Below are 57,671 nucleotides of genomic sequence, written 5' to 3' on the forward strand. Positions count from 1 at the left end.
GCAATTCCGATTTGCGCAGCACCGGCAGGCTCGCCAGCGCCTCTCTAGACCGCACTGAGGCGGGGTCGAGGCCCCTCAGCCGCTCGGCATAGGCTGGAGCGGCCATCGCGCCGCGCAGGACCTCCGGCAGCCGGGAAAACAGCTCGGCCTCGCGCTCGCCCTGGTCGCGCGTCTCGAGGGCGTCGTAATGGGCGGTCATGGCTGATCTTTCCGGGTTGACATGGTCCGTTGCACGCCGCCGCTGGCATCGGTATCAGACGGCCATTGGCGAGGCTTGAAGAGGACCCGATGGCGGACGAAAGAATTATTGCGGCGAACGAGGCGACGGACGTCGTCGCGCGCCTGAAGCGCCGCATGATCGAGGAGGCGCTGCCGCTGTGGTCGACCGTCGGCTGGGATCACACCACGGGCGGTTTCATCGACCGGCTGCACCGCGACGGCACGGCGGACGCGGCGGCGCCGCGGCGCGTGTTCGTGCAGGCGCGCCAGATCTATTGCTACGCCAAGGCCGCGCAGATGGGCTGGTACCCCGAGGGGCGCGCCATCGCGCTGAAGGGGCTGGAGCATCTGCTGGCCAGAGCGAAGGCGCCGGACGGCCGGCCCGGCTATGTGCACCGGCTGACGCCGGAGGGGGCGGTGCTGGATGCCCGCCGCGATGCCTATGACCACGCCTTCATCCTGTTTGCGCTCGCGACGGTCTACGCGTTCGACCAGGATGCGCAGGTCCGCGCCGAGATCGACGCGCTGCTCGCCTTCCTCGACGGCCATCTGCGCTCGCCGCATGGTGGCGTCCACGAAGGCCTTCCGGTCTCGCTGCCGCGCCGGCAGAACCCGCACATGCATCTGTTCGAGGCGATGATCGCTTGCTTCGACGCCACCCACGATCTGTCGTTCCAGAATCGCGCCGGCGAGTTCTTTGCGCTGTTCCTCGCCAATCTCTATGACAAGCGGAAGTGCGTGCTCGGCGAGTATTTCGAGGAGGACTGGTCGAAGATCGAGCCGATCAGCGTCGAGCCGGGTCACCAGGCGGAATGGGTCTGGCTTCTGAAGGGTTTCGAACGCATCACGGGATGCCCGACCGGACAGCGGCGCGCCGAACTGCTGGCGACCTCGCTGCGCTACCGCGACGAGGCCACGGGCTGCCTGATCGACGTGGGCGATGACGCCGGCAACATCAGCCGCAGCACGCGTCGGCTGTGGCCGCAGACCGAGATCGCGAAGGCGTGGATCGCGCAAGCCGAGTCCGGCGAGGCGGGCGCGGCGGATGAGGCGCGCGCAGCGCTGGCGAGGCTCGAACGGCATTATCTCAGCCATCCCGTGAAGGGCGGCTGGTACGATCAGTTCGACCGCGACGGCAAATCGCTGATCGACACCATTCCTGCGTCGTCGTTCTATCATGTTCTCTGCGCAGTCACGGAAGCGGAACAGGTGCTGGGCTAGGCTCGTCGTGGATCACAGCCAGCGCTTGCGCCGCTTGAAGCTCTTCAGGTTCTTGAAGCTCTTGCGCTGGTCGCCGGCGCCGCCGAGGTAGAATTCCTTGACGTCCTCGTTGTCGCGCAATTCGTCCGCGGTGCCGTCGAGCACGACCTTGCCTTGCTCCATGATGTAGCCGTGGCTCGCCACCGAGAGTGCGGCGCGCGCGTTCTGCTCGACCAGCAGGATGGTGACGCCGAGGTCGCGGTTGATCTTCTGGATGATCGAGAACACCTCCTTCACCAGCAGCGGCGACAGCCCCATGGACGGCTCGTCCATCAAGATCATCTTCGGACGCGCCATCAGCGCGCGGCCGATCGCAAGCATCTGCTGCTCACCGCCCGAGAGATAACCGGCAAGGCCGGTGCGTTCCTTCAGGCGCGGGAAGTAGTTGAAGACCATGTCGAGGTCGGCATCGACCTCGCGATCCCTGCGCGTGAAGGCGCCGAGCCTGAGGTTCTCCAGCGAGGTCATGTCGGCGACGATGCGCCGGCCCTCCATCACCTGGAAGATGCCGCGGCGCACGATCTTGTCGGGATCGATGCCGTTGATGCGGTCGCCCTCGAACAGGATCTCGCCACGCGTCACCTCGCCGTCCTCGGTCTTGAGTAGGCCCGAGATCGCCTTCAGCGTCGTCGACTTCCCGGCGCCGTTGGCGCCTAACAGCGCCACGATCGCGCCATTGGGCACATCGAGGCTGAGCCCGCGCAGCACCAGGATAACGTCGTCATAGACGACCTCGATGTTGCGCACGCTGAGGAGGGGCGGGGCGGGCACGAGGCTGGGGTTGGGGCGCGTTGCTTCGGCGGTCTGGCTCATGCTTCATAACTCTCCACTGTCGTCGCCCGGCTTGACCGGGCGACCCAGTATTCCAGAGACGCCGAAGTTTCACGGATATGCCGCGGCGTACTGGATCCCCCGCCTTCGCGGGGGATGACGATGGTGCGTGAGGCGAGCCGCGGGCTCACCACCCCAGCAATTCCGGCTTGCGCGGCAGTTCGACGGTCTTGACCTTCTCGAGCTTGATCGTGCCCTTGGCCATGAGGTCGTTGAGGTCGCCGTCGGTCGCACCTGAGACCTTGGTGCGATAGAGGTCGACCTTCAGCGTGCCGCGGTGGTCCTTGTCGGTCCAGGTCGAGGGATTGCAGACGCCGTCCATCCCGGCCGGCACCCAGTTCTTCTTCTGGTAGAAACCCTTGGCGACGTTCTCCCCGGTGGCGCCGCCGTTCTTGGCGGCCCAATCGAGCGCTTCTTTCATGTACAGCGCCGAGCAGACGGCCGCGACGTAGTGCACGGGGCGATAGACCTTGCCGGTGGGATCGGACATCTTGGAGATCTCCATCAGGGTCTTCATGCCGGGCGCATCGCCGCCCCAGCTCACAGCGGTGCGCAGCGGGAAGATCACGCCGTTCGCAGCATCGCCCGCGGTCTTGGCGGCGTTCTCGTCCATGCCCCAAACATTGCCGAGGAACTGGACCTCGACGCCCGCGGTCTTGCAGGCCTTCATCACCGAGATGTTGGAGGCCGCGGTGTTGCCGAGATAGGCGTAGTTGGCGCCCGAAGATTTCAGGCTGAGGCACTGTGCGCTGTAGTCACCCGGCGCGAGCGCGAACACCAGCGGCGGCAGCACCTCGAAGCCGAGCTCCTGTGCCATGGCTTCGCCGGCGGCCTTCGGCGCGTTCGGATAGGGATGGTTGGCGCCCATGTGCACGAATTTCGGCTTGCCGGACTTGCCCTTGGCCTTCCAGTCCTCGGCCGCCCACATCAGCATCGCGCGCAGCGAATCCGAATAGCTCGGGCCATAGAAGAAATTGTAAGGAGCGGGCTTGGCCTTGCCGCTGACGCCTTCGGGATCGGTCAGCGCGGCGGCATAGGAGCCGGACATGTCGGGAATCTTGTCCTGCGCGAGGAAGCCGGTCAGTGCCTCGGTGTCCGCGGTGCCCCAGCCCATGATCGCAGCGACCTTCGAGTCCGGCGCCGACCACTTCTTGTAGAGCGCGATCGCCCGCGGCACCTGATAGCCATAGTCGTTGGTGTCGACGTTGAGCTGCTTGCCACCGACGCCGCCGTTCTTGTTGACCCAGGCGAAGGTATCGGCGACGGCCTGTCCATAGGGCGTGCCGACGTCGGAGGTGCCGCCGGAATAATCGGCAAGATGTCCGAGCGCGATCTGCGCCTGCGCGCTTGCCGAGAATACGGCGATCGCAAGCGCGAGTGATGCGGTGCTCAAAAGGGACTTCATCGTCATGGGGTCGGTTCCTCCTGTTATTGTTTAAGTGAAGTTTCCGCGCTCAATGCGAGAACGGGTAGAGTTTCCAATAAGCCTTGATCTGCCGCCAGCGATGCGCGAGCCCATCGGGCTCGAACATCAGGAACGCGATGATGATCACCCCGATCGCGATCTCGCGCAGGAAGGTGATGTTGGTGTTGAGCGAGAGCGCCTTGTCGATCGCGCCGCCCTTCAAATGTAGGCTGAGGAATTCCATCGATTCCGGCAACAGCACCACGAAGGCGGTTCCCATCAGCGTGCCCATGATCGAGCCGGTGCCGCCGATAATGATCATGGCCAGGAACAGGATCGAGCGCTCGATGCCGAAACCTTCCTGGGAGACCACGAGCTGGTAATGCGCATAGAGCGCACCGGCGATGCCGGCGAAGAACGCGGCGAGGCCGAACGATAGCGTGCGGTACTTGGTGAGGTTGATGCCCATGATCTCCGCGGAGAGATAATGGTCGCGGATCGCCACCAGCGCGCGGCCGTCCCGCGTGCGCATCAGATTGGTGACGAGGATGTAGCTCGCCAGCACATAGGCCAGCACGACGTAGAAATACTGCCTGTCGCCGCGTAGCGTGTAGCCCAGAATCGAGAACGGCTCGGCGCTCGCCGGCACCGATCCGCCCGAGAACCATTCGGCGCGCGAGAAGAAGTCGAGCAGGATGTATTGCGCGGCCAGCGTCGCGATGACGAGATAGAGCCCCTTCAGCCGCGCCGCCGGAATGCCGAAGATCAGCCCGACCAGCGCGGTGACGATGCCGGCGAGCGGGATTGCGAAGAACACCGGAATCGGCGCGTTGTTGGAGATATAGGCCGAGGTGAAGGCGCCGAGCAGGAAGAACGCGGCGTGGCCGATCGAGATCTGGCCGGTGAAGCCGACCAGGATATTGAGGCCCAACGCCGCGATCGAGAAGATGCCGATCTGGATCAAAATGCTGAGCCAGTAGCCGCTGAAGAATTGCGGTGCGAGGCACAGCAGCAGCACGCCGGCGATCGCAAAATTGCGGCTGGTCGTGGTCGGGAAGATCGTGGTGTCCGCGGCATAAGTGGTGCGGAAATCACCAGCAGGGATGAGGGCAGGGCCGGCCATGGGTTAGATCCGCTCGATGTCGTGGGTGCCGAACAGGCCGTAGGGCTTGATCATCAGCACGATGATGAGGACGTAGAACGGCGCGATCTCGTAGAGGTTGCCCCAGTGCAGGTACTCGCTGTCGACATATTGCGCGACGTTTTCGAGTAGCCCGATGATGATGCCGCCGAGCACGGCGCCGCCGACGGAATCGAGCCCGCCGAGGATCGCCGCCGGAAACACTTTTATGCCGTAGGCCGCAAGGCCCGAGGATACGCCGTTCACGACTGCAACGACGACGCCGGCGACGGCCGACACCGTCGCCGAGATTGCCCAGGCCATCGCGAACACGCTTTTCACAGAAATGCCGAGCGACTGCGCGACCTGCTGGTTGAATGCGGTGGCCCGCATCGCAAGGCCATATTTGGAGGCGCGGAAGAACCATGCCATGCCGATCATCATCGCGACCGACACCACGAGGCTCATGACGTAGACGGTCTGGATTTGGAGGCCGAACAGGCTGACCGATTGGCTCTCGAACACGCGCGGGAACGGCTGCGGATTGACGCCGAACATCCATTTCAGCGTCGCCTGGAGCACGGTGGAGAGGCCGATCGTCACCATGATGACCGAGATGATGGGCTCGCCGATCATCGGCCGCAGGATCAAGACCTGGACCGCGATACCGAACACGAACATGAACACCAGCGTGATCGGCATGCCGATCCAGAACGGCACCTGGTATTTTGCCAGCAGCGCCCAGCATACCCATGCGCCGACCAGCAGCAGCTCGCCTTGCGCAAAATTGACGACCTGCGTCGCCTTGTAGATCAGCACGAACGACATCGCGACCACACCGTAGAGCGTACCGACTACGAGGCCGTTGACGAGGAGCTGGAAGAGGAAGGCGGTGTTCATGCAGATATGCTCGCTGACAAATCCGGCGCGCTCTTCCCCTCTCCCCTTGTGGGAGAGGGTGGCTTCGCGAAGCGAAGACGGGTGAGGGGTTGTCTCGGCAGCAACCGTGTGGAGAGAGGACCCCTCACCCGAGTGAGGGTGTGGTTGGCTGCGGAGATGCCCTCTCCCACAAGGGGAGAGGGCGCATCGGTTGGCATCGCGCGCTGGGTCGGAAGCGAGCTCACTCCGCAGCCTCCGCCATGTGCCCATGCCCGCCCAAATCCACCACGCGTAGTGTCGTGCGGACGCGCTGCGTGGTGCCGTCCTGGAAGCGGATCACGGTGTCGACGGGGATGTCGGCATCGCCGCGGTAGATGGCGTCGATGATCCCTGCGTATTTCTCGTTGATGACCCCGCGGCGCACCTTGCGGGTGCGGGTGAGCTCGCCGTCATCGGCATCCAGCTCCTTGTAGAGCAGCAGGAAGCGTGAGATGCGCTGCGCCGGCGGCAGCGTGGCGTTGACGGTCTCGACCTCCTTCTGAAGCAGCGCGTAGACCTCAGGCCGCGAGGCGAGGTCGCTGTAGGTCGTGAACGAGAGTCGGTTCTTCTCCGCCCATTTCGAGATGATGGAGTAGCGGATGCAGATCATGGCGGCGAGCGCGTCGCGGCCGGCGCCCAGCACCACGGCCTCCGCGATATAGGGCGAGAACTTCAGCTTGTTCTCGATGAACTGCGGCGAGAAGCGCTCGCCGCGCGAGGTCTCGGCGAGATCCTTGATGCGGTCGATGACGACGAGCTGACCGTTGTCATTGAAATAGCCGGCATCGCCGGAACACATCCAGCCGTCCTTGATGTCGGCGACGCTGGCCTCGGGGTTCTTGTAATAGCCGAGGAACATGTTGGGGTGCCGCACCACGATCTCGCCGACGCCGTGCACGTCGGCATTGTCGATCCGGATCTCGACGCTGTCGGCCATCGGTACGCCTGTCGTGTCAGGATCGACCTTGCCCTCGGGATGCAGCGTATAGGCCCCTAGCAGCTCAGTCTGGCCGTAGAGCGTGCGCAGCGGCACGCCCATCGCCTGGAAGAACTTGAATGTATCAGGGCCGAGCGCCGCGCCGCCGGTCGCGGCTGAGCGCAGGCGGGTGAAACCGAGCCGGTCGCGCAGCGCGCGGAACAGGATCGCATCGGCAAAACCCGAGCGCTTACCCTGCGCGAGTGCGGCGAGACCCGATTTCATTCCGACGTCGAACAGACGCTGCTTCAACGGCGTTGCGTCCATCACTTTGGCGCGGACATCGGCGGCGATCGATTCCCAGACGCGCGGCGCGAACAGCACGAACGTCGGCGCGATCTCGCGCAGATCGTTCATCATGGTGTCGGGCTCTTCGACAAAGTTGATTTTCATCCGGCACAACAGGCCTTTGCCAAGCACGTAAACCTGTTCCATGATCCAGGGCAGCGGCAGCACCGAGACGTACTCGTCGTCAGGTCCCTTCGGATCGAAGGCGAGATAGGTCGCGCAATGGCCGAGCACGCGGCCGGCGGCGAGCATCGCGAGCTTCGGGTGCGAGGTGGTGCCCGACGTCGTGCAGAGGATCGCGACGTCCTCACCGTTGGTCGCATCCACGAGCCGGTCGTAAAGCTCTGGCTCCCGAGCGGCGCGCGTGCGGCCGAGCTCGGCGAATTTTTCCGCCGACATCAGCCGAGGATCGTCATATTTCCGCATGCCGCGCGGATCGGAATAGATGATGTGCTTCAGCTTCGGCACGCGCTCGGCAAGCGCGAGCAGCTTGTCGACCTGCTCCTCGTCCTCGGCGAAGACGAGCTGTGCCTCGCCATAGGTCAGGAGATAGGCGGCTTCCTCGTCCAGCACGTCGCGATAGAGCCCGAGGCTCAGCCCGCCAACGGCATGGGTCGCGATTTCAGCCGCGACCCAGTCCGGCCGGTTGTCGCCGATGATGCCGATGACGTCGCCGCGGCCGAGGCCGAGCTCGACGAGCCCGAGCGCGAAGTCGCGCACCCGCGTCTGGTAATCGTTCCAGGTGAACAGGCGCCAGAGCCCGAGATCCTTCTCGCGCAGCGCGATCTCGTTGCCATGCTCCTTCGCGTTGAGCCGGAGCATCTTGGGATAGGTGTCGGCCTGCGCGACGCGTCCTGCATAATCCATCATGCCGCGCTCTCCTGCGCCGGCGTGGCGTCGTCCGGATCGACCAGCACCTCGTCTTCTTCGCCAAGGTAGGCGCGCTTGACGTGGGGATCGGCGAGGACCGCCGCGGGATCGCCTTCGGCGATCTTCTTGCCGAAATCCAGCACCATGACGCGGTGGGAGATGTCCATCACCACGCCCATATCGTGCTCGATCATCACCACCGTCATCCCGAACTCCTCGTTGAGATCGACGATGTAGCGGGCCATGTCTTCCTTCTCCTCGAAGTTCATGCCGGCCATGGGCTCGTCGAGGAGGATGAGGCGCGGCTCCAGCGCCATGGCGCGGGCGAGCTCCACGCGCTTGCGCAGGCCGTAGGAGAGGGTGCCGGCGGTGGCTTTTCGCACCGATTGGAGATCGAGGAAGTCGATGATCTCCTCGACCTTGCGCCGGTGCTCGAGCTCCTCCTTGCGCGCGCCGGTGAGCCAGTACAGCGAACCCGTGAGGAAATTGTTCTTCAGCAGGTGATGGCGGCCGACCATGATGTTGTCGAGCACGCTCATATGGTGGAACAGCGCCAGATTCTGGAAGGTGCGGCCGATGCCGAGCGAGGCGCGGGCAGTCGGCGTCAAACCGGTAATGTCGCGGCCCTGGTAGAAGAGCTGGCCTTCAGTCGGCTTGTAGCGACCGGAAATACAATTCACGATCGAGGTCTTGCCGGCGCCGTTGGGGCCGATGATCGAGAACAGCTCGCCTTCCCTGATGGCGAAGCTGACATCGGTCAGCGCACGGACGCCACCGAATCGCAAGGACACGCCGCGCACTTCGAGACTAGCCACAAACAAATCCCTCCCGGTGATGGCGCATTCAGTGGCGCTCTTCATCCGTTGTTTTCGAACGATCCTAGTACGGTCGTCCCGGTGAGGCCATGCAGCCATTGGTCTCGACCGGACCCCGCGCCGCCTTCGTTCCCATCAGGGATCAAAAGCCGCATCGCCCAAGGTGGCTCTCAATACGGGAAAGCGCTATTTTGAAATGTCTTCGGCCTGACAATTCGGTGACAAAGTTTTTCGGGCGGGTGCGGCGTCCATCTTTCGTCGGATGGCCGCCGAGGTGATCATGTTGCAGTGCAACAGAAGCGCGGAGTGACGAAACGGTGCGGCTGGCCTCTCCATCATGATTTCAGAGGATCATCTGAAGCGCATCGCCGCCTGGTCGCGCGAACTCACGGAGGCCGAGATCGAGGTCGCACGCGCCGGAGTCAGTGAGCGGTCCTACGGCACCGGCGAGACCGTGTTCATGCGCGGCGATACCTTCGACTATTGGGCCGGCATGGTCTTTGGCCTCGCCCGGATGGGCGGCGTGTCGCGCGACGGCAAGGAGACCAGTCTTGCCGGGCTGACGGCAGGCGCCTGGTTCGGCGAAGGCAGCGTGCTCAAGAACGAGCCGCGACGCTATGACGTGGTCGCGCTGCGCGACAGCCGGGTCGCGCTGATGGAACGCAGCGCCTTCATGTGGCTGTTCGAGAACAGCGTCGGCTTCAACCGCTTCCTGGTCCGCCAGCTCAACGAGCGGCTTGGCCAGTTCATCGGCATGCTCGAGGTCAACCGCACGCTTGACGCCACCGCCCGCCTTGCCCGCAGCATTGCCTCGCTGTTCAACCCGATCCTCTATCCCGAATCGACCGCGCATCTGGAGATCACCCAGGAGGAGATCGGCGCGCTCTCCGGCATGTCCCGCCAAAACGCCAACCGCGCGCTGAACCGGCTGGAGAAAGAGGGGCTGCTGCGGCTGGAATATGGCGGCGTCACCATCCTCGCTATCGAGCGGCTGCGCAGCTACGGGGATTAGCGCGCGTTGGCGGGGGCGTGCACCGGCCAGAGGTCGGCGCGCCAGCGGATCGCGATCGCCAGCATCGCGATGATGCCTGCGGCGGCATAAAGCGATCCCGTCGCGGAGTAGCCGATGACATCGATCAGGCTGCCGGCCGCGAGCAGTCCGAGTGGCAGGCCGTAGATCACCATCATGCGGACGCCCATGACGCGACCGCGCAGATGTGCGCTGGCCGTCCGCATCAGGATCACGGCTGCCGAGATCATCGACATGCTCTGCGCAATACCGGCGAGGACGAGGCAGGCCATCGCCACCGGCATGGTCCTGATCTCGACGAACACCAGCAGCATGGCGTACCAGGCCAGCGTCGCGCCGATCAGGAGCCGGGCAATGCGCAATCCGCTGACGAGGCTCAGCGTGATGGAGCCGGTCAGCGAGCCGACGGCGAAGCTCGCCGAGAGATAGCCGAGGCCGGTCTGGTCGGTCTGAAATATCTCCCGCGCGATGTAGGGCAGCAATCCTCCGGTGAAAGGAAATGCGGTGAGATTGGCCAGGAAGGCGACGCACAGCGCCGCGCGCATTCCCGGGCCGTTCCAGGCGTAGACGATCCCCTCCTTGAGGTCGCCAAATAGTCGGGAAACGGCGTGACTGTTGGCCGGGAGATCGCTCGTGATGAGGGTCCTTTTCGGCCGGGTCAGGCAGAGCATGAGCAGCGCAGCCACGAGGTAGAGACAGGCGATCGCCACATATACGAGGCCAATGCCGAGGACGGCGAACAGTCCGGCGCCCGTCAATGCTCCGGCGATGCGGGCGCTGTCCTGGGTGGTGCGCGCAACGCTGATGGCGCCGACCAGTTGCTCCGCCGGCATGATCTCGGCAAGCAGCGCCCCCCGGACGCCGAGGTCGGAGGGGCGAATCAGGCCCATGATCGCGACGATGATCATGACGCTCAGCGGCGACAAATGACCGGTCAACGCCAGAACCATGATGGTCGACGATAGCGCCGTGTAGGCAAGACGCATCGCGACCAGCAGGTCGCGATGACCCATGCGGTCGCCGATCATACCGAATACCGGCGCGACCAGTGTCCCGACGAACTGGAGTGATGCAAGCACGGTGAGCAGCAGCACCGAGCCGGTCTCGACCAGGATGTACCAGCCGAGCACCAGCGTCTCGACCTCGAACGCCCAGGAGGTGAGCAGGTCGGACGGCCACTGGAAGCGATAGTTGCGGATGCGGAATGGCGCGAGCGCGGAAGGTCGTGCGGATGTGCTCAAGATGCGATGACGGGTTTCACGGCGATTCCCTGCCCTCTTTTATTTGTTCTTCTGTTTGGAAGGGTAGCCCCGGCGATGGCCCTGTCAATTGACGCTACCGCATGCCACCATGCTTTGCCGACGACGTGCGGTCCGCCAGTGCGCCCGCAGCATGCTTCGTCGCCCATACAGAGAGGTAGGCTACCGCCGCTTGCTCTTCCGGTGCGCAGAGCCCATTCTGGTCTGCATCCTGGGACCCATTCGGTAGGGGCCAGCAGATCGCGCCATCGCGGCTTCCGCGAGGTCTTGAGCCATGAACTGCTCGGGTTGTGGTTTCGAGGTTCAGAGCGGCTTTGCCTTCTGCCCGAAGTGCGGCACGAAGCAGCCGAACGCGTGCCCTGGCTGCGGCTTTCCATGTGCACCGGATTTTGTCTACTGCCCGAAATGCGGCTCCCTCATCAGCAGGACCACCAACGACGGCGGACAGGCATCGGCGCAGACGAGCCCGGCGACACTCCCAATCAGATCGTCTTCGCCACCGCTCCTGCAGACGGCTCAACACGCATTTCGACCGCAGTCGGACAACGTCGATAGCGAAGCAAACCGCCGCACCATAACCGTGCTGTTTGCCGACCTTAGCGGCTTCACCGCGATGAGCGAGCGGCTCGACCCAGAGGTCATGCAGACGCTTCAGAACCAGTTGTTCGAGGAGTTGACGGCCGCGGTGCAGAGCTTTGGCGGCTTCGTGGACAAGTTCATCGGCGACGCGCTGCTCGCGCTGTTTGGTGCGCCGACTGCGCACGAGGACGACCCCGAGCGGGCGGTCTGCGCCGCCCTCGACATGATCAGCCGGACGGCGCGCCTCAGCGAGCGCGCGAAGGCCTATGCCGGTTCACCTTTGCAGCTCCATGTCGGCATCAACACCGGCCATGTCGTCGCGGGTGGGTTAGGCGTGGGCGTTGCCAAATCCTATTCGGTGACCGGCGATACCGTGAATACGGCGCAACGATTGCAGTCGATGGCGTCTCCGGACGAGGTGCTGGTCGGGCCGTTGACCCACCGTCTGACGCGGCATGCGTTCTCCTATGACTCGCTCGGAGAGATCTCGCTCAAGGGCAAGATGGGCAGCGTTCTGGTCCATCGTCTAAAGGGACCGCTCGATACGCCCCGCGCGGCACGCGGCCTCGACACGTTGGGCCTCGATGCACCACTGATCGGGCGCGACGCCGAGCTTGCGCGCCTGATCGGCAGCCTTGATCGCGCGTGCGGCGGCGCGGCTCAACTGGTGCGGCTGGTTGGCGAAGCGGGCATTGGGAAAACGCGGCTGGTGAACGAATTCGTCGCCCGCATCCGCGATGAGGATCGTTTCGCAGGCGTGGCGATCCGACGGGCGGTCTGCTCGCCGCTCGGCGAACAGTCCTACGGAGCACTCGCCGCCGTGCTGCGTAGCGCCTATGGCATTGCACAGAAGGCGGGCGCCGCGGAGGCAGAGACGAAAGTTGCGGAAGCGCTCTCGGAGTTCGGCCTCGCGGCCGAGGAGGCCGACCGCCTGATGCCTCTCTACTTGCACGTTCTTGGCCTTGGCGATCCCAACGCCGTGCTGAGGCACGTCGAACCGGAACAGCTCCGGCGGCAGATCTTTTTCGCGATCCGTACCATCTTCGAACGGCGCCTCGCCTTGTCGCCGCTCCTGATCATCGTCGAGGATCTGCATTGGGCTGACGCGGTGTCGCTTGAAGCGTTGCGGTTCCTGATGGACCGGCTGGAGCGGACGCGGCTGATGCTGTTGTTTACACATCGGCCAGCGCTGGTGGATCAGTTCGGTTCGAGCAGGATCAGTCACACGACCATTCGGCTGCCTCCGCTTGGCGATGCTGACGGACGAAGGCTGCTCGCGGCGTATTTCAGTTACGGTTGGCGGGAACCGCCGGGACATTTGTTCACCCGAATCCTCGATCGCGCAGGCGGAAATCCGCTTTTCCTCGAGGAGATCATCCGCGGTCTCATCGAAGGCGGGGCCCTGGAGCGTGACGGCGCGCAGTGGCGGATGAAATCGGATGAAGCTGCAGCCGATATTCCAGCAAGCATTCAGGCGTTGTTGCTGGCGCGCCTCGACCGGTTGCCGCATCAGGTACGCCAGGTGGCCCAGGAGGCCGCGGTGATCGGTCCGCGCTTTGATACGGCTGTTCTCGGTGCGGCGGCAACCGAGCCGGCAAGGGTCGAAGCAGGGCTCGAACTTCTGTGCGACGCCGAGCTCATCGAGGAGGTCGCGGGCTCGAGCTCGATGTCGCTGCGGACCTATCGCTTCACGCAGACCATGCTTCAGGACGTGATCTATCAGAACCTGCTCTTGCAGCGTCGGGTCGAGCTCCATGGACGCATTGGTGCCGCTCTGGAGCGGCTCTATGGCAGCGAGCCGGAGCGGCTCGAAGACCTCATCCAGCTCGGACACCATTTCAGCCTGAGCGCAAGCAAGCCGAAGGGCGCGCGCTATCTGCGCGCGGCCGGCGATCGCGCACGCGCGAGCTATGCCAACGACGATGCCATCCGCTTCTACCAGCAATCCCTTGCCGTGCTCCTGAGCGGCGGCGAACGGTCGCCGGAGCGCCTCGTTCTGTACGAGCGCATCGCGGACCTCAGTCGCGCGGTTGGCCGGCGAAGCACGGCCGAGGAGCACTATCAGAGCGCGCTGGAAGGGCACCGCACGGCCGGGGACCGCATCGCAGAAGCGCGAATTCTTCGCAAGCTCGGCGGATTGCTATGGGACGCCGGCAAGCGCATCAGGGCAGAGGAGCGCTATGCCGAGGCGGCAGAACGGCTCGGCGGGACCGACGCGCCGATCGAGTGGGCGCACCTCCTCCAGGAGCGCGGCCGTCTCGCGTTTCGCGTGGGCGATCACGTCGCCGCCGCGCGGTGGGCCGACGAAGCGCTCGGCTACGCGCGGTCGGTGCCGGCGAACGCGGACGAGCAAGCGGGTCTCGAGGCGGCGCGCGCCATTGCGGAGGCGCTCAACACCAAGGCGGTCGCGCTGGCGCGGCTTGGGCGAAACCAGGAGGCGGTGAACGAGGTGGAGCAAAGTGTCGCGGCAGCCGAGACCGCCGGCCTCCTCAACGTGGCGTGCCGCGGCTACACCAACCTTGGCGTGCTCTACACGATCATCGACCCGGCGCAAGCCATGGCGGTTTGCCGGCGCGGCCTCGATGTCGCGAATCGTATCGGCGATCTCGGCTTCCAGGCGCGCCTTCTGGCCAACCTTGCCGTCGCCTGTTGCACCTTCACGGACAGATGTACCGAGGAGGGGGTGCCGGCTGCCGAAAAGGCGATCGAGATCGACCGCGCGCTCGATCAGCGCGAGCATCTCCCGGTACCTTTGATCGTGCTCGGGCAAATCCATCAATGCCACTTCCGCCCCGACATGGCCGCGCGCTGCTACAACGAGGCCATCGAGGTGGCGAGCGAGACCGGCGAGCCGCAGCAGCTGTTTCCATGCTATGATGGTCTTGCGACACTGAATCTTGATCGAGGCGACATGCCCGAGGCCGAGCGGTATTTCGCGCTGGCCCATGATGTCTGCGCCCGGCACGGGCTCGATCCCGCAGGGCTGATCGTACTGCCGTTCCTTGACTAGCCAGGGAGTTCAACCATGTCAGACCGTCATGTAGATGGAACACTTCAGCCGGGCGATCGCGCACCGAACATCGTGCTGGACGCCATCACACGCGAAGGAAAGATAGCGCTCGAGGATTATCGCGGGCATAGTCCAATACTGGTGGGCCTGTTTCGTGGTCTGCACTGCCCGTTCTGCCGGCGCCATATCGCGGCGCAGGCGCAGCTTGATGGCGCGCTGCGCGGGAAGGGGATCGAAAGTCTCACGGTCGTCAACACGCCGATCGACCGGGCGCGGCTCTATTTCCGCTATCATCCATTGCCCAATCTGCTCGCCGCGTCCGACCCCGATCGGGTCTCGCACCGCGCATTTGGCCTCCCTAACATCGAGTTCACGGAGAACGAAACGGAGTGGCCACGCAAGGTGGGCATGGACGCGGTCATGAGCATGCAAGTGGATATGCCCGGCGAGCTGCCCAGCCCGATGAACCGGCCGGCAGCCGCGGAGTACCTCAACAAGAAGGACGGTTACGAGATGACTGAAGCCGACCAGCGTATGGCGGCAACAGGCACGGGGCAGCTGTTTGGCCAGTTCCTGCTCGACCGGGAGGGGATCGTGCGCTGGACGTTCACCGAGGTTCCCGGTGGCGGCCAGCGCATGTTCGGAGCGCCGAGCCCACAGGAGCTGATGTCGGCCGCCTCGCAGGTGGCAGGCTAAAGCATGATCCGGAAAAGTGCGCAGCGGTTTTCCGAAAAGATCATGCTCAAACAATAACCTAAAGCGCGATGACGATTCATCCTAATCTCATCGCGCTTTAGGCATCTTGGCGATTAACCCGCCACCCTCGCTCGTTTCTCGGCGAGCGCCGCAGCCATCGCCGAGATCAGTGGGCGCATGAAATAATGATCTTCCACCGGCGAGACATCAGTGCGCAATCCGTGCGCGGCGAGCTCGCCCGAGACCGCCGGGCCGACTGAAGCAATCAGCGTCCGTTCGAGCCCAGCGCGAAGGCGCGCCTCGCTGCTGTGCGCCTTCGCGGCCTCGAACAGTCGGCGGACCTGGCCGAGATTGGTCAGCGCGATGGAATCGATCCGCCCCTCGGCCATTTCGTCGATCGCGGCGATGATATTGGCATCTGCCGCCTTGGAATCGTAGACATAGGGCAGCACGGTATCGACCTCGGCGCCTTGCGCGGCGAGCGCGCCGGTCAGCGCGCTGTGGTCCTTGTCCGGATAGAGCTGCAGACCGAGACGGTGGCCCTTCAGGTCGAGCCCGCCCAGCATCTCGATCACGCCATCGGTGGTCGGCTTCTCCGTGGTCTGCTGCGCATCGAGGCCAACCTCGCGCAGCGCCCGGCCGGGCTTCGGGCCGCGGGTGAATTTTCGTGATTTGGCAAGCGCTGCCACGAGAGCCTGATCGAGCCCACGAGCGACGGCGAGCTTCATGATCCGCCGCAGGCCTTCGCCGGTCATCAACACGAGGTCGTCGAACGGCTTGTCGATGGCGCGGCGGATCCAGGCCTCGACCGCCGCCGGGTCCGGCACGTCGCGGATGGTGAACATCGGGCACTGCACGACCTCGGCGCCTTGCTCGGCCAGAAGCTTCGCAAACTGCGCCTCCTCACGCGTTTCCAGGATCAGGATGCGGGTGCCGTTCAAGCGGTCGGCCATGGGCGTGCTCCGGTCAAAATCGCAATGGTACGTTCATCCTGACTCTGCGCCCGGGATTGGCGCAAGAGTGGGTCAGTGCTAGAGCGGGGCGCAAATCGCGGGTCGTTCCGCCTCGTTTGCCCAAAACCTTCATCAAGAGCCATGCCTTATCATCAATACGTCCTGACCCTGTCCTGTCCGGATCGCCCCGGCATCGTCTCGGCGGTGTCGACGTTCCTGGCCCACAACGGGCAGAACATTCTCGACGCCCAGCAGTTCGACGACGTCGAGACCAAGAAGTTCTTCATGCGCGTGGTGTTCACCGCGGCTGATCTCGCCGTGGAACTGTCGCCGCTCCAGACCGGCTTTGCCGCGATTGCCGAACGTTTCGGCATGGAATGGCAGATGCGCGACCGCGCCGCGCATCGCAAGGTGATGCTGCTGGTGTCGAAGTCCGACCACTGCCTGGTCGACATCCTCTATCGCTGGCGCACCGGCGAATTGCCGATGATCCCCACCGCGATCGTTTCCAACCATCCGCGCGAGGTTTATGCCGGGCTCGATTTCGGCGGCATTCCGTTCCACCACCTGCCTGTGACCAAGGAGACCAAGCGCGAGCAGGAGGCGCAGATCCTCGACCTCGTCGCCGGCACGGGCACCGATCTCGTCGTGCTCGCCCGCTACATGCAGATCCTGTCGGACGATCTGTCGGCGAAGCTTTCCGGCCGCTGCATCAACATCCACCATTCATTCCTGCCGGGCTTCAAGGGCGCAAAGCCGTATCACCAGGCCCATGAGCGCGGCGTCAAGCTGATCGGCGCCACCGCGCATTACGTCACGCGCGATCTCGACGAGGGCCCGATCATCGACCAGGACGTCGAGCGCATCAGCCATCGCGATACGCCGGAGGATCTGGTCCGCAAGGGCCGCGATATCGAGCGCCGCGTGCTCGCCCGCGCGATCCGCTACCATCTCAACGACCGCGTCATCCTCAACGGCCGCAAGACGGTGGTGTTCGTAGACTAGCGAATGGTGGGTGGCGAGTAGCGAACAGAAAAGAGCGGACTTATTCGCCACTCCTTATTCGCCATTCGCGCCTTCAGCGCACCGCGTTCCCGGACGTCGCGCCCATTGCGCCCTTCTGCGCCTGCTCTTCCTTCTCGCGATCTGCCGCGGGCATCAGCCACTTGCGTTCACGTTCCTTCATGTAGGCTTCGTATTGCGGCGTGCCGGGGCGCGGCGGGGCATTGGCCGGCAGGCCACCGGCCCATTGCGGGATGTAATCGCCTATGCTGGGGGAGAGCTTTTCGTTGACCGTGCCGCAGCCTGCAAGATTCGAAGCCAGCAGGGCGACGACGGCAGCGATCGAAAGCGAACGGAAACGCATATGCATCTTCTACGTCGTGCCCGATCGGGCACGTGTGATGGAACGCCGAACGGGCGCCAGCGGCGGACTGTAATCCTCAATAAGCAAAATTAGCCTATTCGGGGATAGATTCCTTTGTATACACGAAGGTAATTAAGTAGTGATATTTCGTGCTTGAGAGGGCCGTCCTAATCGATATGGTATACATAGCGTATTCACTAACCAGGGAGATCATCCCATGACCGGGAGGACCCAGCGGCAAAAAGCATCCGGGGGATGTTCAAATTCAGGCGGGATTCTCCATTCACGCTGCCGTGGCGTCTCTTCGAGTGCCGCGTCAACAAAGTCGCGGCAAACTGCTTGAGCAACGAAGGCTTTTTCGTTGACAAGACCATCTTATTTGTACAATCGTACAAATCTCCCTGCTTGCGCCGAATGGTCGCCCAACGTCCGATTGACAACGGGGTTGCAGAGGACGCCATGTGGCCGCACGGCATGGCTCGTCCGCGAGTTAAAGCGCGGCAAGGACCGGGCACTCGGTTCAGGGCACAAAAGTCAGGAATTAAGGGGAGGGAGATCTGATGTTCGTACGCAAACCATTTTCTTGGGCCGCCGCGGTGGCTGCCATCTCGGGCCTCGCTGCCGTCGTGCCTGCGAAGGCGCAGGACACCGTCAAGGTCGGTCTGATCCTGCCGATGACCGGCGGCCAAGCCTCGACCGGCAAGCAGATCGAGAACGCGATCAAGCTGTACATGCAGCAGAAGGGCGACACCATCGCCGGCAAGAAGATCGAGATCATCCTCAAGGACGACGCCGCGATTCCGGACAAGACCAAGACCGCCGCGCAAGAGCTGATCGTCAACGACAAGGTCAACTTCATCGCCGGCTTCGGCGTGACGCCCGCCGCGCTCGCGGCCGCGCCGCTCGCGACTCAAGCCAAGATCCCGGAGGTGGTTATGGCCGCCGGTACCTCCATCATTACCGAGCGTTCGCCCTACATCGTGCGCACCAGCTTCACACTGGCGCAGTCCTCGACCATCATCGGCGACTGGGCAGTCAAGAACGGCATCAAGAAGGTGGCGACGCTGACCTCGGACTACGCGCCGGGCAATGACGCGCTGAACTTCTTCAAGCAGCATTTCACCGCCGGCGGCGGCGCGGTGGTCGAAGAGGTCAAGGTGCCCTTGCAAAACCCTGATTTCGCACCGTTCCTCCAGCGCATGAAGGACGCCAAGCCTGACGCGATCTTCGTGTTCGTGCCGGCGGGGCAGGGCGGCAACTTCATGAAGCAGTATGCCGAGCGTGGTCTCGACAAGGCCGGCATCAAGGTGATCGGACCAGGCGACGTCACCGACGATGACCTTCTCAACAACATGGGCGATGCTGTGCTCGGCACGGTCACCGCGCATCTCTACTCCGCGGCGCATCCCTCGCAGATGAACAAGGATTTTGTCGCCGCTTACAAGAAGGCGTTCGGCAACCGTCCGGGCTTCATGGCCGTGAGCGGCTATGACGGCATGCACCTGATCTACGAAGCGCTGAAGAAGACCGGTGGCGACACCAACGGCGACAAGCTGATCGAAGCCATGAAGGGTCAAAAGTGGGAGAGTCCGCGCGGCCCGATCTCGATCGACCCAGAGACCCGCGACATCGTGCAGAACATCTACATCCGCAAGGTCGAGAAGGTCGACGGCGAGCTCTACAATGTCGAGTTCGCTACCTTCGAGGCGGTCAAGGATCTCGGCAAGACCAAGAAGTGACGCGCGAAAGCGCATCATTCTCGAGGCTCACCTCTCCAGCTTGCGGGAGAGGTCGGCGCAGAGCGCCGGGTGAGGGTTCTCTCCTCGTCGGCAGTCTCTCAGTGGAAAGACCCTCTCCCCAACCCTCTCCCGCAAGCAGGAGAGGGAGCGCAGCACGGCCCTTGGCCACACTTGAGATGACTTTCGACCCTCGATGACCACAATCCTCACCAACCTATTCGATGGCGTTGCCTACGGCATGCTGCTGTTCGTGCTCGCCTGCGGGCTCGCGGTCACGCTTGGCCTGATGAACTTCGTCAACCTCGCCCATGGCGCCTTCGCCATGGCCGGCGGCTATGTCTGCACGGTGCTGGTCAACCGGATGGGCTGGCCGTTCTTCGCCGCGCTGCCGCTCGCCTTCGCTTCCGCGGCCGCGATCGGCATTGCGCTCGAACGCACGCTCTACCGGCACCTCTATGCGCGCAGCCATCTCGACCAGGTGCTGTTCACGATCGGCCTGACCTTCATGTCGGTGGCGGCGGTCGATTACATCCAGGGCTCCTCGCGCGTCTTCATCAATTTGCCCGCCGCGCTTCAGGGTCAGTTCGACGTGTTCGGCGTCGGCATCGGCCGCTACCGGCTGATGATCATCGTGATCTGCGGCCTGCTCACCATCGGCCTGCAGATGGTGCTGGCCAAGACGCGCTTCGGCAGCCGTCTCCGCGCCGCCGTCGATGATCCCCGCGCCGCGAGCGGCCTCGGCATCAACGTGCCGCAAGTGTTCGCCTTCACGTTCGCTTTTGGCTGCGGGCTCGCCGGCCTCGGCGGCGCGCTGAGCGCCGAGATCCTCGGCCTCGATCCGTACTTTCCGCTGAAATTCATGATCTACTTCCTGATCGTGGTCACAGTCGGCGGTTCGTCCTCGATCACCGGGCCGTTCCTGGCCTCGCTCCTGCTCGGCATCGGGGACGTCGCCGGAAAATACTACGTGCCGAAGATGGGCCCCTTCGTGATCTACACCATGATGATCGTGATCCTGATCTGGCGCCCGAACGGCCTGTTTGGCCGCACGGCCGCGCGTTGAGTTCGCCGATGAGCGCTTCCTCCGACGTCGGTCATCACGCCCAGCGCCAGGCGCGCTGGCACTATGGCGAAGTCGCCTTCTGGCTCATCGTATTGGCCTGCGGCTTCGCCTTTCCCACGCGCTATCTGATCATGACCGACATCCTGCGGCTGGCGCTGTTCACGATGTCGCTCGATCTCATCCTCGGCTATGCCGGCATCGTCTCGCTCGGCCATGCCGCCTTCTTCGGCGTCGGCGCCTATGCGGCGGGACTTCTCGCGCTGCACGGCATCATCAAAGAGCCCGTGCTGGCGCTGATCGTCGCCGGCCTTGCGGCGATGGTGCTCGGCTTTGCCACCAGCTTCCTGGTGATCCGCGGCGTCGACCTGACCCGGCTGATGGTGACGCTCGGCATCGCCCTGCTGCTGGAAGCGCTGGCCGAACGCTTCTCCAACATCACCGGTGGCACCGACGGCCTGCAAGGCATCGAGATGCAGCCGATCTTCGGCGAGATCCCCTTCGACATGTTCGGCAAAGCCGGCTTCTTCTACTCGCTGGCCGTGCTGTTCCTCCTGTTCCTGCTCGCCCGCCGCGTCGTGCATTCGCCGTTCGGCCTGTCGCTGCGCGCGATCAAGAACAATCCGCTGCGGGCCGCCGCCATCGGCATCCCCGTCAACCGCCGCCTGATCGCGATCTACACGCTGGCGGCGTTCTATGCCGGCATTGCGGGGGCGCTGTTCACCCAGACCACCGCGATCGCCTCGCTCGACGTGTTTGCGTTCGAGCGCTCCGCCGATCTGATGCTGGTGCTGGTCATCGGCGGCACCGGCTATCTCTATGGCGGGCTGATCGGCGCGGTGGTGTTCCGCATGCTCCAGGAATTGTTCTCGACCATCACTCCGCAATACTGGCAGTTCTGGATCGGCCTCGTGCTGGTCGTGATCGTGCTGATCGGCCGCCAGCGCCTCCACCGCTGGGTGCTCTATGTGCCGAACCTGGTGATCAGGCAGGTGGCCGGGCGCAAGGCCGTCGTCGCGGTGCCGGAGAGCGACGCATGACCATCGCGCTCGAAACGAAGAATCTCGAAAAGCAGTTCGGCGGCCTGCGCGTCACGCGCGACCTGTCCTTGAAGATCGAGCAGGGCGCCCGCCATGCCCTGATCGGCCCGAACGGTGCCGGAAAGACCACGGTCATCAACCAGCTCACCGGCGTTCTCAAGCCGAACTCGGGCCGCATCCTGCTCGAAGGCCAGGACATCACGGATCTGCCCGTGCACAAGCGCGTGCTGCGCGGCCTGTCGCGCACGTTCCAGATCAACCAGCTCTACCCGGACCTGACCCCGCTCGAGACCATCGGCCTCGCCGTGTCCGAGCGCCTCGGCCATGGCGGCGACTGGTGGCGGCGGATGGGGACGCGCGGCGACGTCAACGGTGAGGTCGCCGATCTGCTCACGCGCTTCCACCTGCTCGACGTCATGAACGAGCAGACCGTGACGCTGCCTTACGGCAAGCAGCGTCTGCTCGAGATCGCGGTGGCGATCGCGGCCAAGCCCCGCGTGCTGCTGCTCGACGAGCCCGCCGCCGGCGTGCCCGAGAGCGAGCGCCATGACATTCTCGCGGTCGTCAGCGCACTGCCGCGCGACGTCACCGTGCTGCTGATCGAGCACGACATGGACCTCGTCTTCTCCTTTGCCGACCGCATCTCGGTGCTGGTCTCGGGCGCGCTGCTCACCGAGGGGCCGCCCGAACAAGTCGCGCGCGATCCGCAGGTCAAGGCGGTCTATCTCGGCGAGGAGGCGGTCAATGACTGACCTGCTCGCGATCGACTCCCTTCGCGCCGGCTACGGCGAAGCGGTGGTGCTGCCCAACATGTCGCTGCGCCTCGCCGAGGGGCAGGTGCTGGCGCTGCTCGGCCGCAACGGCACCGGCAAGACCACGCTGATCAATTCCATCGTCGGTGTCACCCGCCGTTTCTCGGGTTCGGTCGCGCTTGCCGGCGCGGATGTCACCTCGCTCCGGCCTGACCAGCGCGCGCGCGCCGGCATCGGCTGGGTGCCGCAGGAGCGCAACATCTTCCGCTCGCTCACGGTGGAAGAGAACATGACCGCGGTGGCGCAGCCCGGCCCGTGGACGGTCGCGAAGGTCTACGAGATGTTCCCGCGGCTGAAGGAGCGGCGGAGCAATTTTGGCAACCAGCTCTCCGGCGGCGAGCAGCAGATGCTAGCGATCGGCCGCGCGCTGACCCTCAATCCGAAAGTCCTGCTGCTGGACGAGCCGACCGAGGGCCTCGCCCCCATCATCGTCGAGGAGCTGCTCAAGGCGATCGGCACCATCACCCGGGCGGGCGGCATCTGCTCGATCATCGTCGAGCAGAATGCCCAAAAGATTCTGGGGCTGGCCGACCGCGTTGTGATATTGGAGCGCGGAACGATCGTCCACGATGCCCCGAGCGCGGCGCTGAAGGCCGACCCATCCGTCCTGGAGCGCCACCTCGGCGTCGCCGGAGCGGCCGCCCATTGATCTTCGCCTCTCGCCGCAGGCGAGGAGAGGGAGTACAACTTGCGCCACTGAAATTTCGGGAGAGATAACAATGCAGCGAACCAAAGCCCCCTTCCGCGCCGACGAGGTCGGCAGCCTTCTGCGTCCCGCCAAGATCAAGGAAGCCCGCAGTCGTCTGGAGAAGGGCGAGATCTCGGCCGACGATCTGCGCAAGATCGAGGACATGGAGATCGAGAAGGTCGTGCACAAGCAGGCCTCGATCGGGCTCAAGCTTGCGACCGACGGCGAATTCCGTCGCTCCTGGTGGCATTTCGACTTCCTGGCCAAGCTCACCGGCTGCGAGCTGTTCCACCCCGACACCGGCATCCAGTTCGCGGGCGTGCAGACCCGTCACGACGCAGTGCGCGTGATCGGCAAGCTCGACTTCCCCGACAACCACCCGATGCTGGATCACTTCCGCTTCCTGAAGAAGTATGCCGACCAGGCCCACGTCACCGCCAAGATGACGATCCCGTCGCCGGCCGTGCTGCACTTCCGCGGCGGTCGCAAGTCGATCTCCAAGGACGTCTATCCCGATCTCGACGCCTTCTACGAGGACCTCGGCAAGACCTATCGCAAGGCCGTGAAGGCGTTCTACGATGCCGGCTGCCGCTATCTCCAGTTCGACGACACCGTCTGGGCCTATCTCTGCTCGCAGGACGAACTGCAGAAGGCGCGCGAGCGCGGCGACAATCCCGAAGGCCTGCAGCAGATCTATGTCCGCATCATCAACTACGCGCTGGCCGAGAAGCCCGCCGACATGGTGGTGACGACGCATGTCTGCCGCGGCAATTTCCGCTCGACCTGGATCTCCTCGGGCGGCTACGAGCCGGTCGCCGAGACCCTGCTCGCCGGCACCAATTACGACGGCTATTTCCTCGAATACGACAGCGATCGCGCCGGCGGCTTCGAGCCGCTGCGCTTCCTGCCCAAGGGGAACAAGGTCGTCGTGGTCGGCGTCATCACCTCGAAGTTCGGCGAGCTCGAGAAAAAGGACGACATCAAGCGCCGCCTGGAGGAAGCCGCCAAGTTCGCCCCGCTGGAGCAGCTCGCGCTGTCGCCGCAATGCGGCTTCGCTTCGACGGAAGAGGGCAACATCCTTTCTGAGGAAGAGCAGTGGGCCAAGCTCAGCCTCGCGGTCGAGATCGCAAAGGAGGTGTGGGGCAAGTGACCCGTATGCGCCGTCATTGCTCAGCGAGATAGACCTCGCCGAGCAGCGAGGAGTTCACCACGGCACCTGCTTTCCCTTGGTCGCGGCGAAGAGCTCGGTGCGGACCCGCGTCAGCATCTGCTTCACGTCGAGGCCGGACGCGCCGACATGGCGCGACAGTGCTGCCGAAAACGCTTTCGCCGCCGAGCGCGACCTGGCCCGGCGCGGTCGCGAACGCGCTGCGTGCCGGCGCCGAGCGTCGAGCTCGATCCGAGCGAGGCGGGTGCGGCAAGGCCGGAGCCGGCCTCGAAGCCGCGGCTAGGGCCCGCGGAAGCCACCTGCGGCGCCATCGGATTGTTGCGGCAGGCATCGAGGATCAGGATATTGGTGTGGATCTGGTCGTCGAGACCGGCCATGATGGTGTCCACGTCGACCATCGCGTCGGTCATGCGTGCGCCTGCCTTGAACTCGATATCGACAGGCACGAGCTAGTTGCGGCCATCGACCTGCACACCATGGCGGACATAGACCACCGCGATCTGCGACCGCGCGGCCTCGCGCAGGAAACCATGATCGTCATCTGCATCGCGTCGCGCCCGAGATCGAGACCTTCGGAGACGGCGAAGCCGATGTCCCGCTGGTTTTTGGCGACGCGGCGTCGATCATTTGGTCGGCCGGCGTCTCGGTCGTACAGAGCGGGCCGAGCTGGGCGCGCGCCTGGGCGAAGCAAGGCGCCGCCCCCAGGATGGAAGCAAGCAGGCTGGGGATCACGAGCAGGCGGCGCATCGGTCATCTCGGGTGCTGGTCGTCATGGTGATCGGCGACGACGGTCCATGCCTGTTTGGTAATCGGGCAGCAAAGCGGGTTCAATTGCCAGGAAAAATGAATGCAACGATCCGTGGTCTCGCAACCCGGAGGCGGTTGCTCCCGCCCTGGCAGCGGCAAGTCAGGGCTGGGAGGCGGCTCACGCGAGCGTTGTTAAGGATGTCATCGCTCGGTCGCCGGCCACGGCTCTGCCTTCGTGACATAGACCCAATACGGAACGCTAAATCCTGAATGTAACTGGCCCCATGGCTTCAAATCGAAATGCCAAGCTCGAACGTCGCGACGTTCAACGACTTCCGCCGGGACAATATACAGAGGCTCGCCAATCACGCCCTCTTCTAGGCGTGGAGCAAACACGAAGCCAAACGGCAACGGCGGCATGATGGGGTGGATCAGATCTTGATATCGTTCCACGCCGCTTTGAGCGATCATCGCTGCGAACTCCGCAAGATGAACGGAAGGAATGTCCGCGCGAAGAGGCTGGTTGTCCTCGACGACAAGGAAACCAGACATCCGACGACCGCCGAGTACGAGAGATTCCTTCTGGCTTATCGGGTTGCTTGCGCTATCCACTTTCTCGGCCAAGACGTGGTGAACTGCCCAAGGCACGCAAACGAAGAGCGCTGCCACCACAACCAACCCAACGAATCCGTTTCGTGACAGTCGGGAGTGTGGAGAGGAGTCGGTCGCTGCCCATGTGCGACTGCTCAGTCCCAGCGCAAAGAACAGCGCCATCATCGGCTGACTTGCGGCGAGCGCGCGTGCGCCATCATCGAAGTAAATGAATGCGGACGATGCCACGATACTCGTCCAGAGAAGGGCCCAGAATGTGAGTTCGATGGCTTTCGCTCGCCGTATGGCGCCGTACAAGAGACCGACGATGCATATCGTCGTCAGCACGTTCTGAGCCAGCCAGTCAGGCTGGACGACCCAACCGTAGCCTCTCCAAAGCACTCCAGGAAACTTCGTCGCGAATTCCCCGACGCTCTCGGCCAATCGCTGAAAGAGGACGCCAGGATTGGCACGAAAATTCGTCCAGGCGGCGGAGTAAAGTTGCCGAACCATAGCTTCTTCGGTGCCCACAACAGGCGTACTTTCCGCGGCGAGTTTCTTGAGGCAGCCGTCCCAAGTTGTCCCGATCGAAAGGCCACAGAGCACGTAGGCAAAATTGCCAGTCGTCGTCGAACCAGAGCCTGCCCCATAGGCCCGTGGCAGCACGGAATTCAATCCGAGAACGCCGAGTAGAATACAGGATGATGCAAGGCCAATCCTGAGCTTTGCTTTGGCCCCCCGTCCGAATTGCCAGACCAGCCAGACCAGGAGAGCGGGAATCGTAAACATGCTCCCCATTCGCGTCATCAATGCCATGGTTGTCATCGCAAATGCGACCAGTGCTGCACTGACGGAGCGATCGTCGAAAGCCTTGAGGAAGAACGGGATCGACAGCAGCGCCCAGAACAATCCCAATGGCTCGGTGAGCGTTGTCGGCACGAAGTATCGGCCGTAAATATAAGCCAGCGCAAAGAAAGCTATTCCGGCCCAGATGCCGCGCCACTTCATGATCGCATGTGTTGCGAAGCAAATCGCGCCTGCTAGCAGGCAAGCCTGCAGGATCAGCATATGCTGCAGCGAAAGGTTGCCAAAAATCAGCAGAACCGATCTGAAAGCCGCAGCCAAAGGCCGCCGAAGCGCGAACCAGCTCCAACTGCCATGCGCCACCTGACTTTGGGCAGACGCCAAGTAGCCGTTTGCGTCTGAAAACGGAAGCAGACCGCCGAGAATCGTGGGACTGGGATCGCTTGGTCTGACGACTCCCGCCCACATGGAGCTGATGCAAAAAAATAACGCACATGCGACGATCGGGAATCCAGACCAGACGAGGAGCCTTCGCAGGAACTCTTCGTGTGATTCTGTCTGGGACTGACGAGACGCATTCGAGCCGATCAACCACGTCGTTACCGCACCGAGCCCAGCGAGCATCAAGAACGGGTACGGGAGATACGGCTCGTTGCTGGCGGCCCATTTGGCTAACGGCGACCAACGGATCAGCGCGGTGGTTGGCAGCGCATAGCCGCTCGCCAGGGCATAGAGACTGGCGATGACGAATACCGCCGAAGCAGCCAACGCGGCCCCGCAGAGCCCCGCCAGGATCCAATAGGGCGTAGCCAACACGACGGTCCTCGATCGCTCCCCATATCGGTTCACGAACGATCCGAGCGGCCCGGAATACGCAAAACAGCCGAGCAGAGCGCACAGTATCGCAAGTGCAGAGGTGACCCAGGCTCTCGGTCGCACGCTGTAGCGAAGGGTTGCTACGGCCGCCCCATCGTTCCTGACGTAAGGAGGGAGCGCGAAGATCACGTAATTCCCCCAGTGGCTAAAGCCGGTCGTTGTACCTGACCGGATGATTTCGTGCAGGGTGTGCGGGGGTCCCATCTTGCGGCCGTTGATGCGCAGGTCGAGGATGGACTGAAGGGGTTTCTCGCCGTTGTCTCCGAGCACAGGTTGGCGCCACCATGGAGCGGGCGGCTCCTGCGGAACGGCTAATATGAAGGAGGCCTGCGGCGGATTTGTTTCCACCGTGAATGGACCGGCGAATTCAAATTCCGTCTGCTTCATACCGAGCTGGAGCGCGAGAGCCACCAGCGTCAAGAGGACGACTGGCCAGAATATCAATCTTGCACCGACGGACTTCCAGTCGCTGAGATGGCGAATAGAAGCCGGCTCGGTAGCAGCTCCGCTCCTCCTCAGCAGGTACTGCATCCTATACTCGCTCCAGCACGACGATCATTCGGAACGCGAGGTGCTTTCGAAGAGCCGCTGGTACCATCTTTTCAAGCTGCAGCGTCGGGCTTACCAGAGCCGCTGGAATCAATGACCATCTCTGCAATCCGCCGCTCATTGGGTAGGCAAACAGGCTGTGCCAGTCCACACTGCTCACGCGCAGCGATGGCACCGTCTGTTCCACGCGCCGACGGGCCGGCTCTGTGGCAAATAGCAGAGTGGGAACGGCCTGGTTTGCATCGAACGGGTCACGATTGGGATCGATCGGCACCGGAGCGAATGGATCGGCAGTCATATCCACGGGCTCTTCGTGAAAGTGGTCGTAGAACCTGCGCGCCAGCGTCGTCATCGCTGGCTCGATCATCACCAGCCGTCCGCCTGGCTTCAGCACGCGTGACGCTTCGTTGAGGAATTCGATGGGGCGCTCCAGATGATGCAAGACGTCGAGCATCACCACGCCGCCAAATACGCTGCCTTGGAATGGCAGCCGGTGAGCGTCGGCCACGACATCGATGCCGGGAAAGCGCAGGATGTCGACGGAGACGACATCCGTGCGAGTTTGCTTGATGTGGGCGGTGCCCCCACCGATATCGAGAATTGCGCCCTCCGGACAGTTCTCAAAGAGCTGCCGATGGTAATCTTGGTAAAGAAGACGAATCGCCCGCTTCGTTTCCCACACTTCGCGGTGAACGATCTGGCGCTGGTTCAAGCCGGCTGGATTGTTTGTCACGGCTCACCGATCATATAGCTTTGAGCTTGCGATACGCGAATACAACCATCTTCAGGAGCAGCCAGCCATCGCGAAATCGCGAAATTTGGGTCTCGCCGAACGTGCGGGCTTTGTAGTGAATCGGTGTTTCGATCAGCTTCAGGTTTTGCTTTACCGCACCGAAAATCAGGTCGAAGTCACCGAACGGATCGAAGTTGCCGAAATAGGATCGCTCGCGTGCCAGCACCTCGTAGTCCTTTCTCAGCAGGACCTTGGTGCCACACAATGTGTCGGTCAATCGCGTGTTGGTCAGATAGCTGAAGATGTACGCAAAGCATCGATTGGCAATCAGGTTGAGCGGCCGCATCGCCTCGTTTTCCATCGGATAGATGAGGCGGCTGCCATTGACGAATTCAGCCTTTCCGCTTTCAATCACGGCATGATATTTTGGTAACGCCTCTGGCGGCATGGTCAGGTCCGCATCGAGGATCATCAGCACGTCCTGCTTGGCCGCCGCAAAGCCTTTTCGTACCGCGTCGCCTTTGCCCTTGCCGTCCTGCTTGAGCACCGTGATGTCCCAAACGCCCCGATAGGCGTCGCGAACCCGTTCGCACTCCTCGAACGTGCCGTCACTCGAGTTGCCCTCGACGAAGATGATCTCCTGTGCGCTGCCGAACCTGGGCATGCGCCTAATGGCGCTTTCGATGTTGCCGCGTTCGTTGCGGCAAGGAATGAGGATGCTTGCCGAAAGCTTCCGGTCGGTAAACTGCCGTATCGGGCGCCCTACAAGATATGTCCGCAAGCACAGATTGCGGATGCCTGGCAGCGGTGCGATAAACCGATTGATGAACGGCCCCAAGCCGAACCACCTTCGCGGCAGCAATTGCCGTTGCTCGTGCCTAATGACCTCAAGGTCGGCAAGATCCATCAGGTTAAGGAAGTCCGAGGTTGCGATATAATTGATCTTCGGCTGCCGGCTCTTCAGCTTGAGCATTTCTCCAATCTTGAGGATCGGTTCCCAAAGCGGGGAATAGTAGGAGATCACCAGTCGCGTCGATGGTGAGCAGATCCTCTGGATCAGTCCCAGCGTTCCATCGATATCGTCGAACATCCCGATCGTATCCGCGACAACGATGTAGTCAAATGGACCTTCGATCGCGTCAAACGTTTGCGGGTTCTCCACGTCGCCTTCATGAAACTGCAGATTTGGAAATCGCTCGCGCGCCCGCGTGATCGCCGCGCGGCTGAAGTCGACGCCCACTCCATAGGAGGGCTCAAGCGCAGCGAGCAGCTCGCCACGGCCGCAACCCAGTTCGAGCACACGCTTGCCAGGAGGAATCAGGAAGCGCATGTATTGAAGGTCTTCGGCATAGTAAGCCGAATTGATCTTCCGCCAGCGCTCCTGTTCCTCGAGCGTGGCTTCGATGCGCTCCAGGAATTTGCGCTTACGTTTGCTGAGCGGCTGCGGCTCATTGGGCACCGTCGTCGCTGAACTCGTCTGGGATGAATAAAGGGCCAATGCTATCTCCGACAGTCACACTATTGCGCACGGGCAATTGCATTGATGCAGGCGCCGTCCGAAACCATTCGGCCTAGTTCAGCGGCCGAGGAAGGCAGGGCCTTGCCGCGCTTTTCATCGAAAAAACGGTATCCGTTTGGAATGAAATACGAAAAGAGCTCCTCCAGCGAGGTGCCTCGTTCCTCGAGCACGTAGGGAGCCAGTTCCATGATGAAAATCGGCTTGACGTCCTTCATGAGCTTTGGCGCTCCGCGGAGGACATCACATTCGTAACCATCCACATCCAGCTTCACGAGCTGCACCCGAAGATCGGAGTACTGGGCCAGAACATCGTCGAGCCTGCGCGCTTGCGCCGCTTCCGTGCGCATTTCACGCCCAAGGTGCTTTGCGTGCAAATCGGATTCGTTGGTGAGAGGCCAGCTCGAATAGATGGCTGACGGAACCGGCTCGGCGTCCTGGCCGGTTAGGAAGCAGTGAAAAGGTGTCACCCGCCTCTGCAACTCGGGATTCAATTCGAGATTGCGGTTGAGCTTGCGAAAGGCAAAGTCGGTCGGCTCGAAGGCGAGAACGCGTCCTTCCGGGCCAACTAGGTGAGCCAGATGGAGAGTGTGTGCTCCTACGTTGGCCCCGATGTCGAGGACCAGCGACGCGGGCTTCACAAGTGTGCGTAGCGTAGCCCTCGTTTGGCGCTCGTAGATGTTGCCGAGATAAATGGCGAAATCTATTCCCTGCGCTAGGTCCAGATCGTAGTTGATGCCGTTTCTGACGGCGATCTGGCGATCGGATTTTCCCAGCAGCGACCGTCCTGCGCGGACGGCGCGGTACATCAAGCGAGCAGCGCCGATCTTGTGAGTGGTTTTCATTGGCGGATTTAGTGTCCCTAAAGCCGGCACTCTTAACGAACGTTGGCGCGGTTGTAAAACGTGGGAATGGTCACTCGTCGCGTTCGCGCTCATCGAAGTGAAAGGCTGTGGAACTTTTGTTTGGAAATCGTTGGTTGTGACAATTTGCGCGCAGTGCGTGGCGCTAGAAGGCCCCCTTGCGCGGATCGGCCGAGGTGGCGGTCGGGTCGAGATGGTGACCTGAGTCCCCCGGCATGGTCCTCCCGGCGACAATCGCGCGCCGGCCTTCCCCTAGTGGGCAAGCGATGATATGGATCTATTGCTCGCTGTCTCTGCCCACTCTTGTCCCACTCTGCTGTCCGCCGCGTCCCCCGATGAAAAACGCCGAAATCCTGAGCCAGATCACCGAGTTCTGCCGCAAGGCGGACATGGCGGAATCGACCTTCGGTCGGCGCGCGGTCAACGACGGGAAGCTCGTGCATCGGCTGCGCGAGGGAAAGCGCATCACCATCGACACCCTGGAGCGGATCCAGGCCTATATGGCCGCATCGATGGCCGGCGGGGTGCCGCCGCCGCGAGGACTTCAGGTGCCGCCGGAAAAACGCGACCCGCGCGGCAATTTCCGCTTCTTCGAGAACCGCCAGAAATACTTGCTGTTCGTCCACACCTGCAGCGAGAAGCGGGTGATCGCAGACAGGGTTGCCTTGGAGCTAAGCTCCATCCATCCGCGTCCGCCGGCGCTGCGCCTGTTCGACGCCGGCGTCGGCGATGGCACGGTCCTGGCGCGGGTGCTGCGCGCAACGCACCAGCGCTTTCCCCACATGCCGTTCTATGTTGCGGGCAAAGAGCTCAGCCTCGAGGATCTGCGCCTGACGCTGGAGAAGGTGCCGGACCGCATTTTCGAGCATCCGGCGTCGGTGTTTGTCTTCACCAACATGTTCTACGCGGAAGCGCCTTGGCTGACGCCGGCATCGCCTGCGGCGGCGGCGGCCACCGTCTGGCACGAGGTGCCGCTGCGCGGCGCTTCATCGGGCGAGTTCGAGCAGCAGATCGCGGAACTGCGGCCGTTCTTGGAGCAGAACTGGCGCGCCGCGATCAGCCCACGCACGGCTATGCCGCTCTACGAGCGGCCTGTCGTCCTCGTGCTCTATCGCGAGGACCACAGGTTTCTCTTGGATTCGACCATTCCGCGACCGGGCCAGACCGAGGCCAATTTCGACCTCGTCATCGCATCCCAGCCCTACCGGGCGCTGTCCTCGGTTAATTTCCGGGCCAAGCGGATCATTGCACCCTTGGCGCGGGCGCTCCGGCCCGGCGGCAGGCTGATCGGAATCCACTCCCACGGCCAGGATCCGGGCATGGAAATGATCCAGGCGATCTGGCCTGGAGAAAATCCTTTCTCAGTCAGCCGTCATGAGCTACTGCGTGCAGTTAAGTATGAACTTGGATCGGTGGGCCGCGACTTAAATTTTAATGCTTACGCGGATAACCGTTCGATCTTCAGGTATGATATGGAAGCGCTGCCCAACGAGGTCACCGGCACCATCGGCACCTCGACGGCCTTTGCAGCGTGGAATGCGGCGGTGTATGTCGCTCAGATTGAGGACGACCGGTTGACAGAAATGACTCAAAACGGCCGCACTCTGGATGCCGCCAGGGACGTGCTGCGCAAGTACAATGGGCTCTGGTTTCTCGACGAATCCTACGTCATCTCGCGTCGGCGTGATTGACATCATCAAAAGTAAACATCGCAAACGCCCGCCGGCTAATGGCGGAACAAGGGGTTACTGATGCGCGCATCCTATCTCTTCACCAGCGAGTCCGTGTCCGAAGGCCATCCGGACAAGGTCTGTGACCGGATCTCCGATGAGATCGTCGACCTGTTCTATCGTGAAGGGCCGAAGGCGGGCATCGATCCCTGGGCCATCCGCGCCGCCTGCGAGACGCTGGCGACCACCAACAAGGTGGTGATCGCTGGTGAGACCCGCGGTCCGAAATCAGTGACCAACGAGCAGATCGAAAGCGTCGTCCGCGGCGCGATCAAGGACATCGGCTACGAGCAGGAAGGCTTCCACTGGAAGACCTGCGACGTCGAGATCCTGCTGCATCCGCAGTCGGCCGACATCGCCCAGGGCGTCGATGCGCTGCAGCCGGGCGAGGTCAAGGAAGAAGGCGCGGGCGACCAGGGCATCATGTTCGGCTACGCCACCAACGAGACGCCTGATCTGATGCCGGCGCCGATCTTCTACGCCCACAAGATCCTCCGCCTCATCTCCGAAGCGCGCCACTCCGGCCGCGAGAAGGTGCTGGGCCCGGATTCCAAGAGCCAGGTCACCGTGCAGTACGAGAACGGCAAGCCGGTCGGCGTGCGCGAGATCGTGGTGTCGCATCAGCATCTGATCGAGGACCTCACCTCCAAGCAGGTGCGCGACATCGTCGAGCCCTATGTGCGCGAGGCGCTGCCGAAGGACTGGATCACGCCGAAGACGATCTGGCATATCAACCCGACCGGCAAGTTCTACATCGGCGGTCCCGACGGCGACTCCGGCCTGACCGGCCGCAAGATCATCGTCGACACTTATGGCGGCGCGGCCCCGCATGGTGGCGGCGCGTTCTCCGGCAAGGATCCGACCAAGGTCGACCGTTCGGCGGCCTATGCCGCGCGCTACGTCGCCAAGAACGTCGTTGCCGCCGGTCTCGCCGACCGCTGCACGCTCCAACTCGCTTACGCCATCGGCGTCGCGCGGCCGCTGTCGATCTACATCGACACCCACGGCACCGGTAAGGTGTCGGAGGATCAGCTCGAGAAGGCCGTCGCCAAGGCGATGGATCTCACGCCGCGTGGCATCCGCACGCATCTCGACCTCAACCGCCCGATCTACGCGCGCACCTCGGCCTACGGCCATTTCGGCCGCACGCCGGACAATGAGGGTGGCTTCTCCTGGGAGAAGACCGACCTCGTCGAGCCGCTCAAGCGCGCGCTCTAGTTTTAAGCGTCATCCCGGGGCGCGCGCGGTACGCGAGCGAACCCGGGATCCTTATCCATCACATCGAGATTCCGGGTTCGCGTCTTTTGGGCGACCCGGAATGACGAGTTCAACAACAGGATACTCGCAATGAACGCGAAGCCCGGCTTCACCGATTACATCGTCAAGGACATTTCGCTCGCCGATTTCGGCCGCAAGGAGATCTCGCTCGCCGAGACCGAGATGCCCGGCCTGATGGCCACCCGCGAGGAGTACGGCCCGAAGCAGCCGCTCAAGGGCGCGCGCATCGCCGGCTCGCTGCATATGACGATCCAGACCGCGGTGCTGATCGAGACGCTGGCCGCTCTCGGCGCCGACATCCGCTGGGTCTCCTGCAACATCTATTCGACGCAGGATCACGCCGCGGCTGCGATCGCGGCCGCCGGCATTCCCGTCTTCGCCGTCAAGGGCGAGACGCTGACTGAATATTGGGACTACACCGCAAAACTGTTCGACTGGCATGGCGGCGGCACGCCGAACATGATCCTCGATGACGGAGGCGATGCCACCATGCTGGTGCATGCCGGTGTCCGTGCCGAGAACGGCGACACAGCCTTCCTCGACAAGCCGGGCTCGGAGGAAGAGGAGATCTTCTACGCGCTGGTCAAGCGCCTGTTGAAGGAGAAGCCGAAGGGCTACTTCGGCGAGATCGCCAAGAACATCAAGGGCGTCTCGGAAGAGACGACGACAGGCGTGCATCGTCTCTACGAGATGGCCAACAAGGGCACGCTCCTGTTCCCGGCAATCAACGTCAACGACAGCGTCACCAAGTCGAAGTTCGACAACCTCTATGGCTGCCGTGAATCGCTGGTCGACGGCATCCGCCGCGGCACCGACGTGATGCTGTCGGGCAAGGTTGCGATGGTCGCCGGCTTTGGCGACGTCGGCAAGGGCTCGGCCGCTTCGCTGCGCCAGGCCGGCTGCCGCGTCATGGTCTCCGAAGTTGATCCGATCTGCGCGCTCCAGGCCGCAATGGAAGGCTACGAGGTCGTGACCATGGAAGACGCCGCGCCTCGCGCCGACATCTTCGTCACCGCGACCGGCAACAAGGACATCATCACCATCGAGCACATGCGCGCGATGAAGGATCGCGCCATCGTCTGCAACATCGGCCACTTCGACAATGAGATCCAGATCGCCGCTCTGCGCAATCTGAAGTGGACCAACATCAAGCCGCAGGTCGACGAGATCGAATTCCCCGACAAGCACCGCATCATCATGCTGTCGGAAGGCCGCCTCGTGAACCTCGGCAACGCGATGGGCCATCCGTCCTTCGTGATGTCGGCGTCCTTCACCAACCAGACGCTGGCGCAGATCGAGCTGTTCGCCAACAACAAGGACGGCAAGTACGAGAAGAAGGTCTACGTGCTGCCCAAGACCCTCGACGAGAAGGTCGCCCGCCTGCACCTCGCCAAGATCGGCGTCAAGCTCACCGAACTGCGCAAGGACCAGGCCGACTATATTGGCGTGAAGCAGGAAGGCCCGTACAAGTCGGATCATTATCGGTACTGATTGTGTCAGGACATTTGTCCTACTTTTGCCGCGCTGGACATGCTGTCCGGCGCGGTTTTTTGCCATCTAGTGAACTGCATCACATCCTGTTCGATAGGTGCGGTGTAATTGCAATCTTTGGGAGTGAATATTCGCATTGCGATTTCGTTCATTGCTGGAGGGTACTATGGCGTATTTCAGAGACGCATGGCCTTTGGCTTTTGTTCTGGTGGCGGCCAACCCCACCAATGCTGCAACTCCAATCGACTCTGATCCTGCTGCGTTCTTCCAATCCGGCAGCCTCGCAGGTGCGCTTGAAGCGGCATCTGCCGATGTGAAGCAAGACGAAGGCGGTTCGGGTCCGCGGCGGATCCAGCTGTCGCAGTGGTTCAATTTCGCCAATTGTTTTAGCGGGGTCTGGCGAAGGTGTTGAACGATGTGGCGTCCGGCTCTCATTGTGCTTCAGCCAACGCCGTTCTGTAACATCGACTGCGACTATTGCTATCTGCGCCACCGCGACGACCGTACCGTGATGGGTGCAAAGGTCGTCTCTGCGATCCGCGACAAGATTTTTCCCAGGATCGCCCGCGACGCCGCGCCGACGATTATTTGGCATGCCGGCGAGCCGACGACAGTGCCCATTGCTTGGTATCGAAGCGCCTACACCGAGCTGCGGAAGACGGCGCCAGGGGCGACCAACTTCTCGCTGCAATCAAACGGGATTGGCCTCGGACGGGACTGGATCGAGTTTGCCCGAGAGACCGGTACGCAGATCGGACTCTCGATCGACGGTCCGCGAGAGTTTCACGATGCGCGCAGGAAGACGCGAAACGGCAAGGGGACCTGGGCTCTGGCGATGCAAGCATTGCGAGAGCTGCAACAGGCGCGGATACATCCCAACGTCGTCACGGTCCTGCATCCACTGTCGCTTCAGGCGGTCGACGCATATTTCGAGTTCTATCGCGACAACGACATCTCTCACGTATCGTTTTCGATTGATGAGTCCGAGGGACGTCATGCGACGAGTTCGTTCGATGCCGGAGACTACACCGATGCCATCACCGGGTTCCTTTTCGGTCTGATGAAGCGCGCCTATCTCGAGGGCTTCCCGCTGCACATCAAAGAAGTCGAGCGGATCGCCTCGATTCTAGCCGGCGGGCAATTGCGCAACGAGCAGATCGACGCCTGGGACGTCCTGGTCGTCGCTGCAAACGGCGATGTGACGACGTTCTCGCCGGAGTTCATGGAGGTGCGCTCACAGGCGCATCGCAATTTCAACTTCGGGAATATTCTGATCGACGACTTCGATCGGATCTTCACCAGTGCCCTCGTCGCCCGAACTCAGGCAGAGATTCGGCAGGGCGTGGACCTGTGTCGCGCGCGGTGCCGATACTTCGCGGTGTGCGGAGGCGGCGCCCCATCCAACAAGATGCAGGAAAACGGGGGGCTCGATTCTGCCGAGACGCAGTTTTGCAGATTCTCCGTGCAGCCCGCGGCGGAGGCTTTCCGTAAGATGATCCATTGGGCGCGGCAAATACCCGAGGATCGTTTCATTTCCAATCCGAAATGTTTTGCAGAGCCGCTGACGTAGTCGGAAGTTATTTCGATGGGAGGTCACGATGACGGAATGCCCAGCTTCTGTTCTCTCCACCTTCTGTATGTGGACGCAGTATCTTCCTCCTATCATTCAGCAGATTACGGGTCCGCAGATTGCATCATTCCTGTTCGGCGTCCTTGTGGTCGTTGTTTTCTCGGTCGATCATTACAAGGTTCCCACCTACGCTAAAACGACAATCGGCGAATTCATCGAGCTTGCGCCGGAATCGTTGACTTCGCATTCGAGATATATGAAGGGTTTGGCAATCTACGTTGCCTTAATGTTGGGCTTCTACTTCATTTTGCTCGCGATTGGCCCGACCGCGATTGCACCAATTCTGTCCTACATTCCTGGCGGCTCCGACGGCAAGATCGACAATTCGGTTTGGCCACTTGCGGCGACATCGATCATCACTTTGATCGGGAGCCGCGACGACGACAAATATCTCGGCCGGATGGAGGGTTGGCTCCGATCCATCGCCCATGAGGCGGCCTACATCCCTTATGCGGTGACGAACCTCGCGGTCGCGCTCGACGGTAGCTTTCCTCTGGCCGACGAAGAGCTGCGCGCCGCAGGAGAATTCTCCCCGGCGACGCAGGCTCTGATCGAAGACAATCAGGAAGGCTCCAGGCAAAATTGGCTTCGCGCCAAGTTTCTCTATTCGCGGTTGGAGCTGTTGCGAGATCGGGACGATCAGTTCAAGCCGGTGATGAGGCAACCGGAGAACGAGCGTGCATTTGGGTTCGTTCGCGATCAACGTGATGCCCTGGCCAAGGAGCTTGATCGTGGTGACCCCGGCGAAGATGCTGCGCGGAAGATCGACGCATTCAAGAATGCGCTCGCAGTGTTCCTGGCATCGATCTTGTGGCGCGCCTGTGAGAACGAAACCGCTGTCAATGCCAAGCTGAGGTCGCTTAAACTCAATGTAAGCACGCCGGCGCCACGTTCGCCTGCGACTTTCATTTTTCATCTGGCGTTCTATCTCGGTGGCGTGGCGTCTGTTTTCCTGATCGCGCTGAAAATCAGATCGATGCAGTTCCATGACGAGTCGGCCCAGCAGAAATGGCACCTCACGTTGGCCTTTTTCGTCTTCCTGCTCACTGCATTCTTCGTTACCCGCTGGCGGGAGAAGCGGCTAGCCAGCGGCGACTGGAAGTACAGTTCGGATGTCGTCATTCGTTGCGCGATCATCAACACGATCGCCGTCACGCTCATCTCGGTGTTGGTCACATTTGCTGTTCACCAGGGCGGAAGCGGCCGGTTCTATGCGATGCTCCTGATGGCGTTCGGTATGGCGCTTCCGTCGACCCTGCTATTTCAACTGTTGATGCGCTGGGCTGCAAGTTCACCTCCGACGGGTGAGGCGGTCGCCGCTACTGTGGGATGCAGTAGAAATCCATTCGAACTGTTCAGGACAACACTTTATGCAGGTGTCAGCTATTCGATCATCGCGTTCGTATTCGCATTCGTGCTGTACTGGCCGTCGGATTATACTGTCATCAGCAGCACGCCGCTACAATACGTCGATTCGGCGCTGATCAGCCTTAACAACATCGACAAGGTAAATCAGGACAAGAGGGACGAAGACAGCTGGTTCCGCACTTCGGTATCACAGGCATCCATCCGAAATTTGGAAGCCGAGCTGCAGAATGTGAGATCGAGTATCGCGACGGGTAACTATCAGCCTGAAGCGCTGTCTACGATCGTGGCGGAGTGCGATACCATGGGCGACCTGGGTGGAGGGCGGCGGCTCTTCAACCCAGGTTGCGAACTCGGTGGGCTGCTGTCGACCATAGAGAAGGGCGAGGTCATGTCCAATCTGTATGGGCTACAAATGCAGATCTCGAATCTGAAGCCCGCATTCGCAGCTTTTCAGAACTATAAGACCCTTTCGAACGCAGTTCATTTGCAATGGCCAAACGCGTTGCTCGCAAGTCTGATGTGGGCTGTGATGGCTGGCGTCTTTGCTGTCTCTGCACTGCTATATCGGCGGCGGGAGCTGTGGGACGGATTGTCCCTCAGGAAGCTGCCGGACTTTGTGCCGAAGGGGCGGCAGGAGAGGGAATCCTGGCTGCGTACCCCGCTTTACGACCTGGCGAAGCTTTCGCCGCTCGAAGCATTGCGCTATCCAACGTTCCGCGCCCGGTTGGCGGATAATATGAGCGCGCAGCCGAGCATCCAGCCGAGCATCCAGCCGAGCGTGCCGCACTTGCGAACTGTGGCTTGATTCCGGTTCATGAACGAGTGCTGGAGGTCACGTGTATCGGTTTGGTGGTTGATTTTTGCTCGGATCGAGCGCTAATCAATCTATGGGAGCGCGTGACAGCGAACATTTCGACGTCCTCATCGTCGGTGCCGGCCTGTCCGGCATCGGCGCAGGCTATCATTTGCAGACGAAGTGCCCGGGCAAGAGCTACGTCATCCTGGAGGGCCGCGATTGCATCGGCGGCACCTGGGACCTGTTCCGCTATCCCGGCATCCGCTCCGACAGCGACATGTTCACGCTCGGCTATTCGTTCAAGCCGTGGACCGACCCGAAGGCGATCGCCGACGGGCCGCAGATCCTGAACTATGTGCGCGAGACCGCCGCCGAGAACGGCATCGAGCAGCACATCCGCTTCCGTCATCGGGTCAAGCGCGCATCGTGGTCGACGCCGGAGGCGCGCTGGACCGTGGAGGCCGAGCGCATCGCGGGCGAGGGCGCACCCGAGCTCGTGCGCTTCACCTGCAATTTCCTGTTCATGTGCTCGGGCTATTACAAATACGAGGCGGGCTACACGCCGGAGTTCAAGGGGACGGCGGATTTCCAGGGCCGCATCGTGCATCCGCAGAAATGGACTGAGGACATCGACTATTCGGGCAAGCGCGTCGTGGTGATCGGCTCGGGCGCGACCGCAGTGACCCTGGTGCCGGAGCTCGCCAAGAAAGCGGCGCAGGTCACCATGCTGCAGCGCTCGCCGACCTACGTGGTGTCGCGCCCCGCTCAGGATCCCGTCGCCAACAAGCTGCGCCGCAATTTGCCGACGCGGCTTGCTTATCACCTGATCCGCTGGCGCAATGTGATGTGGGGAATGTTCTTCTTCCAGCTCAGCCGGCGCCGGCCGGCGAAGGTGAGGGATCTCATCCTTAGGGGCGTGCAGATGGCACTCGGCCCCGACTACGACGTCGCGACCCATTTCACGCCGCGCTACAATCCCTGGGACCAGCGGCTATGCCTCGTTCCCGACGGCGATCTCTTCAAGGCGATCCGCGAGCAGCGCGCCGCGGTCGTCACGAGCGAGATCGACACGTTTACGCGCGACGGTATTCGCCTGAAGGACGGCAGCGAGCTTGCGGCCGACATCATCGTGACGGCGACGGGCTTGGTGCTCCAGGTCGTCGGCGGGCTCGAGATCAGCGTCGATGGCCGCGCCGTCGATTTCGCCAACACGCTGACCTACAAGGGCATGATGTATGCCGACGTGCCGAACATGGCGTCAGCCTTCGGCTACACAAACGCGTCGTGGACGCTGAAATGCGATCTCACCTGCGAATATGTCTGCCGGCTCATCAACTACATGGACCGGCATAATTTCCGTCAGTGCATGCCGCACAATGACGATGCCACGATCACCGCGCAGCCCTCGCTCGATTTCACCTCGGGTTATGTGCAGCGCTCGATCGCCAAGATGCCGAAGCAGGGCTCGAAGCGGCCGTGGCGCCTCTATCAGAACTACGCGCTCGACATCGTCTCCTTGCGCTTCGGCCGGATCGACGACGGCGTGATGCAATATTCCTGATCTCCGTATGTTGCCGGAGGAACCCGTCGACCGCTTGAGGCGAACCGCGACTTGAAGTAGTATTGTTGCGTTGCATGCAATTTACTTCCGACAGCGCCTGAGTTCCGCGTCGCTGGCATTGATGGGAGCGCGGGACGTGCACGTGCTTGCTCTGGTCACGCAGAAAGGCGGAAGCGGTAAGAGTACGCTGGCTGTCGGGCTTGCCGTGGCCGCGATGGAATGCGAAGAGCGCGTCGCTCTCATTGAGGCGGACGCGCAGGGCACCATCTCGAAATGGAAACAGCGTCGCGAGAATTCCTATCCTCGTGTCGAGTGCGTTGCGGATCCGGCAGAGATCGAGCCGGTGCTATCTCGGCTCCAGGCCGAAGGGATTGGGCTCGCAATCATCGACACGGCCGCAACGAACAACGCCCTGGCGCTGCGCGCCATCACCAATGCCGACCTCTGTCTCATTCCGGCGCGTCCGAGCCCGGCCGATATCGAAGCTGCCATCCCTACGCTGTTGGCCATTCGTAGGGGTAACCGCCGGTTTGCCTTCATCCTCAATCAGACGCCCACACGGGGGTGCCGGCTGAGTGAAGCTGCCACGTCGCTCAACTCGCTTGGGGTGCTTGCGCTTCCCTTTATTGGACAGCGCAACGACCATCAGGATGCGCTCGGGGTAGGCTTGGGCGTCACCGAGTTTGCGCCGGACGGAAAAGCCTCGGACGAGATCGTTGGGCTGTGGCGCTGGATTTCGGAGCACATCTTCGCGGAGTCGAATCATCATGGGCAAGGCGCGGTCGAGACAGCCTGCTGATGGCGCACGCGCCAAACGTCGGTCGCTGGTGGATCTGACTGCGGCGGTGAGCCGCACAATCGACGAGAGCCTCTTGGAGATGCCGCCTGATCCGGTCGCCGTCTCACGGGGCGATGGACTCCGGAGCGAGCGGACAGCCAGGACTGCTCGAAAGAAGCCTGCTCGAAAGGTGCCTGCGGAGACGACCATTCCCGCGGCAATCGACAACGTCGCGACGTGCCCGTCTACCAAGGTGGAGCTGCGTTCGACGCAATTCCAAAGTGCCAGCAACACCTCCGCTCTCGCCGTGGAGATCGCCAAAGAGATGCAGACGCATGCCCTCGAGGCAATGAAGTTGGGCGTGCATACTGCGTTAGAATATACGAAGGATATTGCCAGTCCGGAAAGCGACGTCCTGGACGGAGCTGCCGCTGGGTGCCACGCTGTCGTGCTCGAACTGATGAAAGTGAATGCAGGCGCGACCCTGCAGTATACGCGCGAGTTGAGCCGCGTGAGAACGCTCTCGCAATGGATCGAGTTGTCGAGCTCACATGCGCGGAAGCAGTGCGAGTTGGTGCGACAGCAGGCCGAATTGCTGAAATCATTGACACGCAATGCGAGAACGTCCGGCGCCGACTAGCGCGCATCGGAATCAGGATATCGCCGAGGCCGGGGCGGGGCAGCCCGCCCGCCAATGTTGTTTGCGTATTCGGCCGCTCGTCTGAATCGGCCATCCTGCCCAACGGTTAACGCCGGATTAACGGATGGGTGCTAGCCTGTCTCGGCCGGGGTGACTCGCAAGGCCGAGGTGAGCCCAATGGAAGCCCAGAGAATCGCGGTCGACGCCGTCGTCGCGCTGACCGACTGCGACCGCGACGCCGTCATCGCCTTCATCCGCCGTCTCTACCTCGCCGGCGTCACCGATCCCAAGCGGCTGACGTTCAAGGGCCTCCAGGCGCTGTCGCGGGCCTGATTTGGGCGGTTTCGGCCCCAAGTTCCGCTCGAGGGCTCTCCCCAGCGTGATTGCAACCCGGCGGTGAATATCTTGCCGCTCGGGCCCCGTCGGGCTACACGACACACCGGCTGGGTCACTTGGGATTGGGGAAATGCTGAAACAGCTTTTTGCGCCGCAACTTGTCATTCTGTATGTGCTTGCGGCATCGACGATTTACGTTCACTTCCGCGGCAAGCAGCGGCTGCGCTTCGCGCGCCAGCTCGGCGATCACTCGACCTACCTCGCACCCTACAACGTGCTGATGTATGCCGGCTCGGCCGTGCCCAACAAGCCGGTGATCTCGGTCGATCAGTTTCCCGAGCTGAAGCCGCTGAGCGAGAACTGGGAGACCATCCGCGACGAAGCGGTGCGCCTGTTCGACGAAGGTTTTATCCGCGCCGCAGCCAAGAACAACGACTGGGGCTTCTATTCCTTCTTCAAGAGCGGCTGGAAGCGGTTTTACCTGAAATGGTACGATGACTTCCTGCCTTCGGCGCGCACGCTCTGCCCGAAGACGGTGGAGCTGCTGAACTCGATCCCGAGCGTGCACGGCGCGATGTTCGCGATGCTGCCGCCGGGCGGCAAGCTAGGCGCCCATCGCGATCCCTTCGCGGGTTCGCTGCGCTATCACCTCGGCCTCGTTACGCCGAACTCGAACAAATGCCGGATTCTCGTCGACGGCGTCGAATGCGTCTGGCGCGACGGCGAAGCCTTCATGTTCGACGAGACCTTCATCCACAGCGCCGAGAATGCGACCGACGTCAACCGCATCATCCTGTTCTGCGACGTCGAGCGCCCGATGAAGTTCGGCTTCATGACCGCGATCAACCGCTGGGTCAGCCATCACATCGTCAAGGCGTCGGCGACCCAGAACGTCGACGGCGAGAATGTCGGCGTGCTCAACAAGGTGTTCGGCAAGCTCTACGAGATCCATCTCGGCAGCCGCAAGGTCAAGGAGTGGAACCGCAACGTCTACTACACGCTGAAATATTCGCTGACGGCGCTCGTCCTCGGCCTCATCGTGCTGTCGGCGTTGCGGTGAATCGACGCCTCGCGATGAGCCCCTTGCCGGTCGCGAATACGGAGATCGTGCGGTTCTTCCGCCAGTGGCTGGACACCTTCGCGGGCTATGTCCGCGAGGTCGACTATGCCTCGGCGCGGCCGCTCTTCCATCCGGATGTGCTCGCCTTCGGCACGCATAACGATGTCATCCCCGGCCTCGATCAATGGGTCGCGACGCAATGGGACAACGTCTGGCCGAAGACGACCGATTTTCGTTTCGTGCTCGATCAGACCTCGATCCTGGCATCGTCCGACGGCACGATGGTGACCGTGATCGCGCCGTGGACGAGCACGGGCTATCATTCCGATGGCAGCGCGTTTCCACGCCCCGGGCGGGCGACGATGGTGTTCTCCAAGACCGCCGACGGCTGGCTGTGTGTGCATTCCCATATGTCGCTCAACCGCGGAGTGCCTCAGGCGAGCCACGCCAATCGGCCGGTAAAGGCCTGGTAGAGCCAACCCATCCGGCAGCGTGCGCCGCCGGCTTTATTGGCCGACTAAAGTTTTACACTCTCGTTCCAGTTCGGCCGGAACCCTTGGAACCTGATCTCGTTTTTTCTCAACGAATAATCGGTGAAAAATGCGCAACCGGGGGGCTGTCCGAGGGAAACGCTCCCATGGCAACACTCGACCTTGATGCCACCCGACTTACTGAATCCGAGCATCAGCGCCAGCTTCGTCGCGCGGTGATCGCGTCCACGGTAGGGACCGCGATCGAATGGTATGATTTCTTCCTCTACAGCACCGTCACCGGTCTGGTTTTCGCAAAGCTGTTCTTTCCGCAGTCCGATCCCTGGGTTGGCACGCTGGAGGCGTTTGCGATCTACGCAGTCGGCTTCGTCGCGCGCCCGATCGGCGCGGCAATCTTTGGACACTATGGCGACCGCATCGGACGTAAATCGACGCTGATCGCGACGCTGCTTTTGATGGGACTGGCGACCGCCGCAGTGGCCGTGGTGCCGACCTATGCGAGCATCGGCATCTGGGGCGCCGTGATCCTGACCGTGCTGCGATTCATTCAGGGCGTCGGCGTTGGCGGCGAGTGGGGCGGCTCGGTGCTGATGTCGATGGAATGGGCCCGCAGCGACCGATCCCGAGGATTGATCGCGTCATGGCCGCAATTCGGCGTGCCCTGCGGCCTGTTCCTCGCAAATCTCGCCGTGCTGGCGTTCAGCCAGATGGCGGGCGATCAGTTCCTGGCGTGGGGCTGGCGCATTCCGTTCGCGCTCAGCATCATCCTGGTCGGCGTCGGGCTTTATATCCGGCTCGGCATTCTCGAAACGCCGGTGTTCTCAAAGCTCGTGGCCGAACGTCAGGTCGACCGCACGCCAATGCTGACGGTGATCCGGGAATACCCGAAGGAGATCCTGCTGTCGGCCTTCGCGCGCATGTCGGAGCAGGCGCCGTTCTACATCTTCACCGCCTTCGTCTTCTCCTATGGCATCGGCACCCTGCACGTTTCGCGCGACTTCCTGCTGACCGCGGTGCTCTCGGCCTCGGTGCTGTCGTTTGTCTCGATCCCGCTGTGCGGACATATCTCCGATCAGATCGGCCGCAAGAACATGTACATGATCGGCGCTGCCGTGACGGGCATCTTCGGCTTCGTCTATTTCGCGCTGCTCAACACCGGATCACCAACCATCATCTTCCTTGCGATCATCCTGTCGCTGATTCCGCACGACATGCAGTACGGGCCGCAAGCCGCCTTGATCGCCGAGAGTTTTACTGGACGCCTGCGCTACAGCGGATCCTCGCTCGGCTATCAACTCGCATCCGTGATCGCCGGCGGCCCGGCGCCGCTGATCGCAACCTGGCTGTTCGGCACGTTCCATTCGGCGACCGCGATCGCGATCTACATCGCGATTTGCGCTGTCATGACGCTGGCCGCAACCGCGATGATGACCGATTACACCGGGAAGGATATCAACGCGGTGGGCGCGCATGAGCGGCGAACTTGAGGCCGCAAAAAAGCCCCGGACGTGACGTCCGCGGCTTTGCCTGTCTGTGATCTCGAGCTCAGCCTATTCCGGCTGGCAGATGCTCACCTTCAGCGTGCCGACGCCGTCGACGCCGCATTCGAGCTTGTCGCCCACCTGGAGCTGCGAGACGCCGGCCGGAGTGCCCGTCATGATGATGTCGCCGGCGGCGAGCTTCACCTGCTGCGAGAGCTGCCAGATGATCTCCGGCACGTTCCAGATCAGCTCGGTGAGGTCGCCCTGCTGCGCTTCCTTGCCGTTGACGGTGAGCCAGATCTTGCCCTTCGAGGGATGGCCGATCTTCGAGGCCGGCTGCACCGCGGAGCAGGGGGCGGAGCCGTCGAACGACTTGCCGATCTCCCAGGGACGCTCCTTCTTGCGCGAGGCGATCTGGAGATCGCGGCGGGTGAGGTCGATGCCGACGGCGTAACCGTAGACGTGGTCGAGCGCCTTGTCGGCGGGGATGTTCAGCCCGCCGCTCTTCATCGCGACGACCAGCTCGACCTCGTGATGCAGATCCTTGGTCAGCGGCGGATAGGGAATGGTGGCGCCATCCGGCACCAGCATGTCGGCGTGCTTGGCGAAGAAGAACGGCGGGGCGCGCTCGTCATTGCCCATCTCGCGGATGTGCTCGAGATAATTGCGGCCGACGCACCAGATGCGGCGCACCGGATAGCGGCCGCTTTCCCCGACGACGGGAAGCGATGCCTGGGGCGGAAGCGGAATGACGTAGGAGGCGGCGTTCATGAAGCGGTCTCGCGGCTCTTGAGGTTGATAAGGAACTCTATGCGGTTGCGCTGATCGGCGCCAGTGCACCGACATCGTGATGTTGCAGGCGGAAGAACGAGGCGTAACGGCCGGAGCGGCGCAAGAGCTCGTCATGCCGGCCCTGCTCGACGATCTCGCCGCCCTCGACCACCAGGATGCTATCTGCGTGCATGATGGTGTGCAGGCGGTGCGCGATCACGATGGTGGTGCGGTTCTGGCAGAGATGCTCGATCGCCTCCTGCACCTGACGCTCGGACTCCGAATCGAGCGCGGCGGTGGCTTCGTCCAGGAGGATGATCGGCGCGTTCTTGATCAGCGCGCGCGCCACCGCGATGCGCTGGCGCTGGCCGCCAGAGAGCTGCGTGCCGTGCTCGCCGACCGGCGTGTCGTAGCCGAGCGGGAAGCCCATGATGAAATCATGCGCGCAGGCCGCCTTCGCCGCCTCGATGATTTCCTGTTCGGTCGCGCCCGGCCGGCCGAAGGCGATGTTGTTGCGGATGGTGTCGCGGAACAGATAGACGTCCTGGCCGACATAGGCGGTCTGCGCCCGCAGCGATTTGCGCGAGACCGAGTTGATCGACTGGCCGTCGATCACGATCTCGCCTTGCGTCACCTCGTAGAAGCGCAGGAGCAGCGCCAGCACGGTGGACTTGCCGCCGCCGGACGGGCCGACCAGGGCGGTGACCTTGCCGGGCTCGGCAACGAAACTCATGCGGTTGAGCACGGTCTCGCCTGAGCGATAGGAGAAGCTGACATCGCGCAGCTCGATGCGGGCATCTGACAGCTTCAGCGCCGGCTTGTCGTCGTCGGACTGCTCGCTCGCGGGGCTGTCGACGACCTCGAGCAGCATGCGCGCGCCGACCAGCTGGCTGTTGAGGTCGATGTTGAGCCGCGCCAGCCGCTTGGCTGGCTCGGTCGCCATCAGGAACGCAGTCATGAAGGAGAAGAACGCGCCGGGCGTCGCATTGAGCGCGACCACGGCGTAGCCGCCGTACATCAGGCAGCCGGCGACCGCGAAGCCCCCCAGCATCTCCATCAGCGGATTGGAGCGGTTGGCGACGCGGGCCATCTTGTTGGCGTTGCGCTCGACGACCGCGATGTTCTCGTCGATGCGGTTCTGCATGGTATCTTCGAGCGTGAACGCCTTGACGGTGCGGATGCCTTGCAGCGATTCCTGCATCGTCTCCAGGATGTCGGCGGTGCCGGTGAACTGGTTATGCGCAAGGCCCTTGATGCGCTTGACCAGCTTGCGCAGCACCAGCATCGCCGGTGGCACCGCGACGAGGCCGATGAACGACATCAGCGGGTCCTGCCACACCATCACACCGATCATCGCGAGCAGCATCAACAGGTCGCGCCCGATCGCGTTGACCAGCATGTTGAGCACGTCGGTGATGGACTTGGCGCCGGCGGTCAGCCGCGCCAAAAATTCCGACGAATGCCGCTCGGAGAAGAAGCCGACGCTCTCGCGCATCAGCTTGGCGAACAGCTGGCGCTGGTTGGTCGCGAGGATCGCGTTACTGATCTTGGTCAGGATCACCATGTGGCCGTAGGTCGCCACACCCTTGATGAACAGCAGCACCACCGTGATGCCCGAGAACATCGCGATGCCCGGGATGTTCTTGTCGACATAGGCCTGGTTGATGACCTGGCCGAGCACATAGGTCGCGCATGCGGTTGAGCCTGCGGCGAGCGCCATCAGCGCAAAGGCGACGAGGTAGCGCCGCCAGTAGACGACCCCTTGTTCCATGACGAGGCGGCGAATCAGGACCGCTGCCGCATAGGGATCGTCGGTGATTTTCTTTGGAAACTGGGCCATCCGGTGTCCATTGACGGCGCAGGACAAAGCCTGCCCGCACGTCAGGGATCGATGGGCCTCTGTGCCCGCTCAAGCGGGGTTTTTCAAGCCCAATTAAGGGCTTGCGCTCGGGATGATTCTAGGCCGAGACGGCGTGGCGAAGCTCGCCATGGCGCTCGCGGAACAGCTTGTCCTCCCAGGCCAGCGCATGCGCGGCGATGGTCTCGAGGTCCTCGTATTGCGGCTTCCAGTCGAGCAAGCCGCGGATGCGGCTGGTGTCGGCGACCATGGTCATGATGTCGCCGGGCCGGCGCGGGGCGTATTGCACGGCGAAGCTGCGGCCCGAAACCCGGCGCACCGCATCGATTGTCTCCAGCACCGAATAGCCGCGGCCATAGCCGCAATTGAGCGTCGTCGAGGCGCCGCCATTGCGCAAATACGCCAGCGCGGAGCGATGCGCCTGCGAGAGGTCCGTGACGTGGATGAAGTCGCGGATGCAGCTGCCGTCCGGGGTCGGATAGTCCGTGCCGAACACGTCGATCTTGGCGCGCTGACCAGTGGCAGCTTCCACCGCGATCTTGATCAGATGCGTGGCGCCGACGGTGGCAAGGCCGATGCGCGCCTGCGGATCGGCGCCGGCGACGTTGAAGTAGCGCAAGGTCACATATTGCATGCCGTAGGCGGCGGCGACGTCGTGCAGCATGATCTCCGTCATCAGCTTCGACGAGCCGTAAGGCGACAGCGGCCGCGTCGGCGCGTGCTCGGGCACCGGCACCTGGTCCGGATTGCCGTAGACGGCGGCGGTCGAGGAGAAGATGAAGCGGCCGATGCCGCGCTTGACCGCGACGTTGAGCAGATTGCGCGCGGTCGTGAAGTTGTTGCGGTAGTAGCCGAGCGGATCGCGCATCGAATCCGGCACGACGACCGAGCCCGCGAAATGGATGATGCTCTCGATGTCGTGTTGCGCGATCACGCCTTCGAGCAAGTTCTCGTCGCCGGCATCGCCAATGAACAGCGGCACGCCTTCCGGCAGATAGGTGGAGAAACCTGTGGAGAGATCGTCGATCACGACGACGTCCTCGCCGGCTTCGGCCAGCGCCAGGACCGTGTGACTTCCGATATAGCCGGCGCCGCCGGTGACAAGCACAGTCATGATCTCATCCGTCTTCGATCAACGCGCAAAACTAGCGCTGGCGTGGTGAAGAGGGGGTATCGGCGCGGCTGAACTGGTCACTATGCTTAATGTTGCGTATAGGGGACCTGCTAAAACGGAGCATGACGTGGCGAATTTCCCGGGCGATCTCGAAGTGATCGTGCCAAATCTGCACAGGCGTTATTCCGGGGTCACCGCGACCAATCGGATGGTCGCGCCGCGGCTGGCGAAACTGTATCGCGCGGCGTGGTTCGCCTCCGATGCGCCGGACGGGATTGCGCGCCTGAGTGCTGCGGATTTCCTGAAACTATGGCGTCGCAAGACGCCGCTGATCTGGCATGCGCGCCGCAACAACGAGATGATCACCGGCGTCGCGTTGCGCGCGCTGGGCTGGCCCTTGAAGCTCGTGTTCACCTCGGCGGCGCAGCGGCATCACAGCTGGATCACGCGCTGGCTGATCCGGCGCATGGACGCGATCATCGCAACGAGCGAGATTTCGGCATCGTTCCTGAAAGTGAAGGCAACCGTGATCCCGCATGGCGTCGACACCGACGTCTACGCACCGCCGACAGATCGCGCCGCTGCCTTCGCGGAAGCCGCGCTGCCGGGCCGCTACGCGATCGGCTGCTTCGGCCGCGTGCGCGCGCAGAAGGGCACCGACGTGTTCGTCGATGCGATGTGCCGGTTGTTGCCGCGCTATCCCGATTTCACCGCGGTCATCGTCGGCCAGGTCACGCCCGAGCAGACGGCCTTTGCCAATGACCTGAAACAGCGCATCGCGGCCGCCGGCCTGCAATCGCGCATCGTCATCACCGGCGAATTGCCGATCGGCGAGGTGCAGCGCTGGTATCAGCGATTGACGATCTACGCTTTCACCTCGCGCAACGAAGGTTTTGGCCTGACGCTGATCGAGGCGATGGCGGCCGGCAGCGCCCTCGTCGCCGCACGCGCCGGTGCGGCCGAACTCGTGGTCGAAGATGGCGTGACCGGCGTGCTGATGCCGCCGGGCGATGTGGATGCGCTGGTCGCCGGGCTGGAGCCGCTGATGCGTGATGTGGACGCCGCGACCGCGATGGGCGCGCGCGGGCGGGCAAGGGTGCTCGAACGCTTCAGCCTGGATGCGGAGGCGGCGCGGATCGGCGAGGTCTATCGCCCGCTGCTCTGAGCGTTGCTTTCGTGGGTGCAAACAAAAAGTGCGAAAACAACCCCATGCACCGTAGCCGGGGACAATGAAATCAACGGTTTGGCGGTGAGCTTGTTTTTCTTGCGGATTTTTCGAATCGCCGTTGACTTGTCGGGCAAAACACTGGCAGGATGTCATCATCGGCGCCCGCGCCACTCACGTCGTCGCCCTTGCCCCCGTCTCACCCAGCACCCGCTGCGCAATCGCCACCACCTCGCTCGCCGCGATGTCGCGCATGCAGCGGTGATCGTTCATCTTGCAGATCGTGCTTTGGCAGGGCTGACATGACAGCACGCTCCTGTCCTGCACGACGGTCGCGGCGAGGCCGTTGAGGGGGGCCCAGAGGTAGGGGCTGGTCGGGCCGAAGATGCCCATGGTGGGCGTGCCCAGGGCGGCTGCGATATGCATCAGGCCGGAATCGTTAGAGATCGCGACGCCGGCGGCGGCTATGGCCAGCACGCCGTTGCGCAAATCGCTGCCGGTGAGGTCCTGCACCCCCGCGCCGCCGGCAGCGACGATCTCCTGGGCGAGGCCCTTTTCCGCGGGGCCGCCGACCACCCAGACCTCCAGGCCGCGCTCGACCAGCAATCGGGCGGCCTCGGGATAGTAGGTCCAGCGCTTTGACACGCCGACCGAGCCGGGGGCCAGCGCCACGGCCGCGCCGGCGCTGAGGCCATTGGCTTGCCGCCAGCGGACGATCTCCTCGGCGGGGACGCGCAATTGCGGCACCGGCCATTCCGGAGGCAGCGGCGCGCCGTCGGGTTGGGCGAGGGCGGCGTTCTTGTCGATGAAGCGGGGCAATTTTTTCTCGCCCCAGCGCCAGTGGTTGATCAGGCCGAACCGGAACTCGCCGACGAAGCCGACCCGTTCAGGAATGCCCGCCAGCGCGGGCGCGATGGCCGCCTTCCAGGTCCGGGGCAGCACCAGGGCGGTGCCGTAGTTCCGCTCGCGCAGGAGTTTTGCCAGGCTGAGCTGGCGGCCAACTGCGAGCCGGCCACGCGGCAGGTCCCAGACGACGCCAGCGCGCACGCCGGGCATGTAATCGACCAGCGGGGCGCACAGGGAGGTGGTCAGGAGATCGACCGGCCGGTTGGGCCAGCGCTGCTTCAGGACCCTCACGACAGTGTGATTCCGGACGAAATCGCCGATCCACATGTAGGGAATGATCAGGATCGGACTTGTGTCGTCCCGGTCTGCATGTCCACTAAGTTGCGAATCTATATTCATTTGTTAATAGGGCCGAAGGCGAGCTATGGGCCGTTCGGTTAGCCGCTCCGGGCCGGCAGGTAAAGCCGGCTGAGGACCGATCCCAAAACCGCTTACACTTTGGCGGATCATGCGCTACGGCAGGACCGGGCCTTCAGAAAATCGGGCAGGTAGGTGGAATGTTGCTGGTGACCGGCGGGGCCGGTTTTATCGGATCGAATGTCGTCGCCGCGCTCAACGAGGCTGGCCGCAGCGACGTCGTGGTCTGCGATCTCCTCGGCACTGACGGCAAATGGCGCAACCTCGCCAAGCGGCAGCTTGTGGATATCGTCCCGCCGGCCGAACTGATCGACTGGCTGGAGGGCCGCAAGCTCGACGCCATGATCCATCTCGGGGCGATTTCCGAGACCACCGCCACCGACGGCGATCTCGTGATCGAGACCAATTTCCGCCTGTCGATGCGCCTCTTGGACTGGTGCACGGCGAATGTGGTGCCGTTCATCTATGCCTCGTCGGCGGCGACCTATGGCGATGGTGCGGACGGCTTTGACGACGACGCCTCGCTGCCGGCGCTGAAAAAACTACGGCCGATGAATCTGTACGGCTGGAGCAAGCACCTGTTCGACCTCACTGTTGCCCAGCGCGTCGCGAACGGCGATCGGCTGCCGCCGCAATGGGCGGGCCTGAAATTCTTCAACGTGTTCGGCCCCAACGAATACCACAAGGGCTCGATGATGAGCGTGCTGGCGCGCCGCTTCGACGACGTGAAAGCGGGCCGCGTCGTGCAGCTGTTCAAGTCGCATCGCGAGGGCATCGAAGACGGCGACCAGCGCCGCGATTTCATCTATGTCGACGACGTCGTGCGCGTCGTCATGTGGCTGCTGGCGACGCCGTCGGTCTCCGGCCTCTTCAACGTCGGGACCGGCAAGGCGCGCAGCTTCAAGGACCTGATACTGGCAGCCTATGCTGCGCTCGGCAAAAGGCCCAATATCGAATACATCGACATGCCCGAGGCGATCCGGGGCAGCTATCAATACTTCACCCAGAGCAAGGTCGATCGTCTCCACCGCGCCGGCTATAACGGCGGCTTCACGACGCTCGAGGATGCGGTGAAGGCCTATGTCGGGGATTATCTCGACCGGCTCGACCGCTTCCGCTGAGGCCCCGCGATCATGCCGACACCCATTCTCGATTTCGATGCCCTCGCACAAGCCATCAGCGGCCGTACGGTGCTGTGCATCGGCGATATCATGCTGGACGAGTTCGTCTATGGCGAAGTGTCGCGGATCTCGCCGGAAGCGCCCGCGCCGGTGATCTCGGCACAGCGCAGCGAGATCCATATCGGCGGCGCCGGCAACGTCGCGCGCAACGTCGCCTCCCTCGGCGCGCGCTGCATCTTCGTCGGCCTCGTCGGCGAGGACGACGCCGGAAGGCGGCTCGCCTCCGCGCTGGCGGAGTACGCCGGCATCGACAGCGTTCTGGTGAGCGACTCCTCGCGCCCGACCACGCGAAAAGTCCGCTTCGTCTCCGAGCATTTTTCCACACACATGCTGCGTGCGGATTGGGAGCAGGCGGGGCCTGCCCCCGATGCCACCGAGACGAAACTGATCGAGGCGATCCTGCCGCAGATCGCGCGCGCCGACATCGTGCTGCTGTCCGACTACGCCAAGGGCGTGCTGACCGCACGCGTGATCCGCCACACCATCGACGCCGCGCGAAAGCTCGGCAAGCCCGTCATCGTCGATCCCAAGAGCCTGAACTGGGCGATCTATCGCGGAGCGACACTGCTCACGCCCAACCGCAAGGAGTTTTCGGAAGCGACGCGGAGGCGCGCCGACACCACGCAGAGCATCGTCGATGCCAGCGAGGACGTGATGCGGCTCGCCGATTGCGAGGCGATCCTGGTCACACTGGGCGAGCACGGCATGACGCTGGTGCCGCGCAGCGGCGAGGCCGTCCATGTTCCGGCTTTCCCGGTGAAGGTGCGCGACGTCTCCGGCGCCGGCGACACCGTCGCCGCCGCGCTTGCGGTGTCGCTCGCGGCGGGCGCGGACTGGGACGCGGCGCTGCGCATGGCCAATGCCGCCGCCGCCGTCGCCGTCGGCAAGCAGGGCACCGCCACCGTGAGCGCGGCCGAGCTGCGGCGAAAGATCCTGCCGCACGCCTACCTCGCCGCCGAGGAGAAGATCGTGCTCGAGCCGGGCGTGCTGGACGCGCAACTCGCCGAATGGAAGCGACAGGGCCAGCGCGTCGGCTTCACCAATGGCTGTTTCGACATCCTCCATCCCGGCCACGTCAAGGTGCTGACCGCGGCGCGTGCCGCCTGTGACCGCCTGATCGTGGGTCTCAACAGCGACGCCTCGGTGCGGCGGCTGAAGGGCGCCGATCGCCCGGTCCAGGACGAGCGCGCGCGTGCCGAGGTGCTAGCCGCGTTGGAGGCCGTCGATCTCGTCGTCATCTTCGAGGAGGACACGCCGATCGAGCTGATCACCAAGATCAAGCCCGGCGTGCTGGTGAAGGGCGGCGACTACACCCGCGAGCAGGTCGTCGGCCACGAGGTCGTCGAGGCCGCGGGCGGGACGGTCGTGCTGGTCGAAATCCTCCAGGGCTTCAGCACCACCGCACTGGTGCATCGTGCCCGGGGAGCGGGCAAGTGACGGCGCTCGCCCGCGAGACGGCCGGCCAGATGCTTGGGCGGCGCCTGCGCAGCCCGGCGGCCTGGCGCGAGACGGTCGACATTTTCGCGGTGCTGACCGCGGCTTCGCTGCCATGGTCGACGTCGCTTGCGGGCATCTTCAACGCCCTGATGCTGCTCTGCATGGTGCCGTTTCTCGACGTCCGCGTGTTCCTGCAATCGCTGAAGCGTCCGATCTGCGTTGCTCCGATCGCGCTGGTCGTTCTCGCGCTACTCGGGACGCTGTGGTCCGATGCGCCCTGGGGCGCGCGCCTGTATGCGGTCAATCCGACCGTCAAGCTGCTCGTGCTGCCCGTCCTGCTCTACCATTTCGAGCGCTCGCAGCGCGGCCATTGGGTGCTCGTCGCCTTCCTGGTGTCCTGCGCGCTGTTGTCGGTGATGTCGTGGCTGGTCGCCTTCTATCCCAACCTCGCGCTCAAGACCGATGCGCCCGAACGCGGCATCTTCGTCAAGAACTACATCGACCAGAGCCAGGAATTCACGCTTTGCGCGGTCGCGCTCGCCTATCCGATCGTGATGCTGCTGCGTGAGAAGCGTTACTGGTTTGCCGGGCTGCTCACAGCGCTGGCGCTCAGCTTCTTCGTCAACATGGCCTTCGTGGTGGTATCGCGCACGGCGCTCGTCACCATTCCGATCATGTTCGGCGTGTTCGCGCTGCTCCACCTGAGGTGGCGCAGCATAGCGATCATCGCAACAGGCCTGCTCGCCAGCGCCGCGATTGGCTGGCAGGCCTCGCCGCAATTACGCAAGACTGCGGACACCTTTGCCAGCGACTACACGCGCTACGTGGAGAAGGGCGAGCCGACCTCACTGGGCCTGCGGCTCGAATTCTGGCGGAAATCCCTCGGGTTCTTCGCGGAGGCGCCGTTCAAGGGCCACGGCACCGGCTCGACGCGCAGATTGTTCGAGCAGGTCGCGACGGGCAGCGGCTACAAGGCCTCGGCCGAGGTGATCGGCAACCCGCATAACCAGACGCTGAATGTCGCTGTGCAATGGGGCCTCATCGGTATCGTCGTCCTCTACGCGATCTGGATCCTGCATCTGCTCGTGTTCCGCGGTGACGGGCTCGCCAACTGGGTCGGGCTCCTGGTCGTGATCCAGAACGTCTTCACCTCGCTGTTCAATTCTCATCTGTTCGACTTCCATGAGGGCTGGATGTACGTCATCGGCGTCGGCGTTGCCGGCGGCATGGTGATCCGGGCACAACGGGCGAAGATGGGGGATGCCGGTTCCTGAACGGCCCGCGCGGCTGGCAACCCTAGCCGAGATGGGCTATCAGCGCGGGCAGGTTGCATCTAACTGGGATTTCATCGGTCGGCGGATGACGCGTCTCTCGCATCTTACCTTGCGCAATTTCCTGATCGCGCTCCACGATCTGCTGGCAACCACGGCCGCGCTTTTTGCTGCCTTCTATCTGCGATTCGAGGGTGGCGAAAGCTTCTTCGATCGCTTGCCGCTGCTGTTCCAGATTCTGCCCTACTTTCTCGCCTTCAGCGTGATCGTGTTCTTCGTCTTAAACCTGACCACGACCAAATGGCGCTTCACCTCGCTGCCGGATGCGCTGAACATCATTCGCGCCGCGACCGTGCTCACGGTTGCCCTGCTCGTGCTGGACTATATCTTCGTTGCGCCCAACGTCCGTGGCAGCTTCTTCGTGGGCAAGGTGACCATCGTCCTCTACTGGTTCCTGGAGATCGCCTTCCTCAGCGCGCTGCGGATGACTTACCGCTACTTCCGCTACACGCGGGTGCGGCGTCATGCCCGCTCCGATGACGCAGCCCCGACGCTGCTGATCGGGCGGACTGCGGATGCCGACGTGCTGCTCCGCGGCATCGAGAGCGGAGCGATCAAGCGGATTTGGCCACTCGGCATATTGTCGCCCTCGCGCGCCGATCTGGGCCAGCTCATCCGCAACGTGCCGGTGCTGGGTGGCATCGATGATGTGGAGGACGTCATTACTGATTTTGCCAAGCGCAACAATGCGATCGCCCGTCTCGTGATGATGCCTTCGGCGTTCGAGCCGGAAGCCCATCCAGAATCGGTCCTGATGCGGGCACGCAAGTTGGGCGTGATCGTGAGCCGCATGCCGTCGCTGGAGAGCGGCGAGGCGCCGCGGCTCACCGCGATTGCGGTCGAGGACCTACTGTTGCGGCCGAGCGAGAAGATCGACTATGCGCGCCTGGAAGCGCTGATCAAGGGCAAGGCGGTGATCGTCACCGGCGGCGGCGGCTCGATAGGATCCGAGATATGCGAGCGCGTGGTGGCCTTTGGTGCGGCGCGCCTGCTGATTTTGGAGAATTCTGAGCCGGCGCTCTACGCTGTCACAGAGACGCTCGCTGGGCACGGCTCCGGCGCTGCGATCGAAGGGCGAATTGCCGACATCCGCGATCGCGAGCGCATCATGCGCCTGATGGCGGAGTTCAAGCCGGACATCGTGTTCCATGCCGCAGCGCTCAAGCACGTGCCAATCCTCGAGCGCGACTGGAGCGAGGGGGTCAAGACCAACATCTTCGGCTCGATCAACGTCGCCGACGCGGCACTTACCGCTGGCGCCGAAGCGATGGTGATGATCTCGACCGACAAGGCGATCGAGCCGGTATCGATGCTCGGTCTGACCAAGCGCTTCGCCGAGATGTATTGCCAAGCGCTCGACCATGATCTTGCTGCAATGAGCGGCGCGGCCAGGCCGCCGATGCGGCTGATTTCGGTGCGGTTCGGCAATGTGCTGGCCTCGAACGGTTCGGTGGTGCCGAAGTTCAAGGCCCAGATCGAGGCCGGCGGCCCTGTCACCGTCACCCATCCCGAAATGGTCCGTTACTTCATGACCATCCGCGAGGCTTGTGATCTCGTCATCACGGCTGCGACGCACGCGCTCGGACCGGCGCGGCCGGATGTCTCGGTCTACGTGCTCAACATGGGGCAGCCGGTGAAGATCGTCGATCTCGCTGAGCGCATGATTCGGCTCTCCGGACTTCAGCCAGGCTACGACATCGAAATCGTGTTTACTGGCATGCGGCCAGGTGAACGCCTGCACGAAATCCTGTTTGCCTCGGAGGAGCCGACCCGCGAAATCGGCGTTGCCGGTATCATGGCGGCGCAGCCGAACGAGCCGCCGATGCAGATCCTGCGTAAATGGATCGCGGCACTGGAGCAGGCGATCGCGCGCGACGAAAGCGCCACCATCCGCACAATCCTTAAGGATGCAGTTCCCGAATTCGGGTCGACCGCGGCCTGACCATGCAGCCTCGAGCAAAGATAGTCGTCGCGAGCCAGCATTACCCGCCTGATCCGAGCACGACAGCGGCGATCATGGCCGAGATCGCCTGCCGTCTCGCCGCCGAGCACGAAGTCGTCGTGCTGTCGGGCTCGCAGGGCGCATTGCCAGCCGCGCAGACTGGCCCGGGCAAGCTGCGCGTCGTCGTG

48 protein-coding genes and 1 pseudogene (2 of these 49 only partly in view) are annotated in these 57,671 nt (G+C 62.9%); 30 read left to right on the forward strand and 19 right to left on the reverse strand.

What is annotated here, in order from left to right; all coding sequences use genetic code 11:
- On the reverse strand, positions 1-199 hold the 5' end (the start) of the coding sequence (locus tag XH85_RS16980) for a phenylacetate--CoA ligase family protein (protein WP_128932708.1). 1,025 nt of this gene lie to the left of the window's left edge; 199 of the gene's 1,224 nt are visible here — the first part of the coding sequence; it begins with the start codon at positions 197-199; the stop codon falls past the left edge of the window.
- Positions 200-288: 89 nt separating this feature from the next.
- Here XH85_RS16980 and XH85_RS16985 point away from each other — a divergent pair, with 89 nt between their 5' ends.
- Positions 289-1,440, forward strand: a complete 1,152-nt coding sequence (locus tag XH85_RS16985; protein WP_164940238.1) for an AGE family epimerase/isomerase — start codon at positions 289-291, stop codon at positions 1,438-1,440.
- Positions 1,441-1,452: 12 nt separating this feature from the next.
- Here the strand turns inward: XH85_RS16985 and XH85_RS16990 are convergent, their stop codons facing one another.
- The 6 genes from XH85_RS16990 to XH85_RS17015 form a co-directional block, all read right to left on the reverse strand.
- On the reverse strand, positions 1,453-2,292 hold the full coding sequence (locus tag XH85_RS16990) for an ABC transporter ATP-binding protein (protein WP_128932709.1): 840 nt from the start codon (positions 2,290-2,292) through the stop codon (positions 1,453-1,455).
- Positions 2,293-2,437: 145 nt separating this feature from the next.
- Positions 2,438-3,721 carry an ABC transporter substrate-binding protein gene (locus XH85_RS16995; RefSeq protein ID WP_128932710.1) on the reverse strand — a complete coding sequence of 428 codons (1,284 nt, stop codon included), beginning with the start codon at positions 3,719-3,721 and terminating at the stop codon, positions 2,438-2,440.
- 43 nt (positions 3,722-3,764) lie between these two features.
- Positions 3,765-4,838 (reverse strand): branched-chain amino acid ABC transporter permease, encoded by a 1,074-nt coding sequence (locus XH85_RS17000; protein ID WP_128932711.1) that lies wholly within the window; start codon positions 4,836-4,838, stop codon positions 3,765-3,767.
- Positions 4,839-4,841: 3 nt separating this feature from the next.
- Complete coding sequence (locus tag XH85_RS17005; protein ID WP_091891860.1) at positions 4,842-5,735, reverse strand: branched-chain amino acid ABC transporter permease; 894 nt, start codon at positions 5,733-5,735, stop codon at positions 4,842-4,844.
- A gap of 220 nt (positions 5,736-5,955) precedes the next feature.
- Positions 5,956-7,887: a long-chain fatty acid--CoA ligase gene (locus XH85_RS17010; RefSeq protein ID WP_128932712.1), complete on the reverse strand. Its 1,932-nt coding sequence runs from the start codon at positions 7,885-7,887 to the stop codon at positions 5,956-5,958.
- Positions 7,884-8,747: an ABC transporter ATP-binding protein gene (locus tag XH85_RS17015; protein WP_128932713.1), complete on the reverse strand. Its 864-nt coding sequence runs from the start codon at positions 8,745-8,747 to the stop codon at positions 7,884-7,886. The genes XH85_RS17010 and XH85_RS17015 overlap by 4 nt, the downstream gene beginning before the upstream one ends.
- 292 nt (positions 8,748-9,039) lie before the next feature.
- Here XH85_RS17015 and XH85_RS17020 point away from each other — a divergent pair, with 292 nt between their 5' ends.
- Positions 9,040-9,714, forward strand: a complete 675-nt coding sequence (locus XH85_RS17020) for a Crp/Fnr family transcriptional regulator (protein ID WP_128932714.1) — start codon at positions 9,040-9,042, stop codon at positions 9,712-9,714.
- Here XH85_RS17020 and XH85_RS17025 read toward each other — a convergent pair.
- On the reverse strand, positions 9,711-10,973 hold the full coding sequence (locus tag XH85_RS17025) for an MFS transporter (protein WP_128932715.1): 1,263 nt from the start codon (positions 10,971-10,973) through the stop codon (positions 9,711-9,713). The two genes, XH85_RS17020 and XH85_RS17025, sit on opposite strands and share 4 nt — an antisense overlap.
- Before the next feature lie 292 nt (positions 10,974-11,265).
- Between XH85_RS17025 and XH85_RS17035 the strand changes: the two genes are divergently transcribed.
- Together XH85_RS17035 and XH85_RS17040 are read left to right on the forward strand one after the other, a co-directional pair.
- Complete coding sequence (locus tag XH85_RS17035) at positions 11,266-14,580, forward strand: adenylate/guanylate cyclase domain-containing protein (RefSeq protein ID WP_128932716.1); 3,315 nt, start codon at positions 11,266-11,268, stop codon at positions 14,578-14,580.
- A gap of 15 nt (positions 14,581-14,595) precedes the next feature.
- Entirely contained in the window at positions 14,596-15,276 is a 681-nt protein-coding gene (locus XH85_RS17040) for a peroxiredoxin-like family protein (RefSeq protein ID WP_091891877.1), read from the forward strand.
- Between the two features lie 113 nt (positions 15,277-15,389).
- Here XH85_RS17040 and XH85_RS17045 read toward each other — a convergent pair whose 3' ends face one another.
- Positions 15,390-16,229 carry a uroporphyrinogen-III synthase gene (locus tag XH85_RS17045; RefSeq protein ID WP_128932717.1) on the reverse strand — a complete coding sequence of 280 codons (840 nt, stop codon included), beginning with the start codon at positions 16,227-16,229 and terminating at the stop codon, positions 15,390-15,392.
- 141 nt (positions 16,230-16,370) lie between these two features.
- On the opposite strand from XH85_RS17045, the gene purU reads away from it, so the two are divergent.
- The gene (gene purU, locus XH85_RS17050) at positions 16,371-17,234 is read left to right on the forward strand and encodes a formyltetrahydrofolate deformylase (protein WP_128932718.1); all 864 of its coding nucleotides are present in this window, start codon (positions 16,371-16,373) and stop codon (positions 17,232-17,234) included.
- A gap of 73 nt (positions 17,235-17,307) precedes the next feature.
- Here the strand turns inward: purU and XH85_RS17055 are convergent, their stop codons facing one another.
- The gene (locus XH85_RS17055) at positions 17,308-17,601 is read right to left on the reverse strand and encodes a hypothetical protein (protein WP_128932719.1); all 294 of its coding nucleotides are present in this window, start codon (positions 17,599-17,601) and stop codon (positions 17,308-17,310) included.
- Between the two features lie 554 nt (positions 17,602-18,155).
- Between XH85_RS17055 and XH85_RS17060 the strand changes: the two genes are divergently transcribed.
- The 6 genes from XH85_RS17060 (at position 18,156) to XH85_RS17085 (ending at position 24,084) form a co-directional block, all read left to right on the forward strand.
- Positions 18,156-19,334 (forward strand): ABC transporter substrate-binding protein, encoded by a 1,179-nt coding sequence (locus tag XH85_RS17060; protein ID WP_128932720.1) that lies wholly within the window; start codon positions 18,156-18,158, stop codon positions 19,332-19,334.
- 193 nt (positions 19,335-19,527) lie between these two features.
- A complete protein-coding gene (locus tag XH85_RS17065; protein ID WP_128932721.1) occupies positions 19,528-20,397 on the forward strand; it encodes a branched-chain amino acid ABC transporter permease in 870 nt (289 codons plus the stop codon).
- Positions 20,398-20,405: 8 nt separating this feature from the next.
- The gene (locus tag XH85_RS17070; RefSeq protein ID WP_128932722.1) at positions 20,406-21,434 is read left to right on the forward strand and encodes a branched-chain amino acid ABC transporter permease; all 1,029 of its coding nucleotides are present in this window, start codon (positions 20,406-20,408) and stop codon (positions 21,432-21,434) included.
- Entirely contained in the window at positions 21,431-22,186 is a 756-nt protein-coding gene (locus XH85_RS17075) for an ABC transporter ATP-binding protein (RefSeq protein WP_128932723.1), read from the forward strand. Before XH85_RS17070 ends, XH85_RS17075 begins: the two co-directional genes overlap by 4 nt.
- On the forward strand, positions 22,179-22,895 hold the full coding sequence (locus tag XH85_RS17080) for an ABC transporter ATP-binding protein (protein ID WP_128932724.1): 717 nt from the start codon (positions 22,179-22,181) through the stop codon (positions 22,893-22,895). Before XH85_RS17075 ends, XH85_RS17080 begins: the two co-directional genes overlap by 8 nt.
- A 70-nt stretch (positions 22,896-22,965) precedes the next feature.
- Positions 22,966-24,084: a cobalamin-independent methionine synthase II family protein gene (locus tag XH85_RS17085; protein WP_128932725.1), complete on the forward strand. Its 1,119-nt coding sequence runs from the start codon at positions 22,966-22,968 to the stop codon at positions 24,082-24,084.
- A 13-nt stretch (positions 24,085-24,097) separates the two neighbouring features.
- Here XH85_RS17085 and XH85_RS17090 read toward each other — a convergent pair.
- The 5 genes and pseudogenes from XH85_RS17090 to XH85_RS17110 form a co-directional block, all read right to left on the reverse strand.
- A pseudogene (locus tag XH85_RS17090) lies at positions 24,098-24,868 on the reverse strand (caspase family protein); the annotation flags it as partial.
- 182 nt (positions 24,869-25,050) lie between these two features.
- Positions 25,051-27,651, reverse strand: coding sequence for a hypothetical protein (locus XH85_RS17095; protein ID WP_128932726.1), 2,601 nt, complete (start codon positions 27,649-27,651; stop codon positions 25,051-25,053).
- Position 27,652: 1 nt separating this feature from the next.
- Positions 27,653-28,402: a class I SAM-dependent methyltransferase gene (locus tag XH85_RS17100; protein WP_128932727.1), complete on the reverse strand. Its 750-nt coding sequence runs from the start codon at positions 28,400-28,402 to the stop codon at positions 27,653-27,655.
- A 10-nt stretch (positions 28,403-28,412) separates the two neighbouring features.
- Positions 28,413-29,900, reverse strand: coding sequence for a glycosyltransferase (locus XH85_RS17105; protein ID WP_245473474.1), 1,488 nt, complete (start codon positions 29,898-29,900; stop codon positions 28,413-28,415).
- A 20-nt stretch (positions 29,901-29,920) separates the two neighbouring features.
- Complete coding sequence (locus XH85_RS17110; protein WP_128932728.1) at positions 29,921-30,763, reverse strand: FkbM family methyltransferase; 843 nt, start codon at positions 30,761-30,763, stop codon at positions 29,921-29,923.
- A 353-nt stretch (positions 30,764-31,116) separates the two neighbouring features.
- Between XH85_RS17110 and XH85_RS17115 the strand changes: the two genes are divergently transcribed.
- The 13 genes from XH85_RS17115 to XH85_RS17170 all read left to right on the forward strand — a co-directional run bounded on the left by XH85_RS17115 (position 31,117) and on the right by XH85_RS17170 (position 45,427).
- Positions 31,117-32,472, forward strand: a complete 1,356-nt coding sequence (locus XH85_RS17115) for a hypothetical protein (RefSeq protein WP_128932729.1) — start codon at positions 31,117-31,119, stop codon at positions 32,470-32,472.
- A 60-nt stretch (positions 32,473-32,532) separates the two neighbouring features.
- The gene (gene metK / locus XH85_RS17120; protein ID WP_128932730.1) at positions 32,533-33,729 is read left to right on the forward strand and encodes a methionine adenosyltransferase; all 1,197 of its coding nucleotides are present in this window, start codon (positions 32,533-32,535) and stop codon (positions 33,727-33,729) included.
- A gap of 129 nt (positions 33,730-33,858) precedes the next feature.
- Positions 33,859-35,280 carry an adenosylhomocysteinase gene (gene ahcY, locus XH85_RS17125; protein WP_128932731.1) on the forward strand — a complete coding sequence of 474 codons (1,422 nt, stop codon included), beginning with the start codon at positions 33,859-33,861 and terminating at the stop codon, positions 35,278-35,280.
- A gap of 166 nt (positions 35,281-35,446) precedes the next feature.
- Positions 35,447-35,692, forward strand: a complete 246-nt coding sequence (locus tag XH85_RS17130; RefSeq protein WP_128932732.1) for a hypothetical protein — start codon at positions 35,447-35,449, stop codon at positions 35,690-35,692.
- Positions 35,693-35,695: 3 nt separating this feature from the next.
- Positions 35,696-36,850, forward strand: coding sequence for a cyclophane-forming radical SAM/SPASM peptide maturase GrrM/OscB (gene grrM / locus XH85_RS17135; RefSeq protein ID WP_128932733.1), 1,155 nt, complete (start codon positions 35,696-35,698; stop codon positions 36,848-36,850).
- Between the two features lie 28 nt (positions 36,851-36,878).
- Positions 36,879-39,083, forward strand: a complete 2,205-nt coding sequence (locus XH85_RS17140; RefSeq protein WP_128932734.1) for a hypothetical protein — start codon at positions 36,879-36,881, stop codon at positions 39,081-39,083.
- 82 nt (positions 39,084-39,165) lie between these two features.
- The gene (locus XH85_RS17145; RefSeq protein WP_128932735.1) at positions 39,166-40,635 is read left to right on the forward strand and encodes a flavin-containing monooxygenase; all 1,470 of its coding nucleotides are present in this window, start codon (positions 39,166-39,168) and stop codon (positions 40,633-40,635) included.
- Between the two features lie 136 nt (positions 40,636-40,771).
- The gene (locus tag XH85_RS17150; RefSeq protein WP_128932736.1) at positions 40,772-41,434 is read left to right on the forward strand and encodes a nucleotide-binding protein; all 663 of its coding nucleotides are present in this window, start codon (positions 40,772-40,774) and stop codon (positions 41,432-41,434) included.
- Positions 41,403-42,053, forward strand: a complete 651-nt coding sequence (locus XH85_RS17155) for a hypothetical protein (RefSeq protein WP_164940237.1) — start codon at positions 41,403-41,405, stop codon at positions 42,051-42,053. The genes XH85_RS17150 and XH85_RS17155 overlap by 32 nt, the downstream gene beginning before the upstream one ends.
- 177 nt (positions 42,054-42,230) lie before the next feature.
- Complete coding sequence (locus tag XH85_RS45140; protein WP_007612486.1) at positions 42,231-42,386, forward strand: hypothetical protein; 156 nt, start codon at positions 42,231-42,233, stop codon at positions 42,384-42,386.
- A 133-nt stretch (positions 42,387-42,519) separates the two neighbouring features.
- Complete coding sequence (locus XH85_RS17160; protein WP_128932737.1) at positions 42,520-43,449, forward strand: aspartyl/asparaginyl beta-hydroxylase domain-containing protein; 930 nt, start codon at positions 42,520-42,522, stop codon at positions 43,447-43,449.
- A 14-nt stretch (positions 43,450-43,463) separates the two neighbouring features.
- Positions 43,464-43,922, forward strand: coding sequence for a YybH family protein (locus tag XH85_RS17165; RefSeq protein WP_128932738.1), 459 nt, complete (start codon positions 43,464-43,466; stop codon positions 43,920-43,922).
- Positions 43,923-44,086: 164 nt separating this feature from the next.
- Entirely contained in the window at positions 44,087-45,427 is a 1,341-nt protein-coding gene (locus XH85_RS17170) for an MFS transporter (protein WP_128932739.1), read from the forward strand.
- A gap of 63 nt (positions 45,428-45,490) precedes the next feature.
- Here the strand turns inward: XH85_RS17170 and XH85_RS17175 are convergent, their stop codons facing one another.
- The 3 genes from XH85_RS17175 to galE all read right to left on the reverse strand — a co-directional run bounded on the left by XH85_RS17175 (position 45,491) and on the right by galE (position 49,164).
- Complete coding sequence (locus XH85_RS17175; protein ID WP_128932740.1) at positions 45,491-46,192, reverse strand: fumarylacetoacetate hydrolase family protein; 702 nt, start codon at positions 46,190-46,192, stop codon at positions 45,491-45,493.
- Between the two features lie 37 nt (positions 46,193-46,229).
- The gene (locus tag XH85_RS17180) at positions 46,230-48,032 is read right to left on the reverse strand and encodes an ABC transporter ATP-binding protein (protein ID WP_128932741.1); all 1,803 of its coding nucleotides are present in this window, start codon (positions 48,030-48,032) and stop codon (positions 46,230-46,232) included.
- Positions 48,033-48,150: 118 nt separating this feature from the next.
- Complete coding sequence (gene galE / locus XH85_RS17185; protein ID WP_128932742.1) at positions 48,151-49,164, reverse strand: UDP-glucose 4-epimerase GalE; 1,014 nt, start codon at positions 49,162-49,164, stop codon at positions 48,151-48,153.
- A gap of 127 nt (positions 49,165-49,291) precedes the next feature.
- On the opposite strand from galE, the gene XH85_RS17190 reads away from it, so the two are divergent.
- Complete coding sequence (locus XH85_RS17190; protein ID WP_128932743.1) at positions 49,292-50,329, forward strand: glycosyltransferase family 4 protein; 1,038 nt, start codon at positions 49,292-49,294, stop codon at positions 50,327-50,329.
- A gap of 174 nt (positions 50,330-50,503) precedes the next feature.
- Here the strand turns inward: XH85_RS17190 and waaF are convergent, their stop codons facing one another.
- Entirely contained in the window at positions 50,504-51,574 is a 1,071-nt protein-coding gene (waaF, locus tag XH85_RS17195) for a lipopolysaccharide heptosyltransferase II (RefSeq protein ID WP_128932744.1), read from the reverse strand.
- Positions 51,575-51,732: 158 nt separating this feature from the next.
- Between waaF and rfaD the strand changes: the two genes are divergently transcribed.
- The 5 genes from rfaD to XH85_RS17220 all read left to right on the forward strand — a co-directional run.
- Entirely contained in the window at positions 51,733-52,713 is a 981-nt protein-coding gene (rfaD, locus tag XH85_RS17200) for an ADP-glyceromanno-heptose 6-epimerase (protein ID WP_128932745.1), read from the forward strand.
- Between the two features lie 12 nt (positions 52,714-52,725).
- Complete coding sequence (gene rfaE1 / locus XH85_RS17205; RefSeq protein ID WP_128932746.1) at positions 52,726-54,210, forward strand: D-glycero-beta-D-manno-heptose-7-phosphate kinase; 1,485 nt, start codon at positions 52,726-52,728, stop codon at positions 54,208-54,210.
- Positions 54,207-55,484, forward strand: a complete 1,278-nt coding sequence (locus tag XH85_RS17210; protein WP_128932747.1) for an O-antigen ligase family protein — start codon at positions 54,207-54,209, stop codon at positions 55,482-55,484. The genes rfaE1 and XH85_RS17210 overlap by 4 nt, the downstream gene beginning before the upstream one ends.
- A gap of 85 nt (positions 55,485-55,569) precedes the next feature.
- Positions 55,570-57,483, forward strand: coding sequence for a nucleoside-diphosphate sugar epimerase/dehydratase (locus tag XH85_RS17215; RefSeq protein WP_164940243.1), 1,914 nt, complete (start codon positions 55,570-55,572; stop codon positions 57,481-57,483).
- Between the two features lie 2 nt (positions 57,484-57,485).
- A protein-coding gene (locus XH85_RS17220; protein WP_128932748.1) for a glycosyltransferase family 4 protein crosses the window boundary here: on the forward strand, positions 57,486-57,671 show its 5' portion. The gene runs 1,029 nt beyond the window's last position; only the first 186 of its 1,215 coding nucleotides appear in the window; it begins with the start codon at positions 57,486-57,488; its stop codon lies beyond the right edge, outside the window.

This window comes from Bradyrhizobium zhanjiangense, assembly GCF_004114935.1.
In the GTDB taxonomy this organism is placed as follows: Bacteria; Pseudomonadota; Alphaproteobacteria; order Rhizobiales; family Xanthobacteraceae; genus Bradyrhizobium; species Bradyrhizobium zhanjiangense.

Coding starts and splice junctions, on each gene's coding strand:
- XH85_RS16985 (WP_164940238.1), top strand. CDS start 289: ATGGCGGACGAAAGAATTATTGCGGCGAACGAGGCGACGGACGTCGTC.
- XH85_RS16990 (WP_128932709.1), bottom strand. CDS start 2,292: ATGAGCCAGACCGCCGAAGCAACGCGCCCCAACCCCAGCCTCGTGCCC.
- XH85_RS16995 (WP_128932710.1), bottom strand. CDS start 3,721: ATGACGATGAAGTCCCTTTTGAGCACCGCATCACTCGCGCTTGCGATC.
- XH85_RS17000 (WP_128932711.1), bottom strand. CDS start 4,838: ATGGCCGGCCCTGCCCTCATCCCTGCTGGTGATTTCCGCACCACTTAT.
- XH85_RS17005 (WP_091891860.1), bottom strand. CDS start 5,735: ATGAACACCGCCTTCCTCTTCCAGCTCCTCGTCAACGGCCTCGTAGTC.
- XH85_RS17010 (WP_128932712.1), bottom strand. CDS start 7,887: ATGATGGATTATGCAGGACGCGTCGCGCAGGCCGACACCTATCCCAAG.
- XH85_RS17015 (WP_128932713.1), bottom strand. CDS start 8,747: ATGAAGAGCGCCACTGAATGCGCCATCACCGGGAGGGATTTGTTTGTG.
- XH85_RS17020 (WP_128932714.1), top strand. CDS start 9,040: ATGATTTCAGAGGATCATCTGAAGCGCATCGCCGCCTGGTCGCGCGAA.
- XH85_RS17035 (WP_128932716.1), top strand. CDS start 11,266: ATGAACTGCTCGGGTTGTGGTTTCGAGGTTCAGAGCGGCTTTGCCTTC.
- XH85_RS17040 (WP_091891877.1), top strand. CDS start 14,596: ATGTCAGACCGTCATGTAGATGGAACACTTCAGCCGGGCGATCGCGCA.
- XH85_RS17045 (WP_128932717.1), bottom strand. CDS start 16,229: ATGGCCGACCGCTTGAACGGCACCCGCATCCTGATCCTGGAAACGCGT.
- purU (WP_128932718.1), top strand. CDS start 16,371: ATGCCTTATCATCAATACGTCCTGACCCTGTCCTGTCCGGATCGCCCC.
- XH85_RS17055 (WP_128932719.1), bottom strand. CDS start 17,601: ATGCATATGCGTTTCCGTTCGCTTTCGATCGCTGCCGTCGTCGCCCTG.
- XH85_RS17060 (WP_128932720.1), top strand. CDS start 18,156: ATGTTCGTACGCAAACCATTTTCTTGGGCCGCCGCGGTGGCTGCCATC.
- XH85_RS17065 (WP_128932721.1), top strand. CDS start 19,528: ATGACCACAATCCTCACCAACCTATTCGATGGCGTTGCCTACGGCATG.
- XH85_RS17070 (WP_128932722.1), top strand. CDS start 20,406: ATGAGCGCTTCCTCCGACGTCGGTCATCACGCCCAGCGCCAGGCGCGC.
- XH85_RS17075 (WP_128932723.1), top strand. CDS start 21,431: ATGACCATCGCGCTCGAAACGAAGAATCTCGAAAAGCAGTTCGGCGGC.
- XH85_RS17080 (WP_128932724.1), top strand. CDS start 22,179: ATGACTGACCTGCTCGCGATCGACTCCCTTCGCGCCGGCTACGGCGAA.
- XH85_RS17085 (WP_128932725.1), top strand. CDS start 22,966: ATGCAGCGAACCAAAGCCCCCTTCCGCGCCGACGAGGTCGGCAGCCTT.
- XH85_RS17095 (WP_128932726.1), bottom strand. CDS start 27,651: ATGCAGTACCTGCTGAGGAGGAGCGGAGCTGCTACCGAGCCGGCTTCT.
- XH85_RS17110 (WP_128932728.1), bottom strand. CDS start 30,763: ATGAAAACCACTCACAAGATCGGCGCTGCTCGCTTGATGTACCGCGCC.
- XH85_RS17115 (WP_128932729.1), top strand. CDS start 31,117: ATGAAAAACGCCGAAATCCTGAGCCAGATCACCGAGTTCTGCCGCAAG.
- metK (WP_128932730.1), top strand. CDS start 32,533: ATGCGCGCATCCTATCTCTTCACCAGCGAGTCCGTGTCCGAAGGCCAT.
- ahcY (WP_128932731.1), top strand. CDS start 33,859: ATGAACGCGAAGCCCGGCTTCACCGATTACATCGTCAAGGACATTTCG.
- XH85_RS17130 (WP_128932732.1), top strand. CDS start 35,447: ATGGCGTATTTCAGAGACGCATGGCCTTTGGCTTTTGTTCTGGTGGCG.
- grrM (WP_128932733.1), top strand. CDS start 35,696: ATGTGGCGTCCGGCTCTCATTGTGCTTCAGCCAACGCCGTTCTGTAAC.
- XH85_RS17140 (WP_128932734.1), top strand. CDS start 36,879: ATGACGGAATGCCCAGCTTCTGTTCTCTCCACCTTCTGTATGTGGACG.
- XH85_RS17145 (WP_128932735.1), top strand. CDS start 39,166: ATGGGAGCGCGTGACAGCGAACATTTCGACGTCCTCATCGTCGGTGCC.
- XH85_RS17155 (WP_164940237.1), top strand. CDS start 41,403: ATGGGCAAGGCGCGGTCGAGACAGCCTGCTGATGGCGCACGCGCCAAA.
- XH85_RS45140 (WP_007612486.1), top strand. CDS start 42,231: ATGGAAGCCCAGAGAATCGCGGTCGACGCCGTCGTCGCGCTGACCGAC.
- XH85_RS17160 (WP_128932737.1), top strand. CDS start 42,520: ATGCTGAAACAGCTTTTTGCGCCGCAACTTGTCATTCTGTATGTGCTT.
- XH85_RS17165 (WP_128932738.1), top strand. CDS start 43,464: ATGAGCCCCTTGCCGGTCGCGAATACGGAGATCGTGCGGTTCTTCCGC.
- XH85_RS17170 (WP_128932739.1), top strand. CDS start 44,087: ATGGCAACACTCGACCTTGATGCCACCCGACTTACTGAATCCGAGCAT.
- XH85_RS17175 (WP_128932740.1), bottom strand. CDS start 46,192: ATGAACGCCGCCTCCTACGTCATTCCGCTTCCGCCCCAGGCATCGCTT.
- XH85_RS17180 (WP_128932741.1), bottom strand. CDS start 48,032: ATGGCCCAGTTTCCAAAGAAAATCACCGACGATCCCTATGCGGCAGCG.
- galE (WP_128932742.1), bottom strand. CDS start 49,164: ATGACTGTGCTTGTCACCGGCGGCGCCGGCTATATCGGAAGTCACACG.
- waaF (WP_128932744.1), bottom strand. CDS start 51,574: ATGAATATAGATTCGCAACTTAGTGGACATGCAGACCGGGACGACACA.
- rfaD (WP_128932745.1), top strand. CDS start 51,733: ATGTTGCTGGTGACCGGCGGGGCCGGTTTTATCGGATCGAATGTCGTC.
- rfaE1 (WP_128932746.1), top strand. CDS start 52,726: ATGCCGACACCCATTCTCGATTTCGATGCCCTCGCACAAGCCATCAGC.
- XH85_RS17215 (WP_164940243.1), top strand. CDS start 55,570: ATGACGCGTCTCTCGCATCTTACCTTGCGCAATTTCCTGATCGCGCTC.